This is a genomic window from Microvirga sp. KLBC 81 (assembly GCF_003075415.1).
Classification (GTDB): Bacteria; Pseudomonadota; Alphaproteobacteria; order Rhizobiales; family Beijerinckiaceae; genus Microvirga.
This window is the reverse complement of record NZ_QDAH01000017.1, coordinates 1-56,495: the sequence shown is the minus strand read 5'-3', so window position 1 is coordinate 56,495 and position 56,495 is coordinate 1. Positions and strand designations below refer to the sequence as shown.

Annotated in this window: 53 protein-coding genes, 1 tRNA gene, 1 pseudogene and 1 riboswitch (1 of these 56 running past the window's edge); of the genes and pseudogenes, 33 read left to right on the top strand and 22 right to left on the bottom strand. The window is 62.4% G+C overall.

What is annotated here, in order from left to right; genetic code table 11:
• The 3 genes from DC522_RS13405 to DC522_RS13395 form a co-directional block, all read right to left on the bottom strand.
• A protein-coding gene (locus tag DC522_RS13405; RefSeq protein ID WP_116529193.1) for a TRAP transporter large permease subunit crosses the window boundary here: on the bottom strand, positions 1-574 show its 5' portion. 764 nt of this gene lie to the left of the window's left edge; only the first 574 of its 1,338 coding nucleotides appear in the window; it begins with the start codon at positions 572-574; its stop codon lies off the left edge, out of view.
• The gene (locus tag DC522_RS13400) at positions 574-1,158 is read right to left on the bottom strand and encodes a TRAP transporter small permease subunit (protein WP_116529192.1); all 585 of its coding nucleotides are present in this window, start codon (positions 1,156-1,158) and stop codon (positions 574-576) included. The genes DC522_RS13405 and DC522_RS13400 overlap by 1 nt, the downstream gene beginning before the upstream one ends.
• Positions 1,159-1,247: 89 nt before the next feature.
• Complete coding sequence (locus DC522_RS13395; protein ID WP_116529191.1) at positions 1,248-2,381, bottom strand: TRAP transporter substrate-binding protein; 1,134 nt, start codon at positions 2,379-2,381, stop codon at positions 1,248-1,250.
• Between the two features lie 327 nt (positions 2,382-2,708).
• Here DC522_RS13395 and DC522_RS13390 point away from each other — a divergent pair, with 327 nt between their 5' ends.
• Positions 2,709-3,212 carry a DUF2243 domain-containing protein gene (locus DC522_RS13390; RefSeq protein WP_116529190.1) on the top strand — a complete coding sequence of 168 codons (504 nt, stop codon included), beginning with the start codon at positions 2,709-2,711 and terminating at the stop codon, positions 3,210-3,212.
• Positions 3,213-3,221: 9 nt separating this feature from the next.
• On the opposite strand, the gene DC522_RS13385 is transcribed toward DC522_RS13390, so the two are convergent.
• Positions 3,222-4,412 (bottom strand): O-succinylhomoserine sulfhydrylase, encoded by a 1,191-nt coding sequence (locus DC522_RS13385; RefSeq protein ID WP_116529189.1) that lies wholly within the window; start codon positions 4,410-4,412, stop codon positions 3,222-3,224.
• 77 nt (positions 4,413-4,489) lie between these two features.
• Positions 4,490-5,395 carry a dTDP-4-dehydrorhamnose reductase gene (gene rfbD, locus DC522_RS13380; protein WP_116529188.1) on the bottom strand — a complete coding sequence of 302 codons (906 nt, stop codon included), beginning with the start codon at positions 5,393-5,395 and terminating at the stop codon, positions 4,490-4,492.
• A gap of 188 nt (positions 5,396-5,583) precedes the next feature.
• Between rfbD and DC522_RS13375 the strand changes: the two genes are divergently transcribed.
• Both DC522_RS13375 and DC522_RS13370 read left to right on the top strand, forming a co-directional pair.
• Positions 5,584-5,814, top strand: coding sequence for a hypothetical protein (locus tag DC522_RS13375; protein WP_116529217.1), 231 nt, complete (start codon positions 5,584-5,586; stop codon positions 5,812-5,814).
• A 132-nt stretch (positions 5,815-5,946) separates the two neighbouring features.
• Positions 5,947-7,236 (top strand): MFS transporter, encoded by a 1,290-nt coding sequence (locus tag DC522_RS13370; RefSeq protein ID WP_116529187.1) that lies wholly within the window; start codon positions 5,947-5,949, stop codon positions 7,234-7,236.
• Here the strand turns inward: DC522_RS13370 and DC522_RS13365 are convergent.
• Both DC522_RS13365 and DC522_RS13360 read right to left on the bottom strand, forming a co-directional pair.
• The gene (locus tag DC522_RS13365) at positions 7,191-8,009 is read right to left on the bottom strand and encodes a transglycosylase SLT domain-containing protein (protein ID WP_165820152.1); all 819 of its coding nucleotides are present in this window, start codon (positions 8,007-8,009) and stop codon (positions 7,191-7,193) included. The two genes, DC522_RS13370 and DC522_RS13365, sit on opposite strands and share 46 nt — an antisense overlap.
• Before the next feature lie 685 nt (positions 8,010-8,694).
• Positions 8,695-10,671, bottom strand: coding sequence for a TonB-dependent siderophore receptor (locus DC522_RS13360; protein WP_116529185.1), 1,977 nt, complete (start codon positions 10,669-10,671; stop codon positions 8,695-8,697).
• Between the two features lie 35 nt (positions 10,672-10,706).
• Positions 10,707-10,928, bottom strand: a riboswitch (cobalamin riboswitch).
• 52 nt (positions 10,929-10,980) lie between these two features.
• Between DC522_RS13360 and DC522_RS13355 the strand changes: the two genes are divergently transcribed.
• Positions 10,981-11,799, top strand: a complete 819-nt coding sequence (locus DC522_RS13355; protein ID WP_245444140.1) for an ABC transporter substrate-binding protein — start codon at positions 10,981-10,983, stop codon at positions 11,797-11,799.
• Positions 11,800-11,812: 13 nt separating this feature from the next.
• Here the strand turns inward: DC522_RS13355 and cobU are convergent, their stop codons facing one another.
• Both cobU and DC522_RS13345 read right to left on the bottom strand, forming a co-directional pair.
• Positions 11,813-12,358, bottom strand: a complete 546-nt coding sequence (gene cobU, locus DC522_RS13350; RefSeq protein ID WP_116529216.1) for a bifunctional adenosylcobinamide kinase/adenosylcobinamide-phosphate guanylyltransferase — start codon at positions 12,356-12,358, stop codon at positions 11,813-11,815.
• A gap of 34 nt (positions 12,359-12,392) precedes the next feature.
• On the bottom strand, positions 12,393-13,784 hold the full coding sequence (locus tag DC522_RS13345) for a sensor histidine kinase (protein ID WP_165820151.1): 1,392 nt from the start codon (positions 13,782-13,784) through the stop codon (positions 12,393-12,395).
• Between the two features lie 253 nt (positions 13,785-14,037).
• Between DC522_RS13345 and DC522_RS13340 the strand changes: the two genes are divergently transcribed.
• The 8 genes from DC522_RS13340 to phoB all read left to right on the top strand — a co-directional run bounded on the left by DC522_RS13340 (position 14,038) and on the right by phoB (position 21,871).
• A complete protein-coding gene (locus tag DC522_RS13340; protein ID WP_116529182.1) occupies positions 14,038-15,096 on the top strand; it encodes a lysylphosphatidylglycerol synthase domain-containing protein in 1,059 nt (352 codons plus the stop codon).
• A 58-nt stretch (positions 15,097-15,154) separates the two neighbouring features.
• Positions 15,155-16,462, top strand: a complete 1,308-nt coding sequence (locus DC522_RS13335; protein ID WP_245444138.1) for an ATP-binding protein — start codon at positions 15,155-15,157, stop codon at positions 16,460-16,462.
• Between the two features lie 171 nt (positions 16,463-16,633).
• Entirely contained in the window at positions 16,634-17,668 is a 1,035-nt protein-coding gene (pstS, locus tag DC522_RS13330; RefSeq protein ID WP_371679521.1) for a phosphate ABC transporter substrate-binding protein PstS, read from the top strand.
• 62 nt (positions 17,669-17,730) lie between these two features.
• Positions 17,731-18,681 (top strand): phosphate ABC transporter permease subunit PstC, encoded by a 951-nt coding sequence (pstC, locus tag DC522_RS13325; RefSeq protein WP_371679519.1) that lies wholly within the window; start codon positions 17,731-17,733, stop codon positions 18,679-18,681.
• A gap of 11 nt (positions 18,682-18,692) precedes the next feature.
• Positions 18,693-19,589 carry a phosphate ABC transporter permease PstA gene (gene pstA / locus DC522_RS13320; protein WP_116529179.1) on the top strand — a complete coding sequence of 299 codons (897 nt, stop codon included), beginning with the start codon at positions 18,693-18,695 and terminating at the stop codon, positions 19,587-19,589.
• Complete coding sequence (gene pstB, locus DC522_RS13315) at positions 19,586-20,407, top strand: phosphate ABC transporter ATP-binding protein PstB (RefSeq protein WP_116529178.1); 822 nt, start codon at positions 19,586-19,588, stop codon at positions 20,405-20,407. Before pstA ends, pstB begins: the two co-directional genes overlap by 4 nt.
• 25 nt (positions 20,408-20,432) lie before the next feature.
• Complete coding sequence (gene phoU, locus DC522_RS13310; protein ID WP_116529177.1) at positions 20,433-21,146, top strand: phosphate signaling complex protein PhoU; 714 nt, start codon at positions 20,433-20,435, stop codon at positions 21,144-21,146.
• Positions 21,147-21,148: 2 nt separating this feature from the next.
• The gene (phoB, locus tag DC522_RS13305) at positions 21,149-21,871 is read left to right on the top strand and encodes a phosphate regulon transcriptional regulator PhoB (protein ID WP_116529176.1); all 723 of its coding nucleotides are present in this window, start codon (positions 21,149-21,151) and stop codon (positions 21,869-21,871) included.
• 75 nt (positions 21,872-21,946) lie between these two features.
• Here the strand turns inward: phoB and DC522_RS13300 are convergent, their stop codons facing one another.
• Positions 21,947-22,477: a GcrA family cell cycle regulator gene (locus DC522_RS13300; protein ID WP_116529175.1), complete on the bottom strand. Its 531-nt coding sequence runs from the start codon at positions 22,475-22,477 to the stop codon at positions 21,947-21,949.
• Positions 22,478-22,867: 390 nt separating this feature from the next.
• On the opposite strand from DC522_RS13300, the gene DC522_RS13295 reads away from it, so the two are divergent.
• From DC522_RS13295 to DC522_RS13285, 3 genes are read left to right on the top strand one after another with little or no spacing between them, the layout of a single operon-like run.
• Positions 22,868-24,076 carry an aspartate aminotransferase family protein gene (locus DC522_RS13295; RefSeq protein WP_116529174.1) on the top strand — a complete coding sequence of 403 codons (1,209 nt, stop codon included), beginning with the start codon at positions 22,868-22,870 and terminating at the stop codon, positions 24,074-24,076.
• Entirely contained in the window at positions 24,073-24,999 is a 927-nt protein-coding gene (argF, locus tag DC522_RS13290; protein ID WP_116529173.1) for an ornithine carbamoyltransferase, read from the top strand. Before DC522_RS13295 ends, argF begins: the two co-directional genes overlap by 4 nt.
• The gene (locus tag DC522_RS13285) at positions 24,996-25,985 is read left to right on the top strand and encodes an Hsp33 family molecular chaperone (RefSeq protein WP_116529172.1); all 990 of its coding nucleotides are present in this window, start codon (positions 24,996-24,998) and stop codon (positions 25,983-25,985) included. Before argF ends, DC522_RS13285 begins: the two co-directional genes overlap by 4 nt.
• A 71-nt stretch (positions 25,986-26,056) precedes the next feature.
• Here DC522_RS13285 and argE read toward each other — a convergent pair whose 3' ends face one another.
• Positions 26,057-27,229 carry an acetylornithine deacetylase gene (gene argE / locus DC522_RS13280; protein WP_116529171.1) on the bottom strand — a complete coding sequence of 391 codons (1,173 nt, stop codon included), beginning with the start codon at positions 27,227-27,229 and terminating at the stop codon, positions 26,057-26,059.
• A 7-nt stretch (positions 27,230-27,236) separates the two neighbouring features.
• On the bottom strand, positions 27,237-27,629 hold the full coding sequence (gene apaG / locus DC522_RS13275; protein WP_116529170.1) for a Co2+/Mg2+ efflux protein ApaG: 393 nt from the start codon (positions 27,627-27,629) through the stop codon (positions 27,237-27,239).
• 91 nt (positions 27,630-27,720) lie between these two features.
• Here apaG and DC522_RS13270 point away from each other — a divergent pair, with 91 nt between their 5' ends.
• The 6 genes from DC522_RS13270 (at position 27,721) to DC522_RS13245 (ending at position 32,322) form a co-directional block, all read left to right on the top strand.
• Complete coding sequence (locus DC522_RS13270) at positions 27,721-28,347, top strand: CDP-alcohol phosphatidyltransferase family protein (protein ID WP_116529169.1); 627 nt, start codon at positions 27,721-27,723, stop codon at positions 28,345-28,347.
• A 73-nt stretch (positions 28,348-28,420) separates the two neighbouring features.
• Positions 28,421-29,512 (top strand): 2'-deoxycytidine 5'-triphosphate deaminase, encoded by a 1,092-nt coding sequence (locus tag DC522_RS13265; protein ID WP_116529168.1) that lies wholly within the window; start codon positions 28,421-28,423, stop codon positions 29,510-29,512.
• A gap of 44 nt (positions 29,513-29,556) precedes the next feature.
• Positions 29,557-29,631, top strand: a tRNA-Gly gene (locus tag DC522_RS13260).
• A 420-nt stretch (positions 29,632-30,051) separates the two neighbouring features.
• On the top strand, positions 30,052-30,885 hold the full coding sequence (locus DC522_RS13255) for a hypothetical protein (RefSeq protein WP_116529167.1): 834 nt from the start codon (positions 30,052-30,054) through the stop codon (positions 30,883-30,885).
• 97 nt (positions 30,886-30,982) lie between these two features.
• Positions 30,983-31,525, top strand: a complete 543-nt coding sequence (locus DC522_RS13250; RefSeq protein ID WP_133239281.1) for a hypothetical protein — start codon at positions 30,983-30,985, stop codon at positions 31,523-31,525.
• 59 nt (positions 31,526-31,584) lie between these two features.
• A complete protein-coding gene (locus DC522_RS13245; protein ID WP_116529165.1) occupies positions 31,585-32,322 on the top strand; it encodes a DUF2971 domain-containing protein in 738 nt (245 codons plus the stop codon).
• A 69-nt stretch (positions 32,323-32,391) separates the two neighbouring features.
• Here DC522_RS13245 and DC522_RS13240 read toward each other — a convergent pair whose 3' ends face one another.
• From DC522_RS13240 to DC522_RS13200, 9 genes are all read right to left on the bottom strand, one after another.
• Complete coding sequence (locus DC522_RS13240; protein WP_116529164.1) at positions 32,392-32,778, bottom strand: acyl-CoA thioesterase; 387 nt, start codon at positions 32,776-32,778, stop codon at positions 32,392-32,394.
• Between the two features lie 10 nt (positions 32,779-32,788).
• Positions 32,789-33,442 carry a TerC family protein gene (locus tag DC522_RS13235; protein ID WP_116529163.1) on the bottom strand — a complete coding sequence of 218 codons (654 nt, stop codon included), beginning with the start codon at positions 33,440-33,442 and terminating at the stop codon, positions 32,789-32,791.
• Positions 33,443-33,475: 33 nt separating this feature from the next.
• The gene (locus DC522_RS13230; RefSeq protein WP_116529162.1) at positions 33,476-36,178 is read right to left on the bottom strand and encodes a citrate/2-methylcitrate synthase; all 2,703 of its coding nucleotides are present in this window, start codon (positions 36,176-36,178) and stop codon (positions 33,476-33,478) included.
• Between the two features lie 60 nt (positions 36,179-36,238).
• Positions 36,239-37,525 (bottom strand): ATP citrate lyase citrate-binding domain-containing protein, encoded by a 1,287-nt coding sequence (locus DC522_RS13225; protein ID WP_116529161.1) that lies wholly within the window; start codon positions 37,523-37,525, stop codon positions 36,239-36,241.
• 55 nt (positions 37,526-37,580) lie between these two features.
• Entirely contained in the window at positions 37,581-39,086 is a 1,506-nt protein-coding gene (locus tag DC522_RS13220; protein WP_116529160.1) for a tripartite tricarboxylate transporter permease, read from the bottom strand.
• Entirely contained in the window at positions 39,086-39,754 is a 669-nt protein-coding gene (locus DC522_RS13215; protein ID WP_116529159.1) for a tripartite tricarboxylate transporter TctB family protein, read from the bottom strand. The genes DC522_RS13220 and DC522_RS13215 overlap by 1 nt, the downstream gene beginning before the upstream one ends.
• A 163-nt stretch (positions 39,755-39,917) precedes the next feature.
• On the bottom strand, positions 39,918-40,196 hold the full coding sequence (locus DC522_RS13210; RefSeq protein ID WP_116529158.1) for a hypothetical protein: 279 nt from the start codon (positions 40,194-40,196) through the stop codon (positions 39,918-39,920).
• Between the two features lie 84 nt (positions 40,197-40,280).
• The gene (locus DC522_RS13205; protein ID WP_116529157.1) at positions 40,281-41,276 is read right to left on the bottom strand and encodes a tripartite tricarboxylate transporter substrate binding protein; all 996 of its coding nucleotides are present in this window, start codon (positions 41,274-41,276) and stop codon (positions 40,281-40,283) included.
• Positions 41,200-42,399 (bottom strand): 4-oxalomesaconate tautomerase, encoded by a 1,200-nt coding sequence (locus DC522_RS13200; RefSeq protein ID WP_116529214.1) that lies wholly within the window; start codon positions 42,397-42,399, stop codon positions 41,200-41,202. Before DC522_RS13200 ends, DC522_RS13205 begins: the two co-directional genes overlap by 77 nt.
• A 99-nt stretch (positions 42,400-42,498) precedes the next feature.
• Here DC522_RS13200 and DC522_RS13195 point away from each other — a divergent pair, with 99 nt between their 5' ends.
• The 4 genes from DC522_RS13195 to DC522_RS13180 all read left to right on the top strand — a co-directional run bounded on the left by DC522_RS13195 (position 42,499) and on the right by DC522_RS13180 (position 47,333).
• Positions 42,499-43,419: a LysR family transcriptional regulator gene (locus DC522_RS13195; RefSeq protein ID WP_116529156.1), complete on the top strand. Its 921-nt coding sequence runs from the start codon at positions 42,499-42,501 to the stop codon at positions 43,417-43,419.
• A 461-nt stretch (positions 43,420-43,880) separates the two neighbouring features.
• On the top strand, positions 43,881-44,651 hold the full coding sequence (locus tag DC522_RS13190) for an IclR family transcriptional regulator (protein WP_116529155.1): 771 nt from the start codon (positions 43,881-43,883) through the stop codon (positions 44,649-44,651).
• A gap of 84 nt (positions 44,652-44,735) precedes the next feature.
• Positions 44,736-45,962: an MFS transporter gene (locus tag DC522_RS13185; RefSeq protein ID WP_165820150.1), complete on the top strand. Its 1,227-nt coding sequence runs from the start codon at positions 44,736-44,738 to the stop codon at positions 45,960-45,962.
• A gap of 93 nt (positions 45,963-46,055) precedes the next feature.
• On the top strand, positions 46,056-47,333 hold the full coding sequence (locus tag DC522_RS13180; RefSeq protein ID WP_245444136.1) for an alpha-hydroxy acid oxidase: 1,278 nt from the start codon (positions 46,056-46,058) through the stop codon (positions 47,331-47,333).
• A 100-nt stretch (positions 47,334-47,433) separates the two neighbouring features.
• Here DC522_RS13180 and DC522_RS13175 read toward each other — a convergent pair whose 3' ends face one another.
• Complete coding sequence (locus DC522_RS13175; RefSeq protein WP_116529153.1) at positions 47,434-48,315, bottom strand: LysR substrate-binding domain-containing protein; 882 nt, start codon at positions 48,313-48,315, stop codon at positions 47,434-47,436.
• 192 nt (positions 48,316-48,507) lie between these two features.
• On the opposite strand from DC522_RS13175, the gene DC522_RS13170 reads away from it, so the two are divergent.
• The 8 genes and pseudogenes from DC522_RS13170 to DC522_RS13135 all read left to right on the top strand — a co-directional run.
• A complete protein-coding gene (locus DC522_RS13170; RefSeq protein WP_116529152.1) occupies positions 48,508-49,500 on the top strand; it encodes a hydroxyacid dehydrogenase in 993 nt (330 codons plus the stop codon).
• A gap of 45 nt (positions 49,501-49,545) precedes the next feature.
• Positions 49,546-50,220 (top strand): RraA family protein, encoded by a 675-nt coding sequence (locus tag DC522_RS13165; protein WP_116529151.1) that lies wholly within the window; start codon positions 49,546-49,548, stop codon positions 50,218-50,220.
• 172 nt (positions 50,221-50,392) lie between these two features.
• Positions 50,393-51,349 (top strand): tripartite tricarboxylate transporter substrate binding protein, encoded by a 957-nt coding sequence (locus DC522_RS13160; protein ID WP_116529150.1) that lies wholly within the window; start codon positions 50,393-50,395, stop codon positions 51,347-51,349.
• Positions 51,349-51,813 carry a tripartite tricarboxylate transporter TctB family protein gene (locus DC522_RS13155; RefSeq protein ID WP_116529149.1) on the top strand — a complete coding sequence of 155 codons (465 nt, stop codon included), beginning with the start codon at positions 51,349-51,351 and terminating at the stop codon, positions 51,811-51,813. Before DC522_RS13160 ends, DC522_RS13155 begins: the two co-directional genes overlap by 1 nt.
• A 10-nt stretch (positions 51,814-51,823) precedes the next feature.
• Entirely contained in the window at positions 51,824-53,332 is a 1,509-nt protein-coding gene (locus tag DC522_RS13150) for a tripartite tricarboxylate transporter permease (RefSeq protein WP_116529148.1), read from the top strand.
• 77 nt (positions 53,333-53,409) lie between these two features.
• The gene (locus DC522_RS13145) at positions 53,410-54,390 is read left to right on the top strand and encodes a D-2-hydroxyacid dehydrogenase (RefSeq protein ID WP_116529147.1); all 981 of its coding nucleotides are present in this window, start codon (positions 53,410-53,412) and stop codon (positions 54,388-54,390) included.
• A 3-nt stretch (positions 54,391-54,393) separates the two neighbouring features.
• Positions 54,394-55,662, top strand: coding sequence for a glycerate kinase (locus DC522_RS13140; RefSeq protein ID WP_116529146.1), 1,269 nt, complete (start codon positions 54,394-54,396; stop codon positions 55,660-55,662).
• A gap of 270 nt (positions 55,663-55,932) precedes the next feature.
• Positions 55,933-56,495: pseudogene (locus DC522_RS13135) on the top strand (NADP-dependent malic enzyme); the annotation flags it as partial.

Sequence of the window (56,495 nt, the reverse complement as noted above, 5' to 3'; positions counted from 1 at the left end):
GTAGCAGGCCTGGGAAGAGGGCGCCTGCATAGAGCTTCGGCACGGAGACGCCGGCTGTCGCGCCATAGAGAATGAGCATCACGCTCGGTGGGATAAGAATGCCCAGGCAGCCACCAGCGCAGACGACACCCGATGCAAGGCGCGTATCATAGCCTGCGCGCAGCATGGCGGGGAAGGCGAGAAGCCCCATCAGCGTCACCACAGCACCCACGATGCCGGTGGCGGTTGCGAAGAGCGAACAGGTGAGAAGCGTCGCTACAGCCAGAGAGCCTGGGATGCCGCCGACGGCGATTTGGATGGAGTGGAACAGGCGGTCGAGGATGTTAGCACGCTCGATGATGTATCCCATGAAGACGAAAAGCGGGATGGCGACCAGCGTGTCGTTCGTCATGACCGAATAGGCGCGCTGCACCACCAGCGCGAACACGATGTCGCCCATGGCCATGTAGCCAAAGCCGAAACCCAGCGCCATCAGCGTGAAGGCGATCGGGAAGCCGAACATGATGAACACAATGAAGAGCCCGAGCATCAGCACACCCAGCTCAGGATTTCCAAGCCCCCATGACGCCAGCATCAGACGGATCCTTTCTTGAGGCCTTCTTGTTCGGCTTTTTCGAGGATGAGCTTTTCCGTTTCCTCTACATCGTGGAGGCGGGGTGGCCATGCACCCGTGCGAACGCAGGCGATGCAGCGGATGACTTCCGCAACGCCCTGAAACGCCATCAAGGACCCAACGATGGGGATGAGCGCCTTGAACGGATAGATCGGCGGGCCGTTCGGCGAGTTCATGGAATGCTCGTTCATGAGCCAGGACATCTGCATGAACGGAATCCCCGCGTAGACGAGCGCGAGAATGCCGGGGAAAAAGAAAAGGAAGTAAAGAACGAGATCCATGCCCGCCTGCCGGCGCGGCGACCAATTGCGATAGATGAAGTCACCTCGCACATGGTTATTGCGGGCCAGCGTGTAGGGCCCGGCCACCATGAACAGCAGACCATAGAGCATGTAGCTTGCGTCAAACGCCCATTCGGTTGGTGCGCGCAGCACGTAGCGCGCAAAGACCTCGTAGCAGACAGCGAAGGTGAGCACGACGATGGCCCAGCTCACGGTCTTGCCGATGAATGTGTTGATGCGGTCGACCAGGTAGACGAAGCGCATGCAAAAGCCCTTCTCAGAGAGCGTATGGGACGAGCTGTGAGGACGGCACGGATCGTGCCGTCCTCAACTTTGGAAGTTTGCGCTGCGCCTTACGTCGTCTTGAAGAAGTGATCGTAGGCCACGTCGCGCGACGGCTCGTTCGCTCGCTCGTAGGCATAGGTACGCTGCACCCAGGCTTTCTGACTGTCGATCACCTTCTTGAAGAACGGATCCGATGAGAGCTTTTCGATCACCTTGTTCCAGGCGTCGAGCTGCGCCTTCATAACAACGTCGGGAGTCGACTGAATGTTGACGCCGCGGGCCTTGAGCGCCTCGAGGTCCTTCGAGTAGCGGTCGAGAGCTTTCCACGACATGTCGGCCGAAGCGGCTTCGGCGGCATGCTTCACGATCGCCTTCAGCTCTGCCGGGAGTGTATCGAACTTTGTCTTGTTGAAGATGACCTCGAAGGTCTCGCTCGCCTGATGATAGCTCTTCAGCATATAGTTCTTGGCGACGTCCGGGAAGCCGAGCACGAGGTCCGAAGACGGGTTGTTGAACTCCGCGCCGTCAATCACGCCACGCTCCAGAGCCGGCACGATCTCGCCGCCGGCGAGAATCGTCACCGCCGCGCCAAGTTCTTGATTCAAGTCTGCCGAAAGACCGATCGTGCGGTACTTGAGGCCTCTGATCTGGTCCGGAGTGGTGATCGGGTTCTTGAACCAGCCGAGTGGTTGGTTCGGCATCGGGCCAGTCAGGAAACCCACGACGTTGATCTTCAGCGTTCGAAGCAGCTCATTATAAAGCTCGTAGCCGCCGCCGTAGTTCATCCAGCCCAGGAAAGAATTGGCATTCCAGCCGAAGGAGGGCGGTGTCCCGAACAAGGAAAACGCCTTGTTCTTGCCATACCAGTAGCCGGACACCCCATGACCGCCATCAAGAATGCCGGCATGGACGGCATCCTGCAACTGGAAGGCCGGAACGACGGCACCGGAGGCGAGGACGTCGAGCTTCAGGCGCCCGCCCGACATGTCGTTCACGCGCTTGGCGAAGTCGTTGCAGAACTCGTGGAAGATATCCCGGTTGGGCCAGGTGGACTGAAACTTCCAGGTGGCCGTTTGGGCCCGTGAGACTTGCGGAGATGCGACGGTCGCGGCTGCGCCGAGGCCAGCAACCTGCAGGAAACGACGGCGCGAGTGTTTAGACGGTCCCGAAAGTTTTCCCTCCGGGGACTTGCCTTTCTTCATGGCTTCCTCCCTCACCCCCTGATTGTTGTGAAGGATCGCGCTTTCTTGTGCCGGAGCGCGTTATTCCCGAGTAAAGGGTGTGTCATTTTTGCCAGAACTTCAAGGGGTACTCCTTGAAAACAAAGTGCGAGTTGGGAGAGGTCTTGGCGTTTACTTGCCGTGCCCGTGGCATTGTTTAGACAAAAGTCGTGAATGAGGATCAGCGTCCGGCTTTGCGCGGTGCTGCTCCGTCTGCACGAAGTCTGCGGAGTTGAACACGGAACCTGCGGGCGATCTATTCCTTGGGAGGTAGGCTGTTTGAAAACCTGCTCGAAAGGGAGACGTGGCATGAGGCAGGACAATGCTGACAAGAGTCAGGACTTCCCTCTCTCATCCGGGATCTTTTTCGGCCTCGGTCTAGGCGGCTTCTTCGACGGCATCGTTTTCCACCAGCTCCTGCAATGGCACCACTTGGTGACGAGCGCAGGCTATCCGCCGGACAGTGCCGAGAACCTCAAGGTGAACACCTTCTGGGACGGCCTCTTCCACAGCCTCACCTATGTATTCGTCGTCCTAGGGCTCATCATTCTCTGGCGGGCTGCCCGGCGCAGTCACATCCGCTGGTCGAGCAAAATGCTGCTCGGCACGTTCCTGATGGGCTTCGGCCTGTTCAATCTGGTCGAGGGCACGATCAGCCATCAGATCCTGGGTATTCACCACGTCAACGAGACCGTGGCGCGCGAGCATTGGATCTATTGGGATCTCGGCTTTCTCGCCTGGGGCGCAGCCATGCTGATCGGGGGCTGGTTACTGCTCAGGGCTGGGCGCAGGGATCAGAACAATTTCTCGTGAATGCGGCTCTCACGCCTGCTCGAGCGCATTCACGAGATCGGCCAGCAGGTCCTCGCGATGCTCCAGGCCGACCGACAGGCGGACGAGGCCGTCGGAGATCCCCATGTCCGCGCGCAGCTCCGGCGCGAAGCGCTGGTGGGTGGTGGTCGACGGATGCGTGACGAGGCTTTTTGCGTCGCCGAGATTGTTCGAGATACGGATGAGCCGCAGCGCGTTCATGAAGCGGAATGCGGCTTCCTTCCCGCCCTTTACGTCCAGCGCGATGATGGTAGAGCCGCCGCTCATCTGACGGCGGATCAGTTCGGCCTGCGGATGATCGGCGCGGCCAGGATAGGTGAGGTTCCCGAGCTTGGGGTGAGTGTGCAGAGCGTCGGCGAGGAAGCCTGCATTCGCGGTCTGTCGCTCTACCCGCAGGGAGAGGGTCTCGAGACCTTTCAGGAGAACCCACGCGTTGAAGGGCGAGATAGAGGGTCCCGTCATGCGCAGGAACTGCTGCACCTTGTTCTCAATGAATTCAGTGGAGCTTAGGATGACACCGCCGAGACATCGGCCCTGGCCATCGATGTGCTTCGTCGCGGAATAGACGACGCAATCGGCGCCCAGTGCGAGAGGCTTCTGGTAGAGGGGTGTCGCAAAGACATTGTCAACAGTAAGCGTCGCTCCGGACTCATGGGCGATCTTGGCGACGGCGGCGATATCGATGATCTGGAGACTAGGATTGGAAGGAGTCTCCAGGAGAAAAGCCTTCGTCTCGGGCCGGACAGCCTTGCGCCAGGCGTCGAGGTCCATGCCATCCACCAAAGTGCAGCCCACGCCGAAGCGGGGCAGGAGATCCTCGACCACCCATCGACAGGATCCGAAGAGGCCGCGTGCGGCCACCACATGGTCTCCTGCCTGAACCTGGCTCACCATGGCGGCCGTCACTGCCGCCATGCCGCTCGCCGTCGCGCGGGCGGCTTCAGCGCCCTCAAGCGAGGCCATGCGCTGCTCGAACATGTCGATGGTCGGGTTGGAATAGCGGCTGTAGCTGTAACCCGGCTCCTCGTTGAGGAACCGCCGTTCGGCGCTCTCCGCGCTCTCATAGATGAAGCCCTGCGTCATGAAGAGAGCTTCGGACGTCTCGCCAAAGGGCGTGCGTTGCTGGCCCTCGTGAACGAGGCGGGTTTCCAGGCGGTAATCGGGATCGGGATGCGTCGTCATGGATTGATACTAAGTTTGTTCTTTAAAAAGAACAATCGTTTTATCTGGAGAAAAATGTCTGCTCGGCCCAACTCGCCTCAGGAGATGCCGCTCTCCCGCATTTCCGCAATGAGCCGCTCGATGCAAGATGCCAGGGAAACCTGCCAGGAGGGAAGCTTAACCCCATGGATCGTTTCAAGCTTCGTGCAGTCCAGCCGTGAATTGGCAGGCCGCTTGGCAGGGGTTGGATAATCCGCTGTCGTGATGGGGCGAACCCTGGCGCTGGGCCCACCAAGCTGGGCTGACAGAGTGAAGATCTCGGATGCGAACCTGGCCCAGCTCGCGAATCCTGTCCCCGTCATATGGAAGACGCCCCGCAGGGTGCGGTCTTGCGGTCTATCCAACAGGTTCTTGGCAACTGCGAAGATGCCGTCGGCTATGTCAAGGGCGCTTGTGGGAGAGCCGAACTGGTCGGCAACGACGCCGATTTCCGCCCGATCCTTGGCGAGACGCAGCATCGTCTTCACGAAGTTCTTGCCGAAGGGGCTGTAGACCCAGGCGGTCCGCAGGATCGCATGATCTCCGGTCTCGGCGGCAACGGCCTCTTCGCCAAGCAGCTTCGACCGGCCATAAGCTCCCAGAGGATCAACGGCGTCATCCTCCCGGTAGGGGCGGTCGAGGTTGCCGTCGAACACATAATCCGTGGAGAGATGGATGAGTGGGACCTGCAGGGACGAGGCTGCCCCGGCAACCACTCCCGCGCCGATGCCGTTGATCGCGTCGGCCAGTTCGGGCTCAGCCTCTGCCTGATCGACAGCCGTATAAGCCGCTGCATTCACGATCAGGTCACCACGCATATCCTCAAGAATATCCTCGATGCCGGATGGGTCAGCGAGGTCCAGCCTGGGGCGTCCGAGTAGAACGGCCTTCGCGCCATGCGTGGGAGCACGCTCCGCCAAAGCGCGGGCGACCTGTCCCTCCTTGCCGATGACGATGACACGCATGGACTTTCACTCTTCTCAGGTTGCGATCAGGCTGTCCCAACTCTTTGCCGGGCGCAACAGCGTCTCAGCAAGGATCTGAACATTCCTGTTATTGTTGCGCTGCAATATCACACTCCCGTCATGGTTCTTCGGCACATTGCGATTCGCAACGCGACGAGATGGCTTTGAGGATGACGATGGAGGAGGGAATGTACGCTTACAACTTGTTCCGCAGCACGAAGCAGGACGGCCTCGTCTGTGCGGTTCCGGAGGAGCGCTCGGTTCCTGCCTTCGTGACCGGCCCGCAATGGCAGTTCGGCGGACGCCTCGACAAGGACGATGCTCCTCTCGGTTTCGACCGGCAGGCTGCCATGACCGGCGTCCGTTTCAATGGCTTCTATCTGTTCGCTTCTTTCTCCAAGGAGGCATCGCATCAATAAGCCGGGCTAATCGATTGCATGAAACTTTTTGAAGAAGGATCGATGCAGAGCGGATCGGGCTTGATCTGGTAGGACGTCTGCTCTCTATTTCGCGAGTGCGGCGGACGCTGCCGCCATTCCTCGCGTGAATCCGTGAATTCCTCTCTCGCTCTTATCTGGTCCGTGACGGCCGCAACCACCCTGTTGCAGGCCGGCAATGGCCTGCTCCAGGTCTTGATGCCGCTGCGCATGCAGGCCGAGGGCCTCTCCGTCACCGCTATCGGTATCGTCGCGGCGGCCTATGGCCTCGGTTTCTCGACCGGCTGCTTCCTGGCTCCCTCCTTCATCCGTCACGTCGGCTATATCCGTGCCTTCGCGAGCTTGGCGGTCATGGCGGCGGTGCTCGTGCTGGCGATGACGCAAGCACACACTACTCTGGTGTGGGTTCTGCTGCGCGGACTGACGGGCGTGACGCTCGCCTGCATCTTTACCGTGACCGATGGCTGGATCAGCGCCCGCGCCACATCGAGTCACCGCGGACGGTTTTTGTCGATCTATATGATCTCGACGAAAGTGGCGCTCATGCTGTCGCCGCTCGGGATTGGCTTCGGTGATATCAGGACCGATGGGCTGTTCATGGCGATCAGCGCAGTGATGTCGCTCTCGCTGCTTCCCATCTCAGCGACGACCACGAAGGAGCCGCCTGCGCCCTTGAACGTGAAGATCGACGTGAGAGGCCTTTTCACTGCCGCGCCCTCGGCGGTTGTCGGATCATTCGTCGTCGGCCTCGTCAATGGCCCGGTGATCGCCATCACGCCCGTGTTCGGCGTGAGCATCGGCATGAGCCAGGGGGCAGCGGCTGCGCTGCTCTTCGCATTGCAGGCGGGAAGTCTCGTGATGCAATGGCCGCTTGGCTGGCTGTCGGACAGGGTGGACCGCCGCTATATCATCGCGGGACTGGCTGCGGGAACGAGCCTGATCTCGATCCTCATCCTGGTTGCGAGCGGGCAAGCTGCGCCGCAGACGATCCTCTGGAGCTTCGCTGCCTGGGGCGGCTTGGCTCTCTGTATCTACTCGGTCTGCGTGGCCCACGCCTGCGATATCGTCGATCCTGGCCGCATCGTGTCGACGGTCGGGACGCTTCTTTTCGCGTGGGCCGTCGGCGTTACGATCGGCCCCTTGTTCGGTGCAGGGGCCATGGAGCTCCTTGGTCCGAAGGGTCTCTTCATCTTTTCGGCGCTTGCCTCTCTGGGCCTTGCCGCTTTCATCATCCTGCGCATTGTGCAGGTTCAGCGCGCACCCAAGGGCGAGTTCGTGACCATCGCGCCTACCAGTTCGGCCGCTCCTGCCGTGGTCGCCCTTGCGGAGAAGGCCGCGGATGACAGGAAACAGCCAGATCAGAACGTTGCGTCTGCCGTCATCCGGGACGAGACGTCCTCATAGCGGTTCAGCCGCTTGTCGATCATCGTGTCGATTTTCTCATAGACTTCCGACACGGTGAGCTCGCGCGTCTTCTTGCCATTCTTGGCGAAGAACAGCGACTTGTTCGACCGCGCCGCAGCCGGGAAGGCGCTCTCCGCGCTCTTCTTCGGCGTGTCGTCCACGAGCGCGATGAACCGGCTGGCGCTGTCCACGCCGAAGAAGTGGGAGAGATAGAACTCGGAGCGGCTGAGCTTGCGGCCCAGGCGCGCCTCGATCTTAGCCTTGTCGCGCTTCATCATTTCCGCAGCCATCAGTGCGGAGATGAAAGGATTGCGGCGCAGGCCTAGGATGTACTCGCGCTTGGTCTCATCCGGAACGGAGAGCTTGCCGCCCTGATTTTCAATGGCTGCCGCTTCCATGATCAGGCCATGCTTGGGGCCGAACGAGCGAACGGCTTCAAGCCACGTGCTCGAGATAAACTGGAACAAGCCCACCGCAGAGGAGGTAGATGCCTTGTTGCCGGGGAGAAAGCTCGACTCCTTATCGGCCAGCGCCATCATGTAGACGGGATCGGCCCCGGTGACTTCGGACGCGCGCATAATCGTGTCGACGATCCAGAGCGGCACGCGCATTTCCTCGAACTCTAGATACTCGACAGGCGTGACATCGATATCGTCCTCGGTGTCGCCTTCCGCAGCAGGCGGATTGGTGAGCGGCATGGTCGTGATGAACAGTTCCTGCAACTCAGCATAGGTGAGGATCTTCGCCGACTCGATATGAGCAATGTTTTCCAATGGATCGCTGCTCGGCAGCATGATCGGCGTAGGCGTGGACCCAAGCGCAGGCGAGGAGTTCTGAGATGTGCTTGCTTCAGCGGGAGCGGCCATCGGGCTCGCGGTAACGCATGCGCCGAAGGAAGCGCTTGCGACGATGCCAAGCAAAGCCTGACGGCTGCAAAGGGCTGAGAGGCTATTCAGCGCGCTGCGCGGCTGAAGCCTGAAGTAATACTTGCCCTTGTGACGCAACAACGATGACTGGCATGCGCGGTAAAACGCTGTCAGAACAACCCGCATTCGGACTAGTCCCCCTCAAACGACTGCTTATCCGCCATGGCGGTGCGCAGTCCTTCTTGATTTAACGAGACCGAGTATGTGCTAGGCGGATATGTCCAGAATAGGTCAGCTTGGCCTTTTCATAGGTAAATTTTCAAAACCGCGTCAAACGGTCGCCTGTCCGAATGGAGAGTAAGCCCCTGCGTTTAGGACGTTTTTTAAAACTCTTCAGTCAGTTCCAACTTTTGGCGGGACGAGTTGTCGCATTGGAACCTTACCTTATTCAGGCCGGTAAAAGCACCACCGAGAATCACGCTGTACCGCATCGGTTGCACAGAATGGTCACAATTCCAGACGGCAAAAAGAAAAGGTCAGGTGCTGTAGCACCTGACCTTTGCAATTCATATGAGCATGATCGTCGCGACCGCTACCAAGTTGCACGCAGGCCAGCGTAGAAGGAGCGGCCTGCTGTACCGTAATCGTACACCTCCTGATAATCCGCATCTGTCAGGTTTTCCGCGCGGGCATAGATGCTGAAGGTGTCATTGATCTTGTAATCGGCATAAACATCGAAGCGGGCGTAGGGTGCAAGCTCGTTCAACTCGCCAGGCGAGGAGAAGCGGCTGCCCACGAACACGACAGACGGCTCGATGGATAGGCCCGGCAGGGGTGTGATCGCAAAGCCGAGACGGCCCTGGTTCTCCGGACGGCGTGCAAGGCGCAGGTCCGACTCTTCGTCGAACGCCTCCAGATACGTGTAGCTTGCCTTCACGCGAAGCCAGGTGGGAACGACATCCACATCGGCCGAGAGCTCGATGCCGCTGGTGCGCGCCCGGTTCACGTTGATGAAGCAACCAAAGAACTGATCCGGCCGGCAAGTATCCGCCGTGCCGAACGCGATCAGATTACGGAAACGATTGGCGAAGAACGTGGCCGAGAGGAGCACGCGGTCATCAGCGAGGCGCTGATCGATGCCGACGTCGAAACCGATGGAGCGCTCGGACTCAAGGTCTGCGGTGCCCGAGAACGGGTCGAACTTCTGGTACAGGGTTGGAGCCTTTGCGCCCGTGCCGACGCTGGCGCGCAGCTTGGTACCGGAACTCGGAATTTCATAAGCCGCCGTTGCGCGCCACGTGCCGAAGGTGTCGCCATCCTCGATGTCGTCGATGCGGCCGCCGAGCGACAGATGCAGGTTTTCGAAGAGGCTGAACTGATGAAGCGCGTAGATCGATCGTGTGGTCTGCGATGCATCGATGTCTTCATTCTCCGGAGTTGCGAAGGGAAGAACGCTGCGTGACGTGGAGATCAGATTTTCCTGCTCGGCCTTCGCCCCGAAGGTGAGAAGTCCGTAAGTGTCGAGCTTCAGATCACCCTGATACTCCGCCGACAAGCGGTCGCCCTGGTAACCGTAATTGTTCCAGTAGAAGCCGGAGAATGATGAGATTCCCACAAGACGGTAGTCACGATCCGTGCGGCTGCCGGACACGAGGAACGTGTTCTTGAGAATGCCGTCGAAGGCATTGATCGTCAGGCGCGAATGGCCCTCGTACAAACGCTGCTGGGTCTGAGAGGGCGCATCGGGCAGAAATTCGAAGGACGATGCGCCGTTATCGATCTGCGCCCTGTTGTAGCTCCCATAGCCACCGACCTCGAATTCAACATCCGGCGAAATGGCAACCGAGACGCGGCCTGCCGCGCCGAGACGTTGCGCGCTGTCAGGCTCAAGAGGAGAGGAGAGGGCGTCCTCGATGCGGCCGATGCGATAGCCGTAGCGGGAGAAGCCGGCGGTATCGAAGCCGGTGGTTGAGAAGGCGTAGGACACGGGGCCGTCGCTGCCGGAGACCGAAGCACGCCCGGCCTTCGTGCCATAGCTTCCCCCTCCGACGTCGACGCTGACGCGCGGTGCGCCCTTGCCCTTGCGGGTGATGATGTTGATCACGCCACCCATGGCATCGGAGCCATAGATAGCGGATTGCGGACCGCGCAAAACCTCGATGCGCTCGATATCGACGGCGGCGAGGTTCGAGAAGTCGAACTCGCCGGAATCCGTCGAGGGATCGTTCACGCGGATGCCGTCGATGAGGACAAGCGTCTGGCCGGATTCGGCGCCGCGCAGGCGCACAGTCGTCGTGCTGCCTGGACCACCGGTCTCGGTGACCGTCACACCCGGAACGCGGCGCAGCACCTCTGAGGGGCTCGTCAGCGATTCCTTTTCGATCTCCTCGGCTGTGATCACGGAAATCGCGCTGCCGGCCCGCGAGATCGCGAGCGGTGAGCGCGTAGCCGTGACGACAAAGTCAGGGGCAGGCGCCGGTTTGGTGAAGGTTTGAGCGTGGACGGCGCCCAGCGAGAGGGCGAAAAAAGACACGGATGCCGCGAGCTTGCGGCATGAAGGCACAAACATGGAGACCTCCTGCCCGCCCCGCCGGCGAGCAATACGGGTTGCGTTTTGACGCCGGCCGGTCTCCTGGCTTGCGGGTCATCGCGGACAATCCGCCTTCCCAAATCCTCTTGAGCTTGTCTCGCCCAAAGATTCAGTGGCATGAAGGATCGCCGCTCGCCGCTTACAGTTGCGGGGGCAGCCACGGAATAGGACAAGGTCCGCACCGTGTTCCCGTTTCACCTCGATTAGGTCGAGGCACCAACGTCGAACCACCTCTTTACGGGCTTGCCTCTGATGCTGCAACTACGTCTCAGTCGGTTTTCCAGATGGATGTTGCCAATCTGCATCGCCTTCCTTTGGGGAAGCGTCGCGGGAGCACAACCGCGGCCCCAGCGCGTGGTGTCCCTCAACCTCTGCACCGATGAGATGCTGCTCACGCTCGCCGACCGCGATCAGATCGCCTCATTGAGCTTTCTCATCAAGGATCCGTCGATCTCCTTCATGGCCGAGCAGGCCCAAGGCGTGCCGGTCAATGACGGAAGAGCCGAGACCATCCTGTTCAGCGGGCCGGAGCTCGTGCTGTCCGGCACCTATGGCCAGCAGGGCCAGGCCGCGCTTCTGAAGGCGCAAGGCCTCAAGGTGCTGACGCTTGGCCCTTGGACGAGTCTCAACGAAGGGCAGGAGCAGATCCGCACTATGGCGCGCGCGCTCGGCCATCCGGAGCGAGGTGAGGCGCTGATCGCGAGGATCGATACTGCGCTCCAACGCACGAAGAATATCGTCCAGGGCAAACCGAGCATCCTTGTCTACGACCGGGGAAGCTGGGTGTCGTCGACGGATTCCCCCATGAACGAGCTTCTGATCCATATGGGTTTCAAGCCGCATCAGGAGGCATTGGGGCTGCCGCATGGCGGCATGGCTCGCCTTGAGACCATCGTCACCACGCCTCCGGATTTCCTGCTCTTGGATGATGACTCGGATAAAGCCGTCGACAATGGAACGGCGCTCTTCGTTCATCCGGCGCTCGTGAATGCGGTTCCGCTGGAGCGGCGTCTCGTGGTGCCGAGAAAGCTCACGATCTGTGGTGGGCCTTCGACCCCTGAGGCTATCGACGCTCTGGCGGCGGAGATCAGGGCGAAGGTGCGTTGAAGGGTGTGATGGCTCAACCCAAGCGCAGATCCAATGGAGGGGCGGGTTTGAGGAGAACCGGGCATCCCGCCGCAATGAAGACAACCGCATCGCACGCTTCAGCAATGCGCTGGTTCAATCGCCCCTGTTGATCCCGGAAAGAACGCCCGAGAGCCGTTGTGGGGACGATCCCCTGACCGACTTCGTTGGACACGAGGATCACCGGTCCCGCGATGCCCGTCAAGACATTGATCAATGCATCGATTTCGCGGCCTGAATCGCGCTCGTTCATGATGAGATTTGAGAGCCACAGCGTCAGGCAGTCGACGAGGACGATCCGGCCTGGACCTGCATTCGCGCGAATGGCTGCGACGAGAGCGAGCGGAGCTTCCACCGTCTTCCAGGATGGATCGCGCTCCGATCGATGATGCGCAATGCGCGCGCGCATCTCATCGTCGAAGCCTTGCGCCGTCGCGATGAGAATGCGTGTTTCAGACGAGGCTTCCGCCAGCTCAAGAGCCGTGCGGCTCTTGCCCGAACGGGCTCCGCCCAGGACGAGGACGCGGCGATGGGTCGTCATGCATGTTTCCAGGTGGAGATCATCGAACGAAGCGTCAGCCTGCCAGCCGGGCAAGAGGAAAGGTCATGTGCACGCGCAGTCCTTCCGGCAACCATTCCCGCTCCAACGTGCCACCGAGCTGACCAGCGATGCTTCTCTGGGAAAGCTGAGTGCCGAAGCCTTCGAAATCCGGCGGGCTCTCCACGGCAGGGCCGCCGGTCTCCGTCCATAGAAGATCGACCATCTCGTCATGAACCATCCAGCGGATATCGAGCCGGCCTTCAGCGTTGGACAGGCATCCATATTTGGCCGCGTTGGTAGCAAGCTCGTGAAGAACGAGGGCAAGGCTCGTCGTCGTGTTGGAGCCTACGCGCACGCTTGGTCCTTCGATCGCGACTCTGTTTGCGCCAGCCTGCCGGTATGGCTCGAGAACGGCCTCGCACAATCGGGCGAGCTCGACATCCGATCCTGTTCCATGCCCCACGGTGACTGCCGGCTGAACCAATTCGTGAGCGCGCGAGAGCGCACTCAGGCGTCCGCGCAGAGCAGTGGCCATTTCCTTCGGGTCCTTGGCCGTGCGTGCCGTCATCGAGACCATGCCGTTGGCGATGGCAAAGAGGTTTTTTACGCGGTGGTTCAGTTCCCGCGTGAGAAGCTGCTGGGCTTCCTCGAAGGCATGACGCTCAGTGATATCGCTGATCACGCCTGAGAGGCTTAACGCATGAGGCTTGTCGCCATCTGGTGCAAAAAGAGCCTGGCCGACTGAGCGAAACCAACGGAGCTTGCCATCCGGCAGAATGGCCCGGTACTCGTTCTCATAATAACCATCGGATTGCGGATCGCAGGCTTTCGCGATGCGCGCCCGTACGGCTTCACGATCATCAGGATGGATCATGCCGATCGCCTGTTCGAGGGGCATGCTGAACGACCCATCGTGAGGGATCTGATAGAGCGCGCAGGTTCCCTCGTCCCAGAGGATCTGCCCTTTTTCCAGATCGATCTGCCACGTTCCGAGATCGGCGGCCTCAAGCGCCAGGCGATAACGGGTGTCGAGGCTGCGTAACGCTTCCTCGGCCTTTTTCTGCGCATCGATATTGGTGCTGGTTCCGAACCAGCGCACAATGTGGCCGGAGAGATCTTGAATCGGCAGGGCGCGGCTGAGCACCCATTCATACTTGCCTGCAGCGTTCCGGATTCTGTACTCGATTTCATAGGGGGTGCCGGTTTCGATGGACCGACGCCATTGCTCTAGAACTTTGGGCAGATCGTTGGGATGAAGGGCCCTCTGCCAACCGTTTCCGAGACATTGCTCCGGGGACATGCCCGTGAACTCATACCAGCGGCGGTTGAAATAATCGCGAGACCCATCGGATCCGGCCGACCAGACGAGTTGCGGCAGGGATTCCGCCAGAACGGCAAACTGATTTTCCGTTTCCTTGAAATCCACGCGGATCTCCCTGGGGGCGCGACTTGCCGCCTGTTCTCCTACCAAAGGGAACTTCATTGTTGTGGGCCTTTTCGATGCTGACAACCTAAATCGTGCTCAATCTGTGATTTTGAGGGCCAAAGGGTAGCTCTGATGATGAGAAAGCATTAAGAAACCGCCTCACAGGCTGGCGCTCCGCTGTTGGAGCGCATAGATGCAGGGCTGCTCCTGAACCCTTGGGGCGTTTTCACGCCGAGGCTGATTGAACCCTTTCATGAACGATATGAGCCCTCATTCGGTTGCTCCGCCGGACATTACATCTGCCGAAGCCCTGCACCCCAAGGAGCGGCGCTCCCGTCGGTTCGCCTGGATCGGAATGGCGGCCAGCGTGATTCTGTTCGGCGCGTCTCTCGTCGTTCTCTGGAGGATTGTCTCCGAAATCGACGTCAATGAGCTCAAATCCGCCTTCACGGCGGCGAGCCTGCGGCAGATCGGCCTTGCAATCCTCTTCACGACGATCAGCTACAGCCTGCTGACCTGCTACGACGCCATCGCCCTCAAGCAGCTCAAGCTGAAGATTCCCTATCGCACCACGACGATGGCCTCCTTCACCAGCTATGCGGTGAGCTTCACCCTCGGCTTCCCGCTCCTCACCGCCGGCACTGTTCGCTATTGGATCTATTCCCCGAAAGGCGTCAGCCCGGGACGGGTGGCGAGCCTCACTGTCATTACCGGAGTCACCTTCTGGCTCGGCATGGCCCTCGTCCTGGCCTGGAGCCTGATCCGCAAGGCGGACGAGCTGGCAAGCCTTGTCTACACTCATATCTGGGTCAACCAGCTGATCGGCCTCGCGGCGGCCGTATTCGTCGCCGGCTACCTGATCTGGGTCTCGTTCAAGCGTCGGGTGGTGCGGATCCAAGGCTGGAAGCTGGAACTGCCGGGACTGCGCCTCTCCCTGGGGCAGATCCTGATCGGTGCCGCCGATGTCTGCGCCGGGGCGGGAGTTCTTTTCGTCCTGCTGCCAGGCGGACATGGCCTGAGCTTCGAGACTTTCCTGGCGGTTTACATCTTTGCCGTCATGCTGGGTGTGGCAAGCCATGCGCCAGGCGGTTTGGGCGTCTTCGAGGCCACCATTCTTCTGGCCCTCTCGAGCTATCCCCGGGAGCCGGTGCTCGGCGCGCTCTTGCTCTACCGCCTCTGCTATTACCTGATCCCCTTCGTCGTGGCGCTCGCTCTTCTGGGAGCCTATGAGGTCCGCAACCGCCTGCGCTCCTCGCGGGGGGCTTTCAAGCCGGATGAGGACGCCGCAGAGGAAAGCCTGGCCGGGAGATGACTCTTTGGGGCGCGCGTCTTAATGAGGACGCGAAACTCACCGGGAACCCCGCAACATCATGACAGATCCCAGCGAGATCGGGTCGGAAGGCAGCTCCTCAGGCGCCAACCCGCTGCGTATGGCCGCGTTTCGCGGAGCACTCCTGGCCTGCCTGTTGCTGAGCCTTGTCGCGCTTTGGCGCGGATACGGCGATGTCTGGTTCGTGGTCGGGGCCATCAGCGCCATTGCGCTCAGCGTGGCCTTGAGCGGCCTGCAGCGGCAGCGTCTGGGCCAAGCCCTGCAAACGCGTCCCAAGGCCTCTGCCCGGAGCGGCATGGCGGAGGCCGTTCTGGCCCATATTCCCGATCCTGTCATCCTCGTCGATCGGAGGGCCGTGGTTCTTGAAGCGAACAGGGCCGCCCACCTCCTCCTGCCGGGGCTGAAGGTCGGCCATCCCCTGTCCTTTGCCCTGCGCAGTCCTGATGTGCTCGACGGCATCGAGGAGGCGCTGGAGGCCGCAACTCCGTTGCGCATCGAATATTCCGAGCGAGTTCCTACGGAGCGCACCTTCGAGGTGCATATCGGCCCGATGCAGACCGAGGGGACGGGAATGGCCGTGCAGCCTAGTGTAGTCCTGTTCTTCCGCGACCTCACCTCGGCGCGACGCCTTGAAGCCATGCGGGCGGACTTCGTAGCCAATGCGAGCCACGAGCTGCGTACGCCTCTCGCCTCTCTCTTAGGGTTTATCGAGACCTTGCAGGGGCCTGCCAAGGACGATCCCAAGGCACGCGAGCGGTTCCTTGAGATCATGCGCCTCCAGGCTCTGCGCATGAGGCGTCTGATCGATGACCTCCTGTCTCTCTCGCGCATCGAGATGCGAGCGCATGTCTCTCCGACGCATACCGTCGATCTCGGCTCTCTCGTCACTCCAATGGTCGAGACGTTTACGCCCAGGGCTAAGGAGAGGGGGGTGGAGATCCGGATGGCGCTGCCGTCACGCCCTGTTCGTGTGCTCGGCGACCGGGACGAGCTTCTGCGCGTCATCGAGAACCTCATCGAGAACGCCGTGAAATACGGTGAGAGTGGCGGGGCTGTCGATGTCACGGTTGAGAGTGTCGAGGCAGGCAACAACTCCAAAGGCCGGTCTGCGGTTTTCTCCGTTCGGGATTACGGTCCCGGCATTGCGCCGGAGCATCTGCCGCGCCTGACGGAGCGGTTCTACCGTGTCGATGTCGCCGAGAGCCGGGACAAAGGCGGCACGGGCCTGGGTCTTGCGATCGTCAAGCACATCGTCAACCGTCACCGCGGCCAGCTCGATATCACCAGCGAGCCAGGGCAGGGTGCGCGTTTTACCGTTACGCTGCCTGAGGCTCCCTCCGCCGGATGACGATACAATCCCAAGGCGTTCCCGTGGGATCTTTTGGGGTGTCATTTAATTGTCATCCAACTGTCGTAGAGCCTACATGCGCTGGGCCTAGCTGTCCCCTCGCGCGGTCCGGAGTAGGTCATGGAACCACCTGCCGCGCATGTATGAACAGGGAGAATTATCGTGAAGATCATGTCCTTCGCCATTGCGGCCGGCCTTGCCGTCGCGAGCCTGACGACCACGGCGTCCGCTGCCGACATCACCGGCGCAGGCGCGACTTTCCCCTTCCCGGTCTATTCGAAGTGGGCTGAAGCCTACAAGAAGGAGACCGGCACTGGCATGAACTACCAGTCGATCGGTTCCGGCGGCGGCATCAAGCAGATCCAGGCCAAGACCGTCGATTTCGGCGCCACAGACGCTCCGATGAAGGGTGCCGATCTCGAGAAGAACGGCTTCGTCCAGTTCCCGACCGTGATGGGCGCCGTCGTCCCCGTCGTGAACATCCAGGGCGTTCAGGCCGGCCAGCTCAAGCTCACGGGCCAAGTTCTGGCTGACATCTTCCAGGGCAAGATCGCCAAGTGGAATGATCCCAAAATTGCCCAGCTGAATGCCGGTGTGAACCTGCCGAATGCCAACATCACCCCGGTCTATCGCTCCGATTCCTCGGGCACGACCAGCGTTTTCACCACCTACCTCTCGCAGGTCTCCGAGGACTGGAAGGGTGAGTTCGGTGCAGGCACCACGATCAGCTGGCCGGTCGGCCAGGGCGGCAAGGGCAACGAGGGTGTCGCTGCAACCGTGAAGCAGGTTCCGAACTCGATCGGCTACGTCGAGTACGCCTACGCCAAGCAGAACAACATTCCTCATGCTCTGCTCCAGAACCAGGCCGGCAAGTATCCGCAGCCTGAGATGAAGTCGTTCCAGGCCGCTGCTGCCAATGCCAACTGGTCGTCCGCTCCCGGCTACGGCATCTCGCTGACCAACCAAGCTGGCGACGACGCCTGGCCGATCACGAACCCCACCTTCATCCTGGTCTATAAGACCGCGGAGAAGCCGGAGCAGACCGCTGAGGTTCTGAAGTTCTTCGACTGGGCCTACAAGAACGGCGACAAGCTCGCCAGCGATCTTGACTACGTGCCGCTGCCCGACAACGTCGTCGAGCAGATCCGCACGACCTGGGCGAACGAGATCAAGAATGCCTCGGGTCAGCCGGTCTACAAGAAGTAAGAAAGACAGCTCTACGTAGCTTGTCGAGAGGAGTGAGGCGGATGGCTGTCGTGTCTGATAAGATGACCCTGTCGAGCATGCACACCGTCCGCCGCCGCTCCTCTCCTGCTTTCGATCAGGGCTTTCGCTGGGCTGCCTACGGCTCCGCCCTGATCGTTCTCGCCGTCCTCGCCGGCATCATCGGCACCATGGTTTATGGTGGATGGCCCGCCTTCCAGGAATTCGGCTTCGGCTTCATCACCTCCAGCATATGGAATGTGGGCCAAGATCAATATGGCGCATGGGTCGCCATTTCCGGCACGCTTACATCGGCGCTCATCGCGCTCGCGATCGGTGTTCCGATTTCCATTGGCATCGCGATCTTCCTCACTCAGCTTTGCCCCCCCTGGCTGCGCCGTCCGGTGTCGACCGTGATCGAGCTTCTGGCCGCGGTGCCTAGCATCATCTACGGCATGTGGGGTCTTTTCGTCTTCGCCCCGCTCTTCGCCAAATACGTCCAGGTTCCGCTGACCTCCATCGTCGAGGGCATGCCGATCCTCGGAACCGTGCTCTACGCTCGCGTGCCCTCAGGCGTGGGCATGATGACGGCTGGGATCATCCTCGCGATCATGATCATTCCGTTCATCGCCTCCATCACGCGCGATATTCTCGACCAGATCCCGACCGTGCTGCGCGAAAGCGCCTACGGGATTGGCTGCACCACCTGGGAAGTGGTTCGCTACGTGCTGCTTCCTCAGGCTGGTGTGAGCATCATCGGGGCCATCATGCTGGGCCTTGGCCGCGCGCTTGGTGAGACGATGGCGGTCACCTTCGTCATCGGCAACGCGAACCGTCTGTCGCTTTCGCTCTTCGATCCAAGTTCGACGATCGCTTCCCGGATCGCCAATGAGTTCAATGAAGCGGCCGGCATGCAGATGAACGCCCTGCTTGCATTGGGCTGCATTCTCTTCGTCGTGACCTTCATTGTTCTGGCCCTTGCGCGTCTTCTGATCGCCCGCGTGAAGACGCACTAAAGAGGTGGATGATGGATACCGCTGCTTACGATCACCCCACCACGACGGCTCATGTGCCCTGGGGCCGCGTGCGCCGCAGCCGCTACCTCGCGGATCGGGCCCTGAAGATCATCTGCACGCTGTTTACGGCGCTCGGCGCCTTCGTGCTCGGATGGATTCTGCTGATGCTCCTGATTGAGGGCATCGGCGGCCTATCGCCCGCTGTTTTCACGGAAACGACACCGGGTCCCGGCACTGAAGGAGGCGGCATCGCCAATGCCATCGTCGGCAGTCTGATCCTCACCATTCTCGGCATCGTGGTGGCCACGCCTATCGGCGTGCTCGCGGGGACGTACCTCGCCGAATACGGCAAGAACTCGAAGCTCGCGACCGTCATTCGTTTCGTCAACGATATCCTGCTGGCAGCACCCAGCATTCTCATCGGTTTGTTCGTCTACATGCTCATGGTACAGCCGATGGGCGGCTATTCCGGCTGGGCTGGCGGCGTGGCGCTCGCGATCATCGCGATCCCCGTCATCGTGCGCTCGACCGAGGACATGCTGCGCCTCGTGCCGGGCTCCCTGCGCGAAGCCGGAGCGGCGCTCGGAGCACCCATGTCGACGGTGATTGTGAAAATCAGCTGGAAGGCCGCGCGGGCCGGCATGGTTACGGGCGTGATCCTCGCCACTGCCCGCATTGCCGGCGAGACCGCGCCGCTGCTCTTCACGGCGCTCAACAATAATTTCTGGTTCAGCCCGAGCCTTATGGGCGGCGTCTCGAACCTGCCCGTCACGATCTACCAGTTTGCGCTGGCACCTTATGAAAACTGGCGGCAGCTCGCCTGGGCTGGCGCCCTCATCATCACCCTGTCCATCCTGGCGCTGTCCGTCATGGCGCGCCTGCTCTTTAAGAAGGATAAAGTCCGATGAGCAGCACGATTGCCGTTAATGCGAGCAGCGCCATCGGGAATGCGGCCGCTGCCGATGCCGACGCACCGGCCCGCATCGCCGTCAGGAACCTCAACTTTTACTACGGCGATTTCCGCAGCCTGAAGGACGTCTCCATCGATTTCTACGACCGGCAGGTGACGGCTCTCATCGGCCCCTCCGGCTGCGGAAAGTCGACGCTGCTGCGCACGTTCAACCGCATCTACAGCCTTTATCCGGAGCAGCGGGCCGAAGGCCAGATACTGCTTGATGGACAGAACGTTCTGTCTCCGTCTGTTGACGTGAACGAGCTGCGCGCGCGGGTGGGCATGGTATTCCAGAAGCCGACGCCGTTCCCGATGTCGATCTACGACAACATCGCCTTCGGCATTCGCCTTTACGAGAAACTCCCCAGGAGCGAACTCGACGGCCGTGTGGAAGAGGCTTTGCGCAAGGCTGCCCTGTGGGACGAGGTGAAGGACAAGCTGCGCCAGTCCGGCATGGGTCTCTCCGGTGGTCAGCAGCAGCGCCTTTGCATCGCGCGCACCATCGCGCAGCGTCCCGAGGTGATCCTGCTCGACGAGCCGACCTCCGCGCTCGATCCGATCTCCACCGGCAAGATCGAGGAGCTGATCGAGCAGCTCCGCTCCGAGTTCACCATCGTCATCGTCACCCACAACATGCAGCAGGCGGCCCGCATCTCGCAGTTCACCGCTTTCATGTATCTGGGTGAGCTCATCGAGTTCGGGCCGACGACCAAGATGTTCATGAACCCGTCCAAGAAACAGACCCAGGATTACATAACGGGCCGCTTCGGCTGACCGAAGCGCTTCAAGGAGGCTTCCCATGGCGGAGCATATCGTCAGCTCTTACGACAACGACCTGCAGGCCCTCAGGCGTAGGATTTCCGAGATGGGCGGCATCGCCGAGAAGATGCTGGTCGATGCGATCCAGGCGCTCGTCCGCCACGACACGGCCTTGGCGCAATCCGTCATTGCTTCGGACAAGCGCCTGGACGTGCTTCAACGCGAGGTGGAGGAAAACGCCATCCTCACCATCGCCCGTCGCCAGCCGCTGGCGGTGGACCTTCGCGAAACCATCTCGGCCATCCGTGTCTCGGGCGACGTCGAGCGCATCGGCGATCTCGCCAAGAACATCGCCAAGCGCGCGCTCGCCATCGGCTCCGACTTCCAGCCGCAGAAGATCGTAGTGGGTCTTCAGCACATGAGCGATCTGGTGCTGGGTCAGCTCAAGGACGTTCTCGATGCCTATGCACAGAAAGACACGGCTCGCGCGCTCGACGTATGGAAGCGCGATGGCGCCATCGACGCGCTCTACACCTCGCTCTTCCGCGAGCTTCTGACCTACATGATGGAAGACCCGCGCAACATCTCGTTCTGCACGCATCTTCTGTTCTGCGCCAAGAATATTGAGCGCATCGGCGACCACACCACCAATATCGCCGAGACGGTGCACTATCTGGTGACGGGAGAGACGCTCGCGATTGATCGGCCTAAGAATGACCGGTCCATCGACACCAGCGTCGAGGCAGGAGCCTGACCATGGGGCCTCGCGTTCTGATCGTGGAGGACGAGGAGCCGTTGACGCTGCTCCTGCGCTACAACCTCGAAGCTGAGGGCTACGAGGTGGATAGCGTCTCGCGTGGGGACGAGGCCGAGATCCGCCTGCGCGAGCAGGTGCCCGATATCGTGCTGCTCGACTGGATGCTGCCGGGCCTCTCCGGCATCGAACTCTGCCGCCGCATCCGCGTGCGTCCGGAAACAGAGCGTTTGCCGATCATTATGCTCACGGCACGCGGCGAGGAGGGTGACCGAATCCGCGGCCTCTCCACGGGCGCTGACGATTACATCGTCAAACCCTTCTCGGTGCCGGAGCTCCTGGCCCGTGTCCGCGCGCTGCTGCGCCGCACGAAGCCTGCGCATATCGCGACATTGCTGCGGGCAGGCGACATGGAGCTTGACCGCGAAACCCATCGCGTGCGCCGCTCCGGCAAGGACCTGCACCTGGGCCCCACGGAGTTCCGCCTGCTGGAGTTTCTCATGCAGAGCCCGGGTCGCGTCTTCTCCCGCGAGCATCTGCTCAATGCGGTCTGGGGGCACGACGTCTATATCGACGAGCGCACAGTGGACGTTCATGTGGGCCGCCTGCGCAAGGCGATCAACCTGCCCAAGATGCCCGATCCGATCCGCACGGTGCGCGGGGCCGGCTATTCCTTTGATGAAACCTTCGCGCGGGCCGAGCAGGCTGCAAACGCAGAGAGCTGAAATCGTTCATCAGAAATCAAAAGGCCGCGCTGAGATCATCAGCGCGGCCTTCCTGGTGGGAACTCTGTAGCGCTTTTAGGCGCGGGCCAGCTTGCGCTCACGCTTGCGGTCGGCCACCGGCTGGTAAGCGATGCGGGCGTGGTGCGTGCAATAGGGCAGGCCGGTGATGGAGCGGGCGCCGCAGAAGCGGAACTCCGGCTTGGTGGGATCACCCATAGGCCAGCGGCACATGGACTCGCGCAGGTCCATGATGGTTACGCGCTCGGACATAGGGATGGCCACATCCTCCTCGACCATCACCTCCTGCTCCGCGCGCACAGGCTGGAGCGGGATGGGGGCGAGAACCACGTTGCTGTGGGCCTGAGGCGCAATCGGGGCCGGAGCGCTGGGCGCGCGGGTCACCTTGCGGACGCGCGGGGCAGCGGTGGCGGGTTTCACGTCCTTGGCACGGCCGGAGAGGCCGAGACGGTGAACCTTGCCGATCACCGCGTTGCGGGTCACGTTGCCGAGCTCGGCGGCGATCTGGCTCGCGCTCAAGCCATCGGTCCAGAGCTTCCTGAGAAGCTCGACCCGCTCATCCGTCCAAGTTGCGCCCGCATCTGTCATTTTTAAACCTGCCTCCATCGTGGCCGCGTCTTTGAACCCAGAATCCCCCGTACCTCGCGGACAGAAACTTGATGTCCGACCGCGCTGAGAGGGGTCGCTCCTGAGGGTGAGAGCCGCCGCACGAATGCCGTACTCGACTGCCCTGAAGTTACAGGATGGGTGGACTCGGGCGCAAGAGTCCCCGGCCACCCCCTGTCGTTTTCCCCAAGGAAGTCACCTTACGGAAAAATTTACCCGTGATGAGTCACTTCATTTCTCTTGAATTGACAGGGTCTCGCACCTCGTTAGAATCTCCACCGTGCCGCCCCGCTTGGGCGGCGCTTTCTTTTTAAGGCTCAAGGCCGGCCTCCAGGTGCGACCTTGGGTCACCACGAGAGGCGGAGATAACCCGTGACATCGCCATTGCTGCCAGTTTTTGCGCGTGCCGAGCTTTCTTTCGAAAAGGGGGAGGGGCCCTGGCTCTACGGCCGAGATGGGCAGCGATATCTCGATTTCGGGGCCGGTATCGCCGTGAACGCCTTGGGGCATGCCCATCCCCACCTCGTGGCGGCACTGACGGAGCAGGCTTCCAAGATCTGGCATACCTCGAACCTCTATCAGATCCCCGAAGGGGAGCGGCTGGCTCAGCGCCTCGTGGAGAACACCTTCGCGGATGTGGTGTTCTTCACCAACTCGGGTGCCGAGGCGAACGAGGCGGCGGTCAAGATGGCGCGCCGCTATCATTACGTGAGCGGGCACCCTGAGCGGTTCCACATCATCACCTTCGAGGGCGCTTTCCATGGCCGGACGCTGGCGACCATCGCGGCGGGTGGCCAGGCCAAATACCTGGAAGGTTTCGGCCCCAAGGTAGAGGGCTTCGATCAAGTGCCCTTCAATGATCTCGAGGCCCTGAAGGCCGCCATCGGCCCGCAGACGGCAGCCCTGATGATCGAGCCGATCCAGGGCGAGAGCGGCGTGCGACCGGTCGATGCCGCCTTCATGAAAGAGCTGCGCGCGCTCTGCGATCGACACGGCCTTCTTCTGATCTTCGACGAGGTTCAGACGGGTGTTGGGCGCACCGGCAAGCTGTTCGCCTATGAATTGACGGGCGTGAAGCCGGATATCATGTCGGTGGCCAAGGGTATCGGTGGCGGATTCCCGATGGGCGCTTGCCTTGCTACGGCCGAGGCTGCGAAGGGCATGACGGTTGGAACGCATGGCACGACCTTCGGCGGCAACCCACTTGCCATGGCTGTCGGCAATGCTGTGCTCGATGTCGTCCTGGAGCCTGGCTTCCTGCAGGAGGTCGAGCGCAAGGGGCTGCTGTTGAAGCAGCGTCTCGCCGAGTTGAAGGATCGGCATCCGGCCATCATCGCTGAGGTTCGCGGGCAAGGTCTCATCATGGGCATTCGCACGATTGTCCCCAACACCGATTTCATCGCCGCCGCCCGCGCTCAGAAGCTCATTCTGGTCGCCGCCGGCGACAACGTGGTCCGGCTTCTGCCGCCGCTCATCATCTCGGATGCGGACATCACGGAAGCCTTCAATCGTCTGGATGCCGCCTGCGCGGCCATGGAAGCTGAGCTGAAGAAAGCCGCTCAGCCGGGAGCAGCTCAATGACGACTCGTCACTTTCTCGATCTCAGCGATTTTTCAGGGTCTGAGATCCGTCACATCCTGAAGGTCGGATCCGAGATCAAGGCCAAGCGTCGCCGCGGCGAGCGCTCCAAGGAGCGCCCGCTTGAGGGCAAGACGCTCGCCATGGTGTTCGACAAGCCCTCCACCCGCACTCGCGTCTCTTTCGATGTCGGCATGCGGGAACTTGGCGGCGAGACGCTGATGCTCACGGGGAAGGAGATGCAGCTTGGCCGTGGCGAGAGCATCGCCGACACGGCGCGTGTTCTCTCGCGCTATGTGGACGCCATCATGATCCGCACGCTCGATCATGCCATGGTGACGGAGCTGGCGCAGTACGCCTCGATCCCCGTCATCAACGGCCTGACCAAGATGACCCATCCGTGCCAGATCATGGCCGATATCATGACCTTCGAGGAGCACAACGGCTCCATCGAAGGCCGCACGATCGCCTGGGTAGGCGATGCCAACAACGTGCTCGCCTCCTGGGTTCACGCGGCGGGGCGCCTTGATTTCACGCTGAAGATCGCATCTCCGCCGGAACTTGCTCCGCGCCCGGAGCTTTTGTCCTGGGCAAAGCAGGAAGGAGCAAGGATCAGCGTGACGACCGACGCCTTCGAGGCGGCGGAAGGAGCTGATGCTGTCATCACCGATTGCTGGGTCTCGATGGGCGATGACGACGAGTTCCGCCGCCACAACCTGCTGAAGCCCTATCAGGTCAACAGCAAGCTGATGAGCGTGGCCGCCAAGAATGCCGTCTTCATGCACTGCCTGCCGGCGCATCGCGGCGAGGAAGTGACGGATGACGTCATGGATGGTCCGCAATCCGTGGTCTTCGATGAGGCCGAGAACCGGCTTCATGCACAGAAGGGCATCCTGGCGTGGTGCCTTGGAGCAGCAAACGCATGAGTTCAACTTCGTTCGAGGGACATGATGACGTCATTCTGCCGTTCGCGGTGGAGCCGCTCGACGTGCGCGGGCGCGTGGTGCGCCTTGGTCCCTCCATCGATACCATCCTGTCCCGTCACGGCTATCCTGACCTGGTGGCCCGTGTCATCGGTGAGGCGGCTGCGCTCACCGTCATGCTTGGCGCATCGCTGAAGCTCGAAGGCCGCTTCCAGCTTCAGACCAAGACCGATGGCATCATCGATATGGTGGTGGTGGACTTCAACGCGCCGGATAAGTTGCGCGCTACGGCTCGCTTCGACAAGGAGAAGCTGGAAGCGCTCGGCTCCTCAACATCCAGCACAGGCGAGTTGCTTGGTCATGGTTATCTCGCGATGACCATCGACCAGGGCACGGAGCGCAGCCGCTATCAGGGCGTGGTTGCGCTCGAAGGCCAGGGCTTCGAGGAAGCCGCCCATCAGTATTTCCGCCAGTCGGAGCAGATCCCGACACAGGTGCGTCTCGCCGTTGCCGAGCAGTTCGAAAGCGGCCGTCACACCTATCGCGCGGGCGGCTTGATGATCCAGTTCCTGCCGTCATCGTCGGAACGCCTGCGCCAGACTGACCTTCATCCCGGCGATATTCCGGAGGGCCACCCTTCCAAGGATCTTTCCGGGCCGTCCGAGGATGATGCCTGGGTCGAAGCCAAGTCGCTTCTGGCGACCGTGGAAGATCACGAGCTCATCGATCCCGCGGTGTCGAGCGAGCGGCTGCTCTACCGTCTCTTTCACGAGCGTGGCGTGCGCGTGTTTGAAGGCCAGCACGTGCATGAGGAATGCACCTGCTCGCACGAGCGCATCATGGGCATGATGCGCCGCTTCTCGCCCGAGGATCGCCGCGACATGGTGGGCGACAACGGGCGTATCGGCATCACCTGTGAGTTCTGCTCGCGCTTCTATGATCTCGATCCCGCCGACGTGGAAGCCGAGATCGCGAAGACGGAAGCGTAAAATCTGCTCCCGCTAACGCATCCTCATCGCCATGCCCGGGCTCGTCCCAGGCATGGCGTGGGTGCAGGCCATTATGACTCGGCGCAGGTCGCCGCGAGACGGCGCATGAAGGCCGCGCCTGCTTCCAACTGATCGAGAGTGATGTATTCGTCTGCCTGATGCGCCTGATCGATGGAGCCGGGGCCGCAAACGACGGTGGGAATGCCGGCCGCCTGGTAGTGACCGGCCTCCGTTCCGAACGGCACCGTGTGCGTGCGGTTCTTGCCCGCAAGGCGCAGCGCCAATGTTTCCGCAAACGATCCGGGCTCAGGCGCGAGACCTGGCACACGCGAGTGAAGCGTCGTCTCGATGCGTCCGAAATCGCCGAAGCGATTCAGGCGCTTCAACGCAACCTCCTGCGCGAATTTTTCGAGCCGATCGGGAATCTCGTTGGGGTCCTGATTGGGCAGGCCGCGGAACTCCCAATGGAAGGTGCATGATTTCGAGATGATGTTCCGCGCCGTGCCACCCGAGATCACGCCCACATGCACGGTGGTGTAGGGCGGATCGAAGCGTCCACTCGGGTCGCCGCGCTCCATCATCTCGTCGCTGATGCGATTGAGTTCACCAATCATCTCCGCTGCCGTCATCACGGCGCTCGCGCCGAGATAGGGCTTGGACGAATGCGCTTCCGATCCATGTACCGTCGTTGTGAAGGTCACGACGCTCTTGTGCGCATCCACGACCTCCAGCATCGTCGGCTCGCCGACGATCACCGCTTGCGGGAGCGGCAGGTCATGGCCCAGGCGGCGAATGGTGTCGACGACGCCAAGGCACGTGGTCTCCTCGTCGTAGGAGAGCATGATGTGGATGGGCGTCTTGAGATTGGCTGCCTGAAATTCGGGCACCAGTGCGAGCGCCAGTGCATCGAAGGCCTTCATATCTACCGCGCCGCGACCATAGGCCCGCCCGTTCTCGACGCGCAGCGTGAATGGGTCGGAGGTCCAGTTCTGGCCCGCTACAGGCACGACATCCGTGTGGCCGGAGAGCACGATGCCGCCCTTGTCCTGCGGCCCGATGGTGGCATAGAGCGCGGCCTTGTCGCCGGTCTCGTTCGGCACACGCACATAGGGCACGCTCCAGCTTTGCAAATAGCCTTCCACGAACTCGATCAGGGACAGATTGGACTTTGCGCTCTCCGTATCGAACGCAACCAGCTTCGCCAGCATTTCAAGCGGCGTGAGCCGCTGACCGTTAAAAGACATGCGAACCTCAATGCAGCACGCGCCTGTTGCGCGGCATGTCGAGTGAAAAGGCCGGGATCTCGGCGTCGAAGGTTTCGCCGCCCGCGGTTTCCATCACATAGCTGCCCTGCATCGTGCCGCTCGGCGTCGTCAGGGGACAGCCGCTTGTATAGCTGTAGCTCTCGCCGGGGCCGAGCACCGGCTCCTCGCCAACCACGCCCGCGCCGCGCACTTCCTGCACGCGGCCTTGCTCGTCGGTGATGCGCCAGTAGCGGGCACGCAGCTGCACGCGCTCGAGGCTCAGGTTGATAATCTCGACCGTGTAGGCAAAGAAATAGCGGTTTTCGTCGGGCGAGGATTCTTCCGGCAGATAGCGGGGTGTCACGGTCACGCTGATGCCGCGGGTGACGGCCTTGTACATGAGTGGTCCCTTGAAGCCAGTGGTGGAATGCTCAGTCCCCGTGGTAAGGCGGCTACGAAGCTCCGTCAATCGAGGGCTTCAAGGAGGGGGCATGCTTGACGGGTGGGTGAGACGCAGGATCGATCCGCGCTTGAATCGGATCGGGCAGGGGCTTGCCCGTGCCGGTGTCTCCGCCGATGCCACGACGCTGTTGGGTTTAGGTGCCGGGTTAGCCGCTGCCTTCATGCTGGCACTGCGCTTGGAGCCGGCAGCTCTCTTTCTCTTTGCGCTCAACCGCGTGCTCGATGGCCTCGACGGGGCCATTGCCCGCGCCATCGGGCCGACGGATCGGGGTGGCTTTCTCGATACCGTCTGCGATTTCGCGATCTACGGCGCCATTCCCTTGGCCTTCGCCCTGCAGGATCCCGCGTCCAATGCCGTGCCTGCAGCCGTTCTCCTCGCCTCCTTTTATGTGAACGGGGCGAGCTTCCTGGCCTTTGCGGCGGTTGCGGCCAGGCGCGGGATCACGGGCAGCTCCCGGGGGATCAAGTCCATCTATTACACGGCCGGCTTCATGGAGGGGACGGAGACCATCCTGTTCTTTGCCGCCATGATGCTGGTGCCCGGCTTCTTCCCGGTTCTGGCCTATGCCTTTGCCGGATTAACCTTCATGAGCGCCTTGGGCCGGATAGGGCTGGCCTGGCACGCATTTCATGATGAAAATGGTGAAAGGGATTGACAATTCCGCTACACGACGTCGACAGCTAAGCTTCAAGAACACTCGAATAAGGGCAGGGCCCTGGAACAAGATCATGGTTGTGTTGAAGGACGGGATCCAATCGGCCGATGCCATTATGCGCCTTGCGGAAGCAGGCGTGATCAAGCCGGAGACGCCGTTCGCCTCCGATCAGGTGCAGCCTGCAAGCCTCGATCTGAGGCTGGGCCGTCGGGCCTATCGCGTCCGCGCCAGCTTCCTGCCGGGTCGCAACCATACGGTGAAGGACCGCTTGGCTCAGCTGAGCTTCCATGAAATCGACCTCTCGGCCGGGGCTATCCTGGAGACAGGCAGCGTCTATATCGCCGAGCTGCAGGAAAGCCTGGCCCTGCCGGATGACCTCTCCGCCGCCGCGAATCCCAAGAGTTCGACGGGCCGTATCGACGTGTTCACCCGCGTGATCACAGACCGCAGTCAGGAATTCGACACCATCGGCGCGGGCTATGCCGGCCCGCTCTACGCGGAGATCTCGCCCCGCACCTTCCCGGTCCTGGTGCGGACGGGCACCCGCCTCTCGCAGCTGCGCCTGCGCAAGGGGGAGGTGCGCTTAAGCAATGCCGAGCTCCAGGCGCTGCATGAGCGCGAGCGGGTCGTCACCTCAGCCGAGCCGTCGATCCAGGACGGCGTGGCGGTGAGCGTCGATCTGGCGGGCTTCGGCTCCGACAATCTCATCGGCTACCGGGCCAAACGCCATACGGGGCTTGTGGACGTGGACAAGCCAGGCTCCTGCCGGATCACCGATTTCTGGGAGCCGCTTTACGCCGATGCCAGCCGGACCCTGATCCTCGATCCGGGCCAGTTTTATATCCTGGCCTCGAAGGAGGCCGTGCATGTCCCGCCGGACTACGCGGCCGAGATGGTGCCCTTTGATCCGCTCGTGGGCGAGTTCCGCGTCCATTATGCCGGCTTTTTCGATCCGGGCTTCGGCCACGTCGGCGCAGGAGGGGAGGGGGCCCGCGCGGTTCTCGAGGTCCGCTCCCGCGATGTCCCCTTCATCCTGGAGGACGGGCAGATCGTCGGACGCCTGGTCTATGAGCGCATGGCCGAGCGCCCGCAGGTGCTCTACGGGGCAGGGGCCGGCTCCAACTACCAGGCCCAAGGCTTGAAACTGTCGAAGCACTTCCGCTGACCCCTTGCGGAAGTGTGGCTAAGATCGATATGCTCTGAAAGAGCGCGGGCGTAGTTCAGAGGTAGAACGTCAGCTTCCCAAGCTGAATGTCGTGGGTTCGATTCCCATCGCCCGCTCCAAATTTTCTTCGGAAAAACAATAGTCTACGAGTGTTTGTCTATCGACGGCTCTCTCGGTCGATCAGCTTGATACAACGCTGATACAACAATCCTTCCCGACTGCGTTCGAATCGGCGCGTCAATCCGCCGTACCCAAGCACTGTTCATGCTTCTCTCCTGGTCAAATCCAAAGGCCCCGAGAATTGCAGTCGATTGGTAGAGAAAAATCGTGTAACGCAACAGCGGCACAGGTCTGCCTCAAGGTGATGAGCGCTACCGATCTTGAGATGCTTTCTCCTGTCGAGGTGGATAGCTAGTGCCGAACCTAAGCTCATTCCATCGTGCATCGGCACGGGGTCCACTGCCTATGATTGATCCCTCGCTTCGAGCGGTTCTGCGCAGCCGCTACACCATCCTGCGCTTTTTGCGCTTTTTGGGCTCTTGCTGGGCGCCCTTCTGCTCCTGCTGTTCGTCATTACGGCTTATGCTCCGGCCGGATCGCCGTTTCGTGAATTCGCAACGAATTTCCTCGGTAACTTCGCTGCGACCGTTGCCGTGTTCATCGCCATCTATCTCTTCTATGTTCTGATCACGCCTCCTGGGCTGAGGGACGCCGAGGTTGTCCCTCTGCGCGACGTTGAGATTGGGGATGGCATCATCAATCTTCCCGCAAACGCATCCGACTACTGGTTTTGGGGCCGGAGTGGCTCCTATTTCCGCTCCGCTGTCCTCCCCCGGTTAGACGATCTCGCCCGGAGGGAGCGTCGTCACATCCGGATTCGCCTCGTCATCCCTGATCCGGACCAAGGCGCAAACGGAGTGCTATACAAACGCCTGAAGCAGGGGCTTGGGGAGGCCGCGGACGACACGACACTCTCCGCGAACGTGCTTGCCACGATTTCGGCGGTCGTCCTGGCTTGCTCGCGGAACCCTTATCTCAAGGCTGAGATCGGCCTTTGCCCCTCGGTCCCAGTCCTGCGCTATGACCTGTCGAATTCCGGTGCCCTGATCACACGCGATGCCAAGAAGCTGCCCGCGATCCTGACGAACTCCGGGAATCCCTACTTCGAGATGTTCAGGGACGCAGTCGAGAACGAACTCGCGCAGAGCCGGAAAGTCACCTGGGATTTGGTGCCTGCGGGCCCGTCCGACGTGGCTGATGCGCTTAATGACAAGGTGCTGACCACGATCAAGGGTCTGCCAGCTTACGACACCACCATTGTAGAGGCGGCCCGGCAACTGCTGTCTTCGAAGGCAAATCGATATGGCCGATGACATTGTCACCCTTCTGCGGAGTGATCCAGCAGTCCGCCAACTTACCGAACAGGACCTTCGGCAGGCCGTGACATTTTTTCGAGCTCGGATTGGGCCGTTGTTGAACACTACGGCTCGGCGCCACCCTCTGGGCTTCCTCTATGCATCCGAGGCCGTCTCCGACGGAATGAACCTTCGCTATCACCTGTGGCCGGAGGGATGGCATGTTCCAGAAACACAAGCGGGGGGCGAGATCCATGACCATATCTACCAACTCAACTCACTTGTTCTGGGCGGAGCATTGCGTCATGAAACGTTCGAAGCGGTCCTAGCCCAGGATGGTGACTACGAGCTTCTGGAGGTAGCCTATTCCACGGCAGAGTCCTCCATGTGCCGGACAGGTGCTCGGGTGGTCCTACGCCAGCTCACAAATGAAGTTCACGGCGCCGGCACCGCCTACCGGCTTGCTCCCGGCGTTATCCATCGGGCCAGCGCGGTGGCGGCACCCGCCGCGACCTTGGTCCTGACCATCCCCAAATCGGCAGCCCCAGCGCCGCGCGTCCTCATCCCGGTTGGCCAGGGGGCTCCTCAGGCCTTCGCGCGTCGCCAACTCACAGACGGGGAGATTGCAGAGGCCCGGAAACTCCTTGAGAACCTTTAGATCTGCGCGGCCGACATGCTAGGGAACCCTTTCCCTCCGTTGGAAATAGGCAAATCGGCATGGCAGTGAGTGTACTTCCCGAACTCGGCCTGGCTGCGGGCAAAACAAAGCTGTGGCGCTATTTTGACCTGCCGAAGTTCCAGTCGCTAATCGAACGCCAGGCCCTTTACTTCGCAAGCGCCCGCGAGTTCGAGGACAGGTTCGAAGGATCAATCCCGCAATCACAGGCCATCCGCTTGCGGGAGAGCACCCCCGAGATCATGGTCGCGCACAGCTCCAAGGCTTTCGAGGAACTCCGCCGCCTGACGAAGATCAGCTGCTGGCACATGAACGAAGGCGAATCCGCAGCGATGTGGAGCCTTTACGTCCGTGAGAAGTGTGGGATTGCAATCCGGTCGACGGTCGATCGCTTGGTATCGGCCCTTCAGCCCTACAGGATCGAGCCCCATTATGCGGAGGAGCGCGTCTGGGTGGGGCCGGTACGCTACATCGACTATCGCACCGATCACATGCAGGGAGGTCTTGGGCTTGGACGCTTTTTTCATAAGCGCCGCAGCTTCGCCCATGAGCAGGAGTTCCGCTCGGTGCTCCAACTCGATCTGGCTGAAGAATTCGGGGTCCGCGTGCCAGAGAAGGGCGTCTTCGTTCCTGTTGACATGCACCGTCTCTGTGAGGCGGTCCATCTTGCCCCTGAAACCGATAAGGAATTCCGGCATACTGTTGAGGCCCTGATTACCCACGCAAGGCTTTCGATTCCTGTTTTCCAGTCCGAGATGGATGACGCGGCCCTTTACTGACGCACGCGAAAACGTTGTTACGCAGGCTCGACCCACAACAGACCTTCAGCAGTAAACAGCTCGACGAGCTCAACTTGGTGGCAATGGACGAGGACGGGAGCCGCTGTCGATGGCAACGAACGTGAAGACCGCCTCCGTCACCTTGATCCGTTCGTCGCCATCGCGGGAGCGGCGCCAAGCCTCGACCTGGAACTTCATGGATGTCCGCCCGGTCGAGATCAGGTCGGCGTAGACCGAAACCTCGTCACCGACATGAACCGGGGTGTGAAAGACCATGCCGTCGACGGCAACAGTCGCACAGCGTCCGCGAGCGCGCCGCGCGGCCGCGTTACCGGCGGCGAGGTCCATCTGCGCCATCAGCCAGCCACCGAAGATATCACCCGCAGGATTGGTGTCGGATGGCATCGCAATCGTCCGAATGACAGCCTCGCGCACCTCGATCTTGCCAGTTTCCATGGCTGCTCCCTCACGACATTAATGGCCAGACTTCCAGGGCGCCACGGTAGATCATCTCGACCGCCACGTAGAGAATGACGGCGAGACCCACATAGGCGATCCAGTGGTGCCTCTGAAGCAGGCGGGCGATGAAGCTGGCAGCGACGCCCATCAGGGCAATCGACAGACCGAGGCCGAACACAAGGACGATCGGGTGATCCTGCGCGGCCCCGGCCACCGCCAGCACGTTGTCGAGCGACATGGACACGTCGGCGACCACGATCTGCCAGGCCGCTTGGCCGAAGGTCTTGCGCGGGGCATGTTCCGCGATCAGACCGTCCTGGTCGAGATCGCGATCCTCAAGAGCCTCCTCGGCCTCGAGGTCCTTCTCGGCATGGCCGGCCCGCAGCTCGCGCCACATCTTCCAGCACACCCACAGCAGCAGGATGCCACCAGCCAGCAGCAGGCCAACGATCTGAAGAAGCTGCGTGGTGAGCCCCGCGAAGACGATGCGCAGGACCGTGGCGGCGATGATGCCGATCAGGATCGCCTTGTTGCGCTGCTCCTTCGGCAGGCCGGCTGCCGCCAGGCCGATCACGACGGCGTTGTCACCCGCCAGCACCAGGTCGATCATGATCACCTGGAGGAAGGCCGACAAGGCCTCGGTGGTCAGAAGCTCACTCATTCCCGGTCCTTCCTGTCATCCTCTCAGCCACGGTCAGGACACGTACTGGCACTTGGATGCCGCCGTTCGTGTGTCCATGTTCCGGCCGCGGTTCAGGTGATCGTCGATCTCGGCGGCGCAGCCGAGCATGCGGGCATAGAGGAAGAGCGTGAACGCGCTCGTCTCGAGAGCCTCCTTGGTCAGAGCGCCATCCCGGTAGGGCCGCCACAGCATCTTCAGCAGCAGGGCCGCGATCACCGCATCGATGTTGACGCAGTAGACATTGCGCGACACCCCCGTCTCGTACAGCGCCTTGACCAGTTCCTGGTAATAAGCGTGGAAGACGTTGTACTCCTCGCGCCGCTCAAACAGCTCCCGCACGAAGACCTCACGCGGATCGTGGTTCACCGGCTTGTCCTTGAACACCGGGTGGTTCACGCCCGGGATCTTCTGGATGTCCAGGCTGCCGGCGGTCTTTTTGTCCGCCTTGTAGGTGGCGTACTCGGCCGCGTAGCGGCGGGCCAGCGCCGGCAGGTCGATGCCGTGATCCGGATCGCCCGGATCGGCCAGATCGACGTCCTGGAACTGCTCGATCAGGAAGGCGATGCCTTCGTAGCCGTTGCCGCCATGGGCATAGCCGGAATGGGTCAGGAAGCCGATCAGCGCCTTGTTGAGCTGCACCCGCTCGGGCGTCTCAGGCCCGTCGGCCGAAACCGCGCCCTTGGCTCCTTGAGCCGAGATTGTGCCCGGCCCGTTTGAGAGCAAAAGGCCGACGAGAGTCTGGAAGGCGAACAGGTGATCCGGTGTGGGCTCGGTGCCGACCAGGGCTGCGAACGCAACCTCAGTCAGCGACCGCGAGCCGACGATCTCCTCGTTGGGAATGCCGCAGAACGCATCCTCCTCATGCCGCCCGGCGTCAGCCGACGCTCCGATCAGGACGCCGAACAGCCGCAGCCACCAGGGCAGGGTCTCCACCGTCAGAAGGGAGATGCGCTTGCGCATCAGCGGCTCCCACGCCAGCGTTGTCGCTACCGCTGCGAGAACGGCATCGGCCGTCGGGTGGCCATTGAGGGTGCGCAGGTAGCGCACGAACACCGACTTCGCACCACGGGCCTGCAACCCATCCAGCAGGGCTTCGGCCTTCGCGTCCGGCTGATCGGATACGAAGAGGTTCGCCGCGCCATCGAACCGCACCTGGCTCAGGTCGAAGGTCTCATCGACAGCGCTCCGTAATCCAGCTTCTGTGAAGTGTTCGACCAGAGCCCGTACGGCCTGGCGCGCCCTGTCCGCATACCGAGGTCCGATGATGCTGCACGCTGCGGCCAGGACCGTGTTGGGAGCATTGCCCGCCTCCCGCGCCGCCTGGGCCGCGGCCAGGGCCGGCGTGCCGGACAGGTTGATCTCTGCTCCCACGGCGGCATTGACCAGCTTTCGGTCGTTCTCGCTGCCCGGTCCCCGCAGCAGGGACAGGCAGATGTTCGACTCCACCGGGAACTGCGCGGCCTCCAGCATCGACGTGCCATGCAGCGACGTGATCTGGGTCCTGGGGTCCATCTGCGAGGCGCCGGACGCATCCTTCATCGCCTGGCGCGGAAACACCGCCCCGATCTGCCGGTTCAGGTGCTCGATCTGCTGGTCATAGGGACTTGCCGCCGTGACCACCGGCAGATCAAGCTCCGGCGGCAGCACGATGCCCTGGCTCGAGCCGAACCACGGCTTGAGGGCAAGGCTACCCTCGGGCTCGAAGTCCGGACGGGCCGCATTGGCCTGCATCACCGCCGTCAGGGCCTGCGGAATATGAGCAATGTTGGTGACCACCGCGCCTTGGGGCGAGAACACCGGGTTCTCGGGCGTGAAGATGTCGTCGACGCCGAACTTGGCCATGAACCACTGCTCCTTGGCCTCGGCATCGTCATGGCCGCCGGCCATGGCGCCAGCGTGACCGACGGCGCGGGTGAGCTTCGACTTCCAGCGGCCGACCACACAGGCGACCACCGGCTTGGTGAAGGTGGCATCGAGCTCGTAGTAGCCGCCCGGCTCGGCATAGAGCACGGCCGCCTTGGTGCGGGCGTCGTTGGCCAGCGCGAAGGCGAATTCGGGCGCGGCGTAGTGGATGTACACATCCTTGCCGCTCGAGATCAGGGTCGTGGTGCCCCAGCCGGCCATGCGCAGGTAGGTGGCAATCGTGGTGGTAAAGTTGCCGGAGTTGGAGAAGATCGCGACCGAACCCTTGCGCAGGGCCTCGGCCGGACTGTCGCCGCCGAGGGCGCCACCGATGCGGACCTGGTTCCAGGCGTCGGCCACACCGAGGCTGTTGCCGCCGAAGATGTCGATCCCGTTCTGCTGTCCCATGGCGCGGATCTCGCGCGAGTCGTGCACCGACAGCTTCTCGGTCACGATGAAGATCTTCTTGAGCTCGGGATTGACCCGGATCAGCTCGGCGACGCCGTCGCGGGCGCCGGAGGGCGGCAGGTAGACCACGCCGCAGTTGAAGCGGTGTCCCGCCTCGAGCCCTTCGCGGACGTTGTTGTAGACGGGGACATTCCCGACCGGCGTCTCCAGGACCTGACCGCTGCGGCCGGGCGAGGTCCCGAACACCACGTTGCCACCCGAGTAGGCGTGGCCCACCGGGGTGACGTCGCTCGACTCGCCGCCCAGGATGTTGAGCACGCACACCCGGTCGTCGCGGGTGGCGATCTGGTCGAGGGAGCTGATGCCGACGTAGTACTTGAAGCTGCCGACGCCCTGCTTGAACATTGTGTCTCCTCCAATGGCTTGATCGGCTTTCGCCGAGTCAGTGTGTTTGGGCGGCCTTGCTCAGGCTGCTGCGGGGAGTGCGATCCGCAGCTTCGTTGCGATCTCCTCGCGTCCGCCGGCCTTCATCCAGGCGTCCGCGGCACGGGCGTAGTTGATGACTTCGCTCATGTCGGAGTCGAAGCCAAAGAGGCGGTAGGGCACGCCGAGCGCCTCGAGCGTATCCCGCAAGGTGCCCATGCCGCGCACCAGGTTGGGCCCACCTCGGCCGGCCACGACGTACAGCGGCGAGGGGCCGTGCTGGCCGAAGTGCTCGCGCAGGGCGTCCGCCATCGCTCGGAAGGTCTCGAAGATGTCGGTGTTGTTCGATTTGCCGCCGATGATGAACAACACGTTCGACTGCCTGAGCCAGTGCTTGAAGCAGATGCGGGCCACCTCCTTCATCTTCGCGTAAGGCGGGTTGCCGCCGAAGTCGGACGAGATGATCGCATCGTCGCCCAGCATCTGCGTGACCAGGGAGTTGGCGCCGCCACCGAAGGTGGGTGCCAGGATCGTGCCCTGCGGGTTGATGACGTAGACGTCGCTCTGGCCCTGGTAGGTGCGGAGCTGGTTGATCTCCAGTTCGAAATCCGAATAGTCGACGGCGAACAGATGATTGGGCAGGTTGAGCCGCTCCCAGCGCGGATCGTCCCGGTCGAAGCCGCACTTGAAGTCGCAGGCTACCGGGGTCAGGCGCCCGGTCCGGTCCGGCCGCATGCGGATCGGGTTCAGCTCGAGCGTCGTCATGCCGAAGTTGTGGTAGAGCTCCCACAGCTTCGGGAGCTGCTGGACCAGCGGCGAGATGATCTGCTTCGGGGCGTTGAGCTCCGACAGGGCGTTGGCGACCACGAACGCCTTGAGTCCGGTCAGCGCATCGAAGGGGATCTGGGCCACGAGGCTCTTGTCGACCTCCTCGATGTCCATGCCGCCGTGGTGGGTCAGGGTCATGGTGGGCGCGCGGAAGCGGGTCGAGTCGGAAATCGAGAAGTAGACCTCGTGCTCGGCCGGCACAGCGCCCTCGAAGGTCACCCCGTTAGCCTTGGCCACGGTGGGGCCGACCCGGTGCTCGACAAAGTAGAGCCGCTCCTTCTCCTTCAGGGCCGTCCTCAGGTCGGAGGCCCGGCCAAGGAGCCCGGCCTTGCCCTTCTTGCCGACGCCGCCCTTGAACACCGGCTTGATGAAGACGCTGCCGTGGCGGTCGATGAGCGCCCGGATCTCCTCCTCGCTGGCATCGGGGCCGAGGACCTCGGAGGTCGGGAACCCGGCGAACTGAAGCAGTTTTGCTCCATGGAGCATGCCTGTGATCTGCATTGTAAATCTCCAAATTACGGTGTTGACGCAAATACCGAGTGCTTTCCTCTCGATCTCAGTCCTCGACGAAGACCTCGTCCCGCCCTTTGCGGATTGCCGGCAGCAAGGCGATCAGGAGGACGACCGCGGCCACGCCGAGCAGGGCGGCGCTCACCGGATGGCTGATGAAGGTCGTGATCTCACCCCGTGCGATGATGAGGGCGCGCCTGAAGTTCTCTTCCATCAGCTTGCCGAGCACGAAGCCGAGCAGCATCGGCGCGGGCTCGAACCCCAGCTTGATCAGCGCGTAACCAACCAGGCCGAAGAAGGCGATGAACATCACGTCGGTGGGCAGCGAGTTGATCGAGTAGATGCCGATGCAGCAGAACATCAGGATCGCCGGGAACAGCAGCCGGTACGGTACCTTGAGCAGGCGAACCCAGAGTCCCACCATGGGAAGGTTGATGACGAGCAACATCAGGTTGCCCACCCACATGGAGGCGATCATGCCCCAGAACAGGGTCGGGTTCTTGGTCATCACCTGCGGACCGGGGATGATGCCGTGGATGGTCATGGCACCCACCATCAGCGCCATCACGGCATTCGGCGGAATGCCGAGCGTCAACAGCGGAATGAAGGAGGTCTGGGCGCCGGCATTGTTGGCCGATTCCGGCCCCGCCACGCCCTCGATGGCGCCGCGGCCGAAGCGCTTGGGATCTTTGGCGATCTTCTTTTCCAGCGTATAGGCGGCAAACGGTCCCAGCACCGCACCATTGCCGGGCAGGATGCCGAGGATTGACCCGATCACGGTACCGCGCAGCACCGGCTTGTAGGATTGCCGGAAGTCGTTCTTGTTCGGCAGCAGGCGGCCGATGGCCTGGCGCACCACGTCGCGGTGCTCCGTGTGATCGAGGTTGCGCAGGATCTCGGCGATGCCGAAGACGCCCATGGCCAGCACGGCGAAGTCGATGCCGTCGGCCAGGAACGGCAATCCGAAGGTCATGCGCTCCTCGCCGGTCTCGAGATCGGTGCCGACGGTGGAGAGGAGCACGCCGACGAGGATCATGGCGATGGCCTTCAGGATCGAGCCGTGGGCCAGCACGACAGCGAAGACCAAGCCCATCGCCATGAGCGAGAAGTACTCGGTCGGGCCGAACAGAAGGGCAAGGCCGGTCAGGGGCTTGCCGAGCGCCGCGATCACGAGGGTTGCCACCGTGCCGGCGAAGAAGGAGCCGATGGCGGCGATGCCCAGCGCCACACCGGCGCGGCCCTGGCGGGCCATCTGGTGGCCGTCGAGGGCGGTGACCACGGAGGTCGCCTCGCCCGGGATGTTGACCAGGATGGCGGTGGTCGAGCCGCCGTACTGTGCGCCGTAATAGATGCCGGCCAGCATGATGAGCGCGCCGGTGGGATCAAGCCCGAAGGTGATCGGCAGCAGCATCGCGATGGTGGCGATGGGACCGACGCCGGGCAGCACCCCGATGAGCGTGCCCACGAGGCAACCCAGGAAGGCAAGTCCCAGGTTCTGGAGGGACAATGCCACCCCGAAACCGAGTGAAAGGTTGGAGAACAGGTCGCCCATCAGATCCTCCCGGAATGGTCAGTTACGTCGACCGACGTGTTGTGGTGACGTGGGCGGAGAACGAGCATCAGCAGTCCGCCGCCCGCAAAGAGGGCTGCCGTGAGGCGCAGGATCTGCTTCTGCGACCAGGACGCCGGGAAGAGATCGGCGAACGCTTGGGGAAAGATCGGGATCGGCAGGTTGAGCAGGTCCCCGAACAGGATCATGCAGAACGGCGTGAGCAGGAACGCCAGGATCAGGAGGTCGCGCAGGCGCGCCTCAGGGGTGGCATAGCCCCCGACGATGATCGCCAGCGGCCCGGCGACGGCCAGTCCGAGGCCCGGCGTCGTGACCGCGCCGAACGAGAACGGCCGGATGGTGACGGCGAACGCGAGGATCGCAAGGACCACGCAGGCAGGGCCACGTAGGCTCCAGCGGTCCAGGCCCTGGCCATCCGTCGTGAAGCCCGTCCCGACGAGGACAAGCCCGCACAGGCCGACGGCGATGGCCAGCCAACGCGGCAGGAGCGCGGGACCCATGGACTGCAACGTGCCCTGATCGAGGTCGCTCGTCAGCCAGAGCGCCAGGGCCGCGAGCGCGATGAGCGTCAATCCGGCAACAAGGCCCTGTGGGGAACGAACGGGTCCGGCACGCGCCGGGCGCAGGTCTCCTGACATGGCTTCAGACATGTTTCACCTCCCTTGGCACACCGCATGGCGTGCCGGTTTCCATCCTGGTTGTTTGGGCGCCTGCTTTTGCAGGTCTCGTGCATCGCATCCCACACGGAGCCTTCGGCGGCTCGAGGGTGCGTATGGCCGGGAGCACCTGCTCCCGATGGCCGTCAGCGGCCGTTCACCTCGCCAATCGGCGAGCAATCACTGTGACGAGCCGTCCGTGCTTGACGGCATCCGGTCCGAACATCTCCCAGGCTGCCGGATCGTCGAACTGCCTTGGGAGTTCGTAAGCGAGCCAATCCCCGTATCTCGGATTGGATCTGATTTCGTATAGGACCCGCGAGGTCGGGTTGATCGAACGGCGCGAGACTTCGATACAGGCTGAAACCGGATCGGCCGCGTGCGTGACGCCGAGGACGCGGTCGGTCCCACTTTCAACGACGATGTACGTCGGCATGGACCTCATCTTCCATCATGGCTCGGACCCCACCCCCAGCGACGTCGATCCAAAGCGCTGGGGGTGCTGATCTCGTGCCATCGATCAGTCGATGGAGATGTTTGCCTTCTTGACGATCTCGGCCCAGCGGGCGGACTCCGCCTTCATCATCGCGGCGAACTCCTCGGGGCTGTTGCCGATCGGCTCTGCGCCTTCGTTCTCGAGCCGCTCCCGCACGACACCGGCGGTGATGGTCTCGACAGTTGCTTTCCTGATCTTGTCGGCAATCTCCTTCGGCGTTCCCTTCGGAACGGCAAACCCGTACCAAGCGGTCGCCTCGTAGGTCGGCCAGCCGCTTTCCGCCACGGAGGGCACCTCCGGGAATTTCTTGGCCCGGGTCTTGGACGTAACCGCAAGGACGCGCACGTCTGAGCTCTCGATCAGGCCGAGGACAGACGGGACGGTGGTCACCATGAAGTCCATGCGGCCGCCGAGGAGGTCGTTCAGGGCCGGCCCGGCGCCGCGATACGGCACGTGGGTGGCTTGAAAGTTCGTGACCTGGGCGAGCAGGACGGTGGCAAGATGGCTCGCCGAACCGTTGCCCGCCGAACCATAGGTCAGCTTGCCGGGATTCTTCTGGGCATGGTCGATCAGCTCCTTGATCGACTTATGCGGCGAGTTCTTCGGCACAACCACGACCAGCGGCGCCGCCGTGATGAGCGTGATCGGTTCGAAGGCCGTCAGGGGATCGATCTTGACGTTCTTGAACAGGTGGGGATTGACCACCATTGGTCCTTGATTGGCCATCAGGATGGTGTAGCCGTCGGGCTCGGCCTTCGCCGCCTGCTGGGTGGCGACATTGCCTCCGGCGGAGCCGTTGTTCTCGACAACCAGGCTCTGTCCGAGCTTCTCGCCGACGCCTTGCGCCACGAGCCGTGCGATCGCGTCGGTCCCGCCGCCGGCGGCATAGGGGACGACGAGCTTCATCGGCCGGGTCGGGAAGCTGTCCTGCGCGATCGCGCCGCTAAAGGGTGCCGCGATCGTCGTCGATGCCGCCAGAAGTGCGCAACAGAGCAGTCGGCGTGTGATGATCTTGGGCATGGTCTCCTCCTTGTTGTATCCCTTCCAGAGGCGCCGCAACAGCGCTTGCCGGGACGATGACGTTGCCCTCGAAGATTCTGCGGGCGGTGCGGACAAGGCTTGCCCGTGAGACATGACCGGAGGCGTCGAAGCTCAGGTCGATCTCGGTTCGGCCGCTTGGGTGCTCGAGGTTCACCAATGACGTGAGACTGGGAGTGGCGAGGTCGTGCGCGACGCTGCCGGGCAGGCGGCAGGCGGCCGCGATGCACAGGGCGCCCGTGACCGCGTGGCCCTTGTGGCAGCGGTGCGCGTTCATGAAGTAGCGGGAGGTGATCGTTCCGCCGTGGCGGGCCCCGGACAGGATCGCGACCTTCGGAACGACGCTGCCCGACACGTCGCCGAGCCCCATGCGGCGTCCCGCCTCCAGCCGGATAGCCTCCAGGCGGGCCAGGAGATCCATGTTGGCCTCGAGGTCATCGGGCGTTTCATCGCCAGAGAGGCCCAGATCGGAGGCCCGGAGCAGCACCATCGGCATGGCGTAGTCGACGAGCGTGACCGGCGTGTTCTCGATGAACTCGCGAACATGCCCGGTGGGCAGGAACGCCCCGGTCTTGGAGCCAATGGCGTCCAGGAAGGTCAGCTTGACCGGTGCCGCCGTGCCGGGCACGCCATCGATGGCAGTCTCGCCCTCGTATTCCACGATGCCGGCCGGGGTTTGGACCACGGCTTCCACCATCGTCGAGGTGTTGCGGTTGAAGATCCGGACGGTCGTCTCGCCGATCTCGGCCGGCACCAGTCCGGCCTCGATCGCAAAGGGGCCCACGGCGGACAGCATGTTGCCGCAGTTCGGGCTGAAGTCGACGAAGGCCCGGTCAATCGAGACTTGGGCGAAGAGGTAATCGACATCCGCTCCGGGCTGGGACGACGGAGCGACGATCGCGACCTTGCTGGTCATTGGGTTGCCGCCGCCAATGCCGTTCACCTGGAGCACGTGAGGGGAGCCCATGGTCGCGATCAGGAAGCGATCACGCTCGCTGGGATCGCCGGGAAGGTCCGCCTCAAGGAAGAAGGGTCCCCGCGATGTCCCGCCGCGCATGAGCACGCAGGGAACCCGCAGGGAGCTGTTGTTCGAAGGGGCGGACAGGGTTTGCACAGCGTCAGGTCCATCGGTTTGTCTTGCCCGAGGACCATCTCAAATCTGAAAACTACTGTGAAATGCAAAGATCGGTGCTATTAATGCGTTATGAGCATCAATTTCGAAGCCCTTGACTTGCGTGCCTTTGTTGCAGTCGTGGACCTTGAGGGGTTCCATCGCGCAGCCGAGGCCCTAAACCTGTCCCAACCGGCGCTCAGCCGGCGCATCCAGAGACTGGAGGCTGCGGTGGGGGCGGCCCTGCTGGAGCGCACGACCCGGCGCGTTGCCTTGACGACCGTCGGACGGGAATTCCTGCCTCTCGTCCGGCGCATGCTCGATGAGTTCGACTCGTCGCTGTTCGCGATGCGGGAGGTCGGCCGACAAAGGGGAGGCTTGATCTCGCTGGCCTGCGTCCCGACGGCAGCCTTCTACTTCCTGCCCTCCGTCATCGCGCGGTTCAACGAGCAATATCCGAACATCCGCTTCAGGATCCTGGACCTGTCTGCGAACGAAGGCCTTGAAAGTGTGGCGCGTGGAGAGGTCGAGTTCGGCATCAACCTGCTCGGCACGTCCGATCCGGAGCTGACCTTCGAGCCATTGATCGAGGATCCCTTCGTTCTCGCTTGCCGGCGGGACCACCCGCTGGCCAAGCGCGAGTCATTGACGTGGTCGGATCTCGAGGGACAGCCGCTCGTTGCCGTGAGCCGGACTAGCGGCAACCGTATCATACTGGATGCCGCACTCGTGCGAGCCGGGGTGAACCTGAGTTGGTCATACGAGGTGACCCACCTTTCGACCTCCCTGGGCCTCGTGGAGGCCGGGTTGGGCATTTCCGTCCTGCCAAAACTTGCCACACCGCAGGGCGATCATCCCATCATCGTGACCCGACCAATTGGAAACCCGGAAGTGGCGCGGACGATCGGTGTGGTGCGGCGGCGCGGCGGCAGCTTGGCGCCCGCGGCCGAACGGTTCCTGGAGATGCTGCTGGGGACGTGGAGGGACGCAACCGACCGTAGGAACCAGACCTAATTGCAAGGCTCTCCAGAAAGGAGCTTCAGCCCATCGAAGCTCGATTATCTGTGGGCTCCGCGCATACCTCTGCCCGGGAGATCATTGCAGTGGAGTTGGTTCGCGGATCAGGCTCTGGACGGTGAGAGGGCCTCTTCCCTTCGATGGTATCCTGCTGTGCAAACGCTCCCCAACGTGCCACGCAAACTTCCAGCCGTATGGAAATCGCTCTCGCTCTGCCATCCGGAAAGTCCGCGATTGGCACGTCTCGGACATAACTCGGATGGCCGCTCACACGGTGTAAGCAGACGTTAGTGAAGGGCAGGGGAGTTTCGCCTACTGACCCACTCCAGACCCTCCTCATCGAGTGGCGGTACGACGGCTGCGTCACGAAAATTTCTTACCTTAAGTGGTGCTTTGACAGCGGCACACTTCAAGGCTATTTCATAGAAAGGACTATCGTTACATAGAGTGAAACGCCCATGCCCAGGGAAGCCTTGGATAGCGAAGCGCGGGAGGAAGGTGGGGTGATTGCCGTCGAGCGTGCATTGGCAGTGCTCGATGCTTTCACGCCTGACGACCGGTCCTTGAGCTTGGCGGAACTGGCACGACGGGTCGACTTGTCGAAGCCGACTGTTCTCCGTTTCACGAGGTCGCTTGCCCGAGCCGGCTACCTCGTGCGCAACGACGACGCGACCTTCCGCCTCGGACCAAAGCTCGCCCGACTGGGAACGCTCTACCAGGCCGGCTTCCGGATCGAGGATTACGTTCAGCCGGCTCTGCGGCGCCTGGCTCAGGAGACCGGCGAGAGCGCGGCATTCTACGTTCGCGAAGGCGATATGCGGGTCTGCCTCTTTCGTGTGGATTCGCCGCAATCCATCGGGCATCACGCCCGGACCGGCGATCTGCTGCCCCTCGACCGAGGTGCGCCAGGACGCGTGCTTCTTGCCTTCGCTGGCGAACCCGGAGAGCCATACGATCAAATTCGCCGTGACTTGTTCCATATCACGTTTGGCGAGCGCGATCCGCAAGTGGCCAGCATTGCCTGTCCTATATTCAGCTTTGGCCAGCAGGTCGCCGGGGTCATTGGCGTGGCAGGCCCGACAAGCCGTTTCGATGAAGAGGCTGTCGCCCACCATCTTGAGTTGCTGAGGTCCATCTCCACCGAACTTACACGACAACTCGGCGGAACGCCCGCGAGCCAGGCTTCGACCCACAGGCCAAGCACGTCTTCCCGCGTCCGTGCTGATTAAGCCTAGTCAGCAGCAATCATAAAGAGAGGAAGCCGTGCTGAAGGTTCCAGAAACACCTTGTCCCTATGCATGGGCCGCATAACCATGCAAAAGGGATGGCATGGCGTACGCGCGGCCTTGTCCGAGGCCAATTATCGCAATTTCACCATCGGCAACGTCTTCTCGCTCGTCGGAACCTGGGTTCAGCGGGTTGCACTCGGCTGGCTCGTCTGGGAACTGACGGGCTCAGGGGCATGGCTGGGGGCGGTCGCTTTCGCCGACCTGTTTCCGATGGTCCTCGTGACCCCCTTGGCTGGCGCGATGGCTGACCGGTCCGAGCGACTGCGGGTCACGCGGATCAGCCAGGCCTTGCTCATGGTGCATGCGGGACTGCTCACCATTCTCAGCGCCCTCGGCCTGCTCAACCCGGGCCTCGTGTTGGTACTGGCACTGGTCGGCGGAATCATCACGGCCTTCAACCAACCCTTCCGGATGGCGCTCCTTCCCAGTCTCGTCGAGCGCCCGAACCTGATCAGTGCGGTCGCGATCAACTCTGTCGTGTTCAACGTTGCCCGCTTCGTCGGTCCCGCCATCGCGGGCCTCGTGATTGCGAAGGGCAGCCTCACACTGGCTTTCGCGATCAATCTCGGGACGTTCGCAGTCTTCTCCTGGACGCTTGCCAGGATACGTCTGGTTTCCGTCGAAACCACTCGATCCGCCAATGGCGGATTGATCACGTCAGTCGTCGAAGGTTGGCGCTATGCCGCCGGGCATGTCGGCCTCGGTGCCATGTTTCTTACGCTGACGGTCGTCTCGCTTTGCATACGCCCCATTCTCGAACTCATGCCGAGCTACGCGGCCCTGTTCGGCCCTGACGCCAGCAAGTTTGCCTTCATGACATCCGTGATCGGCCTCGGCGCCCTAGTCGGGGCACTCTGGCTGAGCCGGCAGGCCGATCCTGCGGCCCTGGCCAAAATGTCTCTGTCCAATGGCCTCCTAATGGGCGCGGCATTGTTCGTCGCGTCGGTCGTACATCAGGAACTGCTGGGACTCGTCGCCCTGTTCGTCGTGGGCTTCGGCATGGTCTTGAGCGGGATCGCCAGTCAGACCGTGATTCAGCTTGCTGTGCCCGATCACCTGCGGGGTAGGATGCTTGCTCTGCACAGCATGATCTTTCGGGGGGCACCGGCCCTTGGTGCCTTGGTAATCGGAGCCTTGTCGGACCTGACGGGGCTGCGTGGTCCCCTGGTCGCGGGCGCAGCCGTGACCTTCGCCTTCAGCGGGATCGTTTATTCCCGGCGCAAGCTGATCCTCAAGAGCCTCGGTCTATGAACGTGATCCGGGATAGTCGGTGCACAGGGTACGCGACGGGTCACAGCGGCAAGCCACAAGGCTCATTCATTGGTAACCGGAGAGAGGAGTCTCATGAGCAGTCCTGACACGCCGCGCGGCATGGAGCGCTCCACCACGGATCTGGAATCGACTCCGGTCAAGGGTATCGTGCAAACACCTCCTGCCGCTCTACCGCGGCGCCTCCGTCGGATCCTCGCACTTGATGACTTCGAGATTGCGGCGCGCCGCCACCTGCCTCGGCCGATCTTCGGGTACGTGTCAGGGGCCGCCGAGACCAACGCCTCTCTCCGGGACAACCGATCGGCCTTCGAGGAGTTCGGCTTTGTCCCGCGGGTGCTCGCCGACGTGTCCAGGCGAACGCAGAAGGTCGAACTGCTCGAGCGCACATACGCGGCGCCGTTCGGAATTGCTCCGATGGGGATCAGTGCCCTTTCGGCCTACCGCGGCGATCTGGTCCTGGCACAGGCGGCCGAGAAGGCGAACATTCCGATGGTGATGAGTGGGTCTTCGCTCATCCGGTTGGAGGAAGTCGCCGAGGTAAACCCTGCGGCTTGGTTCCAGGCCTATCTGCCAGGTGAACCTGACAGGATCCTCGGATTGTTGGAACGAGTGGAGCGGGCAGGCTTCGGGACGCTCGTGCTGACCGTCGACACGGCGGTGCTGGCCAATCGCGAGAACAACGTCCGGAGCGGCTTCTCTACGCCTCTTCGGCCCAGTCTTCGCTTGGCCTGGGACGGCATGATGCGACCGAACTGGACACTGAACACGTTTCTGCGAACGTTGCTGAAGCACGGCATGCCCCACTTCGAGAATTCCTATGCGACACGAGGAGCGCCGATCCTGGCCAAAAGCGTGATGCGGGACTTCGGAGCCAAGGACCATCTGAACTGGCGTCATCTGGAACTGATCCGCGAGCGGTGGAAGGGACGCCTGGTCGTCAAGGGCATCATGGCCAAGGAGGATGCCCGCATCGCCAGGGACAGTGGCGTCGAGGGGATCATCGTGTCGAACCACGGTGGCCGGCAGCTCGATGGGACAGTCTCGCCCCTCCGCGTCCTACCCGCCATTGCGGATGCCGTGGGGACTTCGATCCCCGTCATGATGGACGGCGGCGTCCGGCGAGGTTCCGACGTGCTGAAGGCCATCGCCCTTGGCGCTGCATTCGTCTTCGTCGGCCGTCCGTTCGTCTATGCGGCCGCAATCGGAGGCGAACCCGGTGTCAGCCATGCCATCAACATTCTTTCGACCGAGATCAGCCGGAACATGGGCCTTCTCGGGATCAACTCGCTCGGTGAACTGGGTCCGGAGCGGCTTCTCAGGATCAGAGGCGTAGATGAGTCCAGGTCTTGAGAGAGGCTTCGACGGCCGGCACCACGGTAACACTCGAGAGCATCGCCCCAAAGATGTGGTCGTCCGCGATCGGTGCGGGATCGGCTTCGTAGGGCGTGTCTCAGCGCGCCACACCGTACTCGCCGCTGAAACTCACGAGATGCCGGTGCAGCCGGTCAATCACGATCGTTCGCGTGCTCGTGCGGCGCTCGATCAACCCGACCTGACGATGGACCTGCGGATTTCCGAACGGAGCTGACACGACCTCGCCAAGGGCCTCCTTCAGGGCGCTGTAAGGGGCGACCGAGGCGCCGAGACCATGGACCACACAGGCGACGACCGCGGTCATGGTGTCGATTTCCGCAATCGGGCTCGTAGCGATACCGCTCTTTGCCATTTCGGTATCGATCAACTGGGCGAGACGGAACCTGCTGTTGAACCTCACATATGGGAGGGTCGAGAGCATTTCCGTCGCAGGCATCTGCGGTGTGCCCGGCGGAGCGATCACGAACAGGGGCTCGTTGATGAAGGGACTCCATCTCAGCGCCGAGGGAACTCCGGAATGCTCGGCCACCATTGCCGAATCAAGCCTTCCCGATACGACGTCGTTCAGGAGTTCGTCGCTGTTGGCGACATGAAGCTTGATCTTGAGATCAGGATAGTCCGCCTTCAGCGCGACGATCGCCCGGGGCAACAAGGACAGGGCGCTTGATCGGACCGAGCCGATCGTGAACGTGCCCGTGATCGCCTTTCCGGATATGGCGTCTATCACGTTATCGGCGGATCGCACGAGGTTGTGCGCGGCCTCGAGCATTTGAAGCCCGTGACTGTTGAGCGTCATCGGCCGAGTCGAGCGGTCGAACAGCTCGGCCTGCACCTCACTCTCCAGCGCTTGGATCTGCTGGCTGACAGCCGATGGCGTCAGTCCGACGGCGTCCGCCGCCTTGGCGAGCGTTCCAAGCTCCGCGATCGCGATGAACGTCTTCAGTTGACGGATATCCACTTGGCCAAACCGACACATTTTCAGAAAAACTGTCCATAAATGTCAGAATTATTCGCTTTTTTCAAGAAAACGTTATGTTACGAATCTTCGCCAACGAAACACCGAGCAAAAAGCTTCGGGACATGGGAGGGATGTGATCCAAGGTGCGATATCTCGCACCGCGTCCTCGCTCATCCCGACCGCGAGGAACGCATGGACAGCCGCAACATCCTGGTCACTGGCCCCGCCATCAACGAGCAAGCCGTCAAGCTCATCGCCGACAATGGCTACAGTGTAGCTTATGTCCCTCCCTATACGAACGAGGAGGATCTGGTCCGGATCGTTGCCGAGGTCGACCCGGTCGGGGTCGTGGTCCGGATGGGACGCTTCGGGGCTTCCGCCATTGACGCCGCGCCATCGCTGCGCGTCCTTTCCAAGCACGGTGTCGGGGTGGATAACATCGACGTCGATGCCGCGACCCGCCGGGAGATTCCGGTTGTCGTCGCAGCCGGCGCGAACGCCCGTTCCGTCGCCGAGCATGCGATTGCCCTCTTGCTGACCACCGTCAAGCGCATCGTGCCGCTCGATGGCAGCCTGCGCGCCGGCCGATGGGAAAAGGCCGGCTTCTCGGGCGTGGAGGTCGCGGGCCTGACCATGGGCCTGGTCGGCTTCGGGGCCATCGCGAGGCACACGGCCGTCTATGCGAAAGCCCTCGGAATCCATGTCCGCGCCTTCGACCCCTTTGCCGATGACGCGACCTTCGCCGATGCCGGCGTCACCCGGGACGCTGCCGTCGAGGACCTTCTCGCCGCGTCCGACATCGTCAGCCTGCATTGCCCCCTGACACCCCAGACGCGCAACCTAATCGACGACAAGACGATCGGCCTGATGAAGGCAGGATCCTACATCGTCAACACCGCCCGCGGTGGACTGATCGATGAGGACGCCTTGGTCAGGGCCATCGACAGCGGTCACATCGCGGGCGCCGGCCTCGATACGTTCGCGACCGAGCCTCCCTCTCCCGATCATCCCTTCTGGGGACGGCAGCAGATCGTCGTGACCCCGCACATCGGTGGCGTGACGCGGGAAGCCAATGTCCGGGTCGGCGTGGACGCGGTCGAGGGGATCCTGGCGGTCATCCAGGGCCGCGATCCGGGCCGCGAGAGGATCGTGAACTACCGCGCGCTCGCGAAGGCGACGACCTGACCTTTTTCAACCGACCTCCAGTATCGAAACCACGAGGAGAAGACATTGAGCATAGGATTTAGGGTTCGGAACCGGGAGCGCGCCGTCGACCAGGAATGGGTCGAGAAGTTCAAGGAGCTGCCCGTCGCGAATGTCAGCGACAGCATGTACCGCATGTACGCCGCCGGCGCGCAGCTCCGCCCGATGCACCGCGAGGGCAAGCTCGCCGGCCGGGCCCTGACCGTGAAGGCCCCGCCCGGCGACAACCTGATGCTGCACAAGGCCATGGACATGGCCGAGCAGGGTGACGTCATCGTCATGGATGCCGGCGGTGAGGTGACCCACGCCCTCATGGGCGAGATGATGCTCGACTACGCACGCCGCCGGGGCGTCGTCGGCTTCGTCCTCAACGGCGCCATCCGCGACGCCGATGCCTTCCTGGAAATGAACGTTCCGTCATTCGCCGTCGGAGTGACCCATCGCGGGCCGTACAAGAACGGTCCCGGCGAGGTGAACTGCCCGATCGCCATCGGCGGAATGGTCATCATGCCCGGCGACCTGGTCCTCGGGGATGCCGACGGCGTGGTGGTCGTGCCGATCGACGACGTGGCGGACGTCTACGAGAAGACGGTTGCCAAGCACGCCGCCGAGAACAAGCAGATGGATGCCATCAAGGCAGGCACGCACAAGCCGACCTGGTTCAACGAGACGCTCGCCAAGATGGGCTGCGAATTACCGTAACCAAGCTGCCTACGGCATCGGCCCGCATGAGCGGGTGTTCGGCACTCGCCCATGGGTGAGTGCCGAGGAAGTCCAAGTCACCGTCGATTGCGCGGTGGAACCTGAATGAGTTCGGAGGGGAACTCCGAAACGCTTGAGCGGTCACGGTGACCGCTGTCCATGGGAGGAACGAATGAAGCACCTGATCCGGAATACCGCACTTGCCACGTCGATGCTGGTCGGCATCGGAGCCGCTCATGCCGAGTGGCCGACGGACCGGCCGATCGAGATGATCGTCGCCTTCGCCCCGGGCGGCGGCACGGACGTGATGAACAGGACGCTCGCACCCTACATCGAGAAGGAACTCGGCGCGAAGATCACCATCCTGAACCGGCCCGGCGCGTCCGGTGAGATCGCATATACCGCAATGACGCAGGCCAAGCCCGACGGCTACACGCTGTCGTCCCTCAACACGCCGGGCTACCTGACGATGCAGATGGACCGGAAGGTCCGTTTCGATCCCAAGAAGGTCTGCCTGGTTGCCCGCATCGTCGAGGACCCCGGCTCGTTCATCGTGCAGGCAAACTCCCAGTTCAACTCGCTCAAGGACCTGGTCGCCTACGCCAAGGCCAATCCGGGTAAGGTCAGCGTTGGCACGACCGGCCTCGGAACGGACGAACATCTTGCCGTGCTGCAACTGGAAAAGTCCGCTGGCATCGATCTGACCCCGGTCACCTTCAACGGTGCGAACGAGGCAAGGACGGCTCTGCTCGGCGGACACATCATGGCCATGGGGATCAACGTCGGCGAATTCCAAGGCAGCGAGAAGTCCGCCTTCAAGGCCCTCGCACAGTTCGCCGATCAGCGGTCCATCATCGCTCCGGACCTGCCGACGGCCAAGGAGCAGGGCTATGACGTCCTCATGAGCTCGGAGCGCGGCATCGCAATGAATTGCGATGTCCCCGAAGCCATCAGGACGAAGTACTCGGCTGCCGTCAAGAAGGCTCTCGACAATCCGGAATTCCAGGCTCAGGCCAAGCAGCAGTCGCTCGCCCTCTCGTACCGGTCGTCGGAAGACTGGAACAAGGAGCTTCCGGCAAGGGCGGAACGGCTTGCGGAAACCTGGAAGCTGGTCAAGGAACAGAAGTGATGGCAGCTCCACGCAAGGTTGGGGGGACCGGCGATCGGCCGGACCTCCTGACGGCCGTGATGTTCGTGGGCATCGGTGCGCTCGGCCTCTGGGCCGGGCGCGACCTGACCATGGGCACGGCCGCCGCCATGGGCCCGGGTTATCTGCCGCGGCTCGTCTGCTGGCTCCTGATCCTCGTCGGGCTGGTCGTCGGCGGGATCGGCCTCTTCCGGGCACGGGAGGACATTGCCCTCCCGCAACTCCGTCCGATTTCGGTCATCCTGTTATCGGTCGTCGGCTTTGCCTTCATTGCCGGGTATTTCGGCTTCGTGGCCGCGTCCATCTGGCTGCTGGTGATCGGAAGCCTTGCTGACCGCGAGTCCAGGTGGCGTGAGGTGATCCTGCTCACGGCCGGACTCACCGCCTTCGGCGCTCTGGTCTTCATCGTCGGCCTCGGCGTCCAGATGCCCATCTGGCCCTTCTGAGGAGCGGAACATGGAATTCCTCGACCTGCTCATGCTCGGGTTCGGTGAAGCGCTGACCCCGACCAACCTCGCCTTCTGCCTGCTGGGAGCCCTCCTCGGGACGTTGATCGGGGTGTTGCCGGGCATCGGCCCGACGGCGACGATCGCCGTTCTCCTGCCGATCACCTTCTATCTTCCCCCGTTGGCCGGCATCATCATGCTCGCCGGCATCTACTACGGGGCGCAATACGGCGGATCGACCACCGCCATCCTGGTCAACCTGCCGGGCGAGGCATCATCCGTGGTGACCGCGATCGACGGCTACCGCATGGCCCAGAAGGGAAAGGCCGGTTCGGCGCTTGCCGTCGCCGCGCTCGGATCGTTCTTTGCGGGAACCGTGGCGACGTTCGGCGTTGCTATCGCAGGCCCCATGCTCTCGTCGTTCGCGCTCTCCTTTGGTCCCGCCGAATACGTTTCGCTCATGGTCTTCGGCCTGCTGGCCGCCACTGTCCTTGCCAGGGGGCCCGTGCTGAAGGCGATCGGCATGATCCTGTTCGGATTGCTCCTCGGCATGGTCGGCATCGACGCGGGCTCCGGCGAGGAACGCCTGACGTTCAATGCGATCGAGCTGTTCGACGGCATCGACTTCGTCGTGATCGCCATCGGCGTCTTCGGGTTCACGGAGATCATCGAGAACCTCGAAAACGTGGAAGGGCGCGGCGTCCTGGTCAGCAAGCTCAGCCGCCTGTGGCCGACGCGGGAGGACTTCCGGCAGGCCTGGCCTGCCGTCCTGCGGGGAACAGGCGTCGGCACGTTCCTCGGGATCCTGCCGGGCGGCGGCGCGACGCTGTCGTCCTTCTGCGCCTACTCCCTGGAGAAGAAGGTCTCGAAAAATCCTGAGGAATTCGGGAACGGGGCCGTCGCGGGCGTGGCAGGACCCGAAGCCGCCAACAATGCCGGCGCGCAGTCGTCGTTCATTCCGCTGCTCACGCTCGGTATCCCGTCCAACAACATGATGGCGATGATGCTGAGCGCCTTCATCATCCATGGGATCACCCCCGGCCCCACCGTCCTGCAAACTCAGCCGCAGATCTTCTGGGGCCTCGTGGCGAGCATGTGGGTCGGCAACCTGATGCTGGTCGTCATCAACCTGCCCATGATTGGCATCTGGGTGAAGCTGCTGACCGTCCCTTATCGTCTCCTGTACCCGGCCATCCTGCTGTTCTGCTGCGTCGGCGTCTACAGCATCAACAACCGAATCTTCGACGTCGTGCTCGCCGCAGGCTTCGGGTTCCTCGGGTACCTGTTCCGGAAGGCGAAGTGCGAGCCAGGGCCGCTGCTGCTCGGTTTCGTTCTCGGTCCGCTGCTGGAAACGAACCTGCGGCGCGCAATGGTGCTCTCTGACGGAAGCCCGAGCGTGTTCTTCGAACGGCCGATCAGCCTCGTCCTGCTGCTGGCGACCGCCGCGATGTTCATCCTGATGGTCCTACCGTCCTTCCGCCGGACCCGCGAGGTGGCGTTCCAGGAGGAAGAGGCCTGAGGCCCGCAGCCCCACCAATGGGACAGGGACCGCGTCATGCGCGCCCTGTCCCTCATTCGCGAACAGGCGCATCACCCATGTCCGACAGCCTCAAGAAGACCGCGCGCATCGTCGTGCTCGACCGCGACACCCTGCCCGACGACATCACCTTGCGGGCGTTCTCGTTTCCCCATGAACTCGTCGCGTTCGGCCGGACAAAGCCCGAAGAGGTGGCGGAGCGTATCCGCGATGCCAACATCGTCATCACCAACAAGGTCCCCGTTCGCCGCGAGGCGATTGGATCCGCGAGCAACCTCCGGCTCGTCGCCATCGCGGCTACGGGCACAGACGTGGTCGACGTAGCCGCCTGTGCCGAACGCAGGATCGGCGTCACGAACATCCGTAACTATGCCGTCAACACCGTCCCGGAGCATACGTTTGCGCTGATCCTCGCGCTGCGCCGCAGCCTGGTCGCCTACCATGATTCCGTCCGTGCGGGCCGTTGGCAGGAGACCGGCCAGTTCTGCTACTTCGATTACCCAATTCGCGACCTTGCCGGCTCGACCCTCGGCATCATCGGGGACGGGGTTCTGGGACGTGCCGTCGCCGAACTTGGCCGTGCCTTCGGCATGAAGGTGCTCTTCTCGGACTACAAGGGCACGACCGGGATGGGTCCGCTCTACACGCCCTTCGAGCAGGTCTTGCGAGAGAGCGACGTGATCACCCTTCACTCTCCCCTGATGCCATCCACCCGCAACATGATCTCCACCGACGAGTTCGCGATGATGGCCCGCCGTCCGTTGCTGATCAACACGGCCCGCGGAGGGCTCGTCGATGAGATCGCCCTCGAGCGTGCATTGCGGGAGGGGCAGGTCAGTGGGGCAGGATTCGACGTGGTCACGGCCGAACCGCCGCCGCCCGACCATCCGCTGATGCGGCTGCTCGACCTTCCGAATTTCATTCTCACCCCGCACGTCGCCTGGGCGAGCCACGAAGCTGTCCAGGGTCTTGCCGACCAACTGGTCGACAACATCGAAGCCTTCGAACGTGGTCAACCCACAAACATGGTCGCGGCGTGATCGATGGCCGTCGATCACGATCCCAAGACCTTTCTGACGTCCCTGTTCGCCGCAGCCGTGGCCGCCGCGGATCCATACGAGGCGATCAGGGCCAAACTTCCGGCAAGGCCGAAGGAGCGAACAATCGTCATCGGGGCCGGCAAAGCCTCCGGCGAGATGGCCCGAGCCTTCGAGACGCTCTGGGACGGTCCCCTTGAAGGCATCGTGGTCACCAGGCGCGGATCACATGCTCCTTGCAACAGGATCGAGATCATCGAGGCCAGTCATCCCGTTCCGGATGTCGCGAGCCTGATGGCGTCCCGTCGCCTCATGGAAACCGTCTCGGGCTTGACCGAGGACGACCTTGTCGTCGCGTTGATCTCGGGCGGCGGTTCCTCGCTGTTGGCATTGCCTCAGGACGGTCTAACCCTGGAGGACGAGATCGCGGTTGCGGAGGTGCTTCTGGCGTCAGGCGCACCCATCTCCGCGATGAACGTCGTGCGCACCCAACTCTCGGCGATCAAGGGAGGACGCCTGGCGCTTGCAGCCTACCCCGCGAAAGTCGTTACCCTCATCGTATCGGATATCCCGGGCGACGACCCAGGGCTGGTTGCTTCCGGTCCGACGGTTGCCAACCGGGCGTTGCCCGCGGATGCCCTCCGGATCATTGAGCGGCATCGCCTGCGCCTGCCTGCGCGGGTGATGGACTTCCTGAGGAGCCGGGAGCGGACGGATGCTGATCCGGACCATCCGTGCTTCGCCCGCAATGAGGCCAAGGTCATCGTGTCTGCGGCGGCCTCCCTTGCGGCGGCTGCGGCGCGGGCGGAAAAGCTCGGGATGCGGGCAGTCGTCCTCGGTGACGCCATCGAGGGTGAGGCGCGGGAAGTCGCCAAGGCGCACCTGGCAACTGTCGACGATATCCTCCGCAAGGGCACACCGTCCGAGCGGCCCTTGGTCCTGCTGTCGGGTGGGGAATGCACTGTTACGATCCGGGGTGATGGAAAGGGCGGGCGAAACACGGAGTTCCTTCTTGCCCTGGCAATCGAGATCGCCGGAAGGGACTGCCTCTTCGCCCTGGCCGCTGATACCGATGGGATCGACGGTTCCGAAGACAATGCCGGCGCGTTCGCGAATGGGTCGACTGTTACCCGATTGGCGGCACACGGCTGCGAGGCGCATCACCTTCTCGCAAGAAATGACGCCTGGACCGCGTTCAATGCCGTGAACGACCTGTTCGTCACGGGTCCGACCGGAACCAACGTCAACGATTTCCGGGCCATCCTAGTCATGTAGGTGAGGTGTCTGTTGGAGACCAATAGGCAGCACAAGGATCGTCGGCAGGGACAATGCTGATGAAGCCCGATCACATTGCGGTGGGCGTGTCAAACCGGGGGGTATGACAGCGTCGCCATCTTCGCGGTCGAATGGGCATGGGGACGGTTGACGAACAGAGGTCGCGAGGCAAGCCAAGGCATTGCTCCCTTAAGGATAGCCTTTGCCCGACAAGCATGAGCTTTACCTAAAATCGACGACAGAGATGAACCATCAGGTGGGAGGAATGCCATGGGCCAAGAGGTGAATTCGAGCGCCACGGACCTGAATGACAGCGCGGTCGAGGCTCTCAATAGGAGCGCGCTCGAGTACCACCGGCTTCCCCGCCCGGGAAAGATTGCCGTCCTGCCGATCAAGGGCATGACCAACCAGCGCGATCTGGCCCTGGCCTACTCTCCAGGTGTCGCTGCCCCCTGCATGGCCATCCATGCCGATCCGGCCGCCGCCGCTCTCTACACCAGCCGATCCAACCTCGTGGCCGTGGTCTCGAACGGCACGGCCGTCTTGGGTCTCGGCAACATCGGTCCGCTGGCCTCCAAGCCGGTGATGGAGGGCAAGGGCTGCCTGTTCCAGAAGTTTGCCGGGATCGATGTGTTCGATATTGAGTTGAATGAGACCGATACCGACAAGTTGGTCGATATTATCGCGTCCCTCGAGCCTACCTTCGGCGGCATCAACCTTGAGGACATCAAGGCTCCGGAGTGCTTCGAGATCGAGCGCCGCCTGCGCGAGCGCCTGAAGATCCCGGTCTTCCATGATGACCAGCATGGAACGGCGATCGTCGCGGCTGCCGC

What these genes read in the sequence shown, in the direction of transcription:
- DC522_RS13375 (WP_116529217.1), top strand. Translation starts at nt 5,584, where the DNA reads ATGTACGCTTACAACTTGTTCCGCAGCACGAAGCAGGACGGCCTCGTC.
- DC522_RS13205 (WP_116529157.1), bottom strand. Translation starts at nt 41,276, where the DNA reads ATGCCCAAGATCATCACACGCCGACTGCTCTGTTGCGCACTTCTGGCG.
- phoU (WP_116529177.1), top strand. Translation starts at nt 20,433, where the DNA reads ATGGCGGAGCATATCGTCAGCTCTTACGACAACGACCTGCAGGCCCTC.
- DC522_RS13140 (WP_116529146.1), top strand. Translation starts at nt 54,394, where the DNA reads ATGGCCGTCGATCACGATCCCAAGACCTTTCTGACGTCCCTGTTCGCC.
- DC522_RS13195 (WP_116529156.1), top strand. Translation starts at nt 42,499, where the DNA reads ATGAGCATCAATTTCGAAGCCCTTGACTTGCGTGCCTTTGTTGCAGTC.
- DC522_RS13400 (WP_116529192.1), bottom strand. Translation starts at nt 1,158, where the DNA reads ATGCGCTTCGTCTACCTGGTCGACCGCATCAACACATTCATCGGCAAG.
- DC522_RS13395 (WP_116529191.1), bottom strand. Translation starts at nt 2,381, where the DNA reads ATGAAGAAAGGCAAGTCCCCGGAGGGAAAACTTTCGGGACCGTCTAAA.
- pstS (WP_371679521.1), top strand. Translation starts at nt 16,634, where the DNA reads ATGTCCTTCGCCATTGCGGCCGGCCTTGCCGTCGCGAGCCTGACGACC.
- apaG (WP_116529170.1), bottom strand. Translation starts at nt 27,629, where the DNA reads ATGTACAAGGCCGTCACCCGCGGCATCAGCGTGACCGTGACACCCCGC.
- DC522_RS13235 (WP_116529163.1), bottom strand. Translation starts at nt 33,442, where the DNA reads ATGAGTGAGCTTCTGACCACCGAGGCCTTGTCGGCCTTCCTCCAGGTG.
- DC522_RS13170 (WP_116529152.1), top strand. Translation starts at nt 48,508, where the DNA reads ATGGACAGCCGCAACATCCTGGTCACTGGCCCCGCCATCAACGAGCAA.
- DC522_RS13215 (WP_116529159.1), bottom strand. Translation starts at nt 39,754, where the DNA reads ATGTCTGAAGCCATGTCAGGAGACCTGCGCCCGGCGCGTGCCGGACCC.
- DC522_RS13180 (WP_245444136.1), top strand. Translation starts at nt 46,056, where the DNA reads ATGAGCAGTCCTGACACGCCGCGCGGCATGGAGCGCTCCACCACGGAT.
- rfbD (WP_116529188.1), bottom strand. Translation starts at nt 5,395, where the DNA reads ATGCGTGTCATCGTCATCGGCAAGGAGGGACAGGTCGCCCGCGCTTTG.
- DC522_RS13355 (WP_245444140.1), top strand. Translation starts at nt 10,981, where the DNA reads ATGTTGCCAATCTGCATCGCCTTCCTTTGGGGAAGCGTCGCGGGAGCA.
- pstC (WP_371679519.1), top strand. Translation starts at nt 17,731, where the DNA reads ATGACCCTGTCGAGCATGCACACCGTCCGCCGCCGCTCCTCTCCTGCT.
- argE (WP_116529171.1), bottom strand. Translation starts at nt 27,229, where the DNA reads ATGTCTTTTAACGGTCAGCGGCTCACGCCGCTTGAAATGCTGGCGAAG.
- DC522_RS13145 (WP_116529147.1), top strand. Translation starts at nt 53,410, where the DNA reads ATGTCCGACAGCCTCAAGAAGACCGCGCGCATCGTCGTGCTCGACCGC.
- DC522_RS13240 (WP_116529164.1), bottom strand. Translation starts at nt 32,778, where the DNA reads ATGGAAACTGGCAAGATCGAGGTGCGCGAGGCTGTCATTCGGACGATT.
- DC522_RS13230 (WP_116529162.1), bottom strand. Translation starts at nt 36,178, where the DNA reads ATGTTCAAGCAGGGCGTCGGCAGCTTCAAGTACTACGTCGGCATCAGC.
- DC522_RS13245 (WP_116529165.1), top strand. Translation starts at nt 31,585, where the DNA reads ATGGCAGTGAGTGTACTTCCCGAACTCGGCCTGGCTGCGGGCAAAACA.
- DC522_RS13210 (WP_116529158.1), bottom strand. Translation starts at nt 40,196, where the DNA reads ATGCCGACGTACATCGTCGTTGAAAGTGGGACCGACCGCGTCCTCGGC.
- pstA (WP_116529179.1), top strand. Translation starts at nt 18,693, where the DNA reads ATGGATACCGCTGCTTACGATCACCCCACCACGACGGCTCATGTGCCC.
- pstB (WP_116529178.1), top strand. Translation starts at nt 19,586, where the DNA reads ATGAGCAGCACGATTGCCGTTAATGCGAGCAGCGCCATCGGGAATGCG.
- DC522_RS13220 (WP_116529160.1), bottom strand. Translation starts at nt 39,086, where the DNA reads ATGGGCGACCTGTTCTCCAACCTTTCACTCGGTTTCGGGGTGGCATTG.
- cobU (WP_116529216.1), bottom strand. Translation starts at nt 12,358, where the DNA reads ATGACGACCCATCGCCGCGTCCTCGTCCTGGGCGGAGCCCGTTCGGGC.
- DC522_RS13190 (WP_116529155.1), top strand. Translation starts at nt 43,881, where the DNA reads ATGCCCAGGGAAGCCTTGGATAGCGAAGCGCGGGAGGAAGGTGGGGTG.
- DC522_RS13150 (WP_116529148.1), top strand. Translation starts at nt 51,824, where the DNA reads ATGGAATTCCTCGACCTGCTCATGCTCGGGTTCGGTGAAGCGCTGACC.
- DC522_RS13340 (WP_116529182.1), top strand. Translation starts at nt 14,038, where the DNA reads ATGAACGATATGAGCCCTCATTCGGTTGCTCCGCCGGACATTACATCT.
- DC522_RS13185 (WP_165820150.1), top strand. Translation starts at nt 44,736, where the DNA reads ATGCAAAAGGGATGGCATGGCGTACGCGCGGCCTTGTCCGAGGCCAAT.
- DC522_RS13155 (WP_116529149.1), top strand. Translation starts at nt 51,349, where the DNA reads ATGGCAGCTCCACGCAAGGTTGGGGGGACCGGCGATCGGCCGGACCTC.
- DC522_RS13385 (WP_116529189.1), bottom strand. Translation starts at nt 4,412, where the DNA reads ATGACGACGCATCCCGATCCCGATTACCGCCTGGAAACCCGCCTCGTT.
- DC522_RS13360 (WP_116529185.1), bottom strand. Translation starts at nt 10,671, where the DNA reads ATGTTTGTGCCTTCATGCCGCAAGCTCGCGGCATCCGTGTCTTTTTTC.
- DC522_RS13265 (WP_116529168.1), top strand. Translation starts at nt 28,421, where the DNA reads ATGGTTGTGTTGAAGGACGGGATCCAATCGGCCGATGCCATTATGCGC.
- DC522_RS13270 (WP_116529169.1), top strand. Translation starts at nt 27,721, where the DNA reads ATGCTTGACGGGTGGGTGAGACGCAGGATCGATCCGCGCTTGAATCGG.
- DC522_RS13160 (WP_116529150.1), top strand. Translation starts at nt 50,393, where the DNA reads ATGAAGCACCTGATCCGGAATACCGCACTTGCCACGTCGATGCTGGTC.
- phoB (WP_116529176.1), top strand. Translation starts at nt 21,149, where the DNA reads ATGGGGCCTCGCGTTCTGATCGTGGAGGACGAGGAGCCGTTGACGCTG.
- DC522_RS13225 (WP_116529161.1), bottom strand. Translation starts at nt 37,525, where the DNA reads ATGCAGATCACAGGCATGCTCCATGGAGCAAAACTGCTTCAGTTCGCC.
- argF (WP_116529173.1), top strand. Translation starts at nt 24,073, where the DNA reads ATGACGACTCGTCACTTTCTCGATCTCAGCGATTTTTCAGGGTCTGAG.
- DC522_RS13300 (WP_116529175.1), bottom strand. Translation starts at nt 22,477, where the DNA reads ATGACAGATGCGGGCGCAACTTGGACGGATGAGCGGGTCGAGCTTCTC.
- DC522_RS13335 (WP_245444138.1), top strand. Translation starts at nt 15,155, where the DNA reads ATGACAGATCCCAGCGAGATCGGGTCGGAAGGCAGCTCCTCAGGCGCC.
- DC522_RS13390 (WP_116529190.1), top strand. Translation starts at nt 2,709, where the DNA reads ATGAGGCAGGACAATGCTGACAAGAGTCAGGACTTCCCTCTCTCATCC.
- DC522_RS13285 (WP_116529172.1), top strand. Translation starts at nt 24,996, where the DNA reads ATGAGTTCAACTTCGTTCGAGGGACATGATGACGTCATTCTGCCGTTC.